The sequence below is a fragment of the Streptomyces sp. NPDC048507 genome (genome assembly GCF_043199995.1).
Taxonomy (GTDB): Bacteria; Actinomycetota; Actinomycetes; order Streptomycetales; family Streptomycetaceae; genus Streptomyces.
Genome location: NZ_JBICWZ010000001.1, coordinates 974732 through 1029189 on the forward strand (window position 1 = coordinate 974732; position 54458 = coordinate 1029189).

The 54458-nt window shown below is 75.1% G+C and carries 56 protein-coding genes (2 of these 56 running past the window's edge); 26 read left to right on the plus strand and 30 right to left on the minus strand.

The genetic code is table 11. The annotated features are described in order from the left end of the window. From ACGFXC_RS04480 to ACGFXC_RS04515, 8 genes are all read left to right on the plus strand, one after another. A protein-coding gene (locus ACGFXC_RS04480) for a hypothetical protein (protein WP_393709343.1) crosses the window boundary here: on the plus strand, positions 1-53 show its final stretch. Its footprint begins 472 nt before the window's first position; only the last 53 of its 525 coding nucleotides appear in the window; its start codon lies off the left edge, out of view; its stop codon occupies positions 51-53. A 410-nt stretch (positions 54-463) separates the two neighbouring features. Continuing rightward, complete coding sequence (locus ACGFXC_RS04485) at positions 464-2614, plus strand: hypothetical protein (protein ID WP_393709344.1); 2151 nt, start codon at positions 464-466, stop codon at positions 2612-2614. A gap of 93 nt (positions 2615-2707) precedes the next feature. Beyond that, a complete protein-coding gene (pelF, locus tag ACGFXC_RS04490) occupies positions 2708-4447 on the plus strand; it encodes a GT4 family glycosyltransferase PelF (protein ID WP_393709346.1) in 1740 nt (579 codons plus the stop codon). Then, positions 4444-5919: a hypothetical protein gene (locus ACGFXC_RS04495; RefSeq protein WP_393709348.1), complete on the plus strand. Its 1476-nt coding sequence runs from the start codon at positions 4444-4446 to the stop codon at positions 5917-5919. Before pelF ends, ACGFXC_RS04495 begins: the two co-directional genes overlap by 4 nt. 74 nt (positions 5920-5993) lie before the next feature. Beyond that, the gene (locus ACGFXC_RS04500; RefSeq protein WP_393709350.1) at positions 5994-6995 is read left to right on the plus strand and encodes a GDP-mannose 4,6-dehydratase; all 1002 of its coding nucleotides are present in this window, start codon (positions 5994-5996) and stop codon (positions 6993-6995) included. 81 nt (positions 6996-7076) lie between these two features. Then, complete coding sequence (locus ACGFXC_RS04505; RefSeq protein WP_393709352.1) at positions 7077-7790, plus strand: NDP-sugar synthase; 714 nt, start codon at positions 7077-7079, stop codon at positions 7788-7790. 7 nt (positions 7791-7797) lie between these two features. Beyond that, on the plus strand, positions 7798-8718 hold the full coding sequence (locus ACGFXC_RS04510; RefSeq protein ID WP_393709353.1) for an NAD-dependent epimerase/dehydratase family protein: 921 nt from the start codon (positions 7798-7800) through the stop codon (positions 8716-8718). Further along, positions 8715-9377 (plus strand): spherulation-specific family 4 protein, encoded by a 663-nt coding sequence (locus ACGFXC_RS04515; protein WP_393709355.1) that lies wholly within the window; start codon positions 8715-8717, stop codon positions 9375-9377. Before ACGFXC_RS04510 ends, ACGFXC_RS04515 begins: the two co-directional genes overlap by 4 nt. A gap of 64 nt (positions 9378-9441) precedes the next feature. Here ACGFXC_RS04515 and ACGFXC_RS04520 read toward each other — a convergent pair whose 3' ends face one another. Beyond that, the gene (locus ACGFXC_RS04520; protein ID WP_393709356.1) at positions 9442-9999 is read right to left on the minus strand and encodes a pyridoxamine 5'-phosphate oxidase family protein; all 558 of its coding nucleotides are present in this window, start codon (positions 9997-9999) and stop codon (positions 9442-9444) included. A gap of 131 nt (positions 10000-10130) precedes the next feature. On the opposite strand from ACGFXC_RS04520, the gene ACGFXC_RS04525 reads away from it, so the two are divergent. The 3 genes from ACGFXC_RS04525 (at position 10131) to ACGFXC_RS04535 (ending at position 12832) form a co-directional block, all read left to right on the plus strand. Then, on the plus strand, positions 10131-11540 hold the full coding sequence (locus ACGFXC_RS04525) for an alpha/beta hydrolase family protein (protein ID WP_393709358.1): 1410 nt from the start codon (positions 10131-10133) through the stop codon (positions 11538-11540). 210 nt (positions 11541-11750) lie between these two features. Further along, entirely contained in the window at positions 11751-12026 is a 276-nt protein-coding gene (locus ACGFXC_RS04530; RefSeq protein WP_393709359.1) for a hypothetical protein, read from the plus strand. 143 nt (positions 12027-12169) lie between these two features. Next, positions 12170-12832: an NAD(P)H-binding protein gene (locus tag ACGFXC_RS04535; RefSeq protein WP_393709361.1), complete on the plus strand. Its 663-nt coding sequence runs from the start codon at positions 12170-12172 to the stop codon at positions 12830-12832. A 44-nt stretch (positions 12833-12876) separates the two neighbouring features. Here ACGFXC_RS04535 and ACGFXC_RS04540 read toward each other — a convergent pair whose 3' ends face one another. The 4 genes from ACGFXC_RS04540 to ACGFXC_RS04555 all read right to left on the minus strand — a co-directional run bounded on the left by ACGFXC_RS04540 (position 12877) and on the right by ACGFXC_RS04555 (position 17451). Beyond that, a complete protein-coding gene (locus ACGFXC_RS04540) occupies positions 12877-14451 on the minus strand; it encodes an oleate hydratase (protein ID WP_393709363.1) in 1575 nt (524 codons plus the stop codon). Positions 14452-14621: 170 nt separating this feature from the next. Further along, entirely contained in the window at positions 14622-15848 is a 1227-nt protein-coding gene (locus tag ACGFXC_RS04545; RefSeq protein ID WP_393709364.1) for an amidohydrolase, read from the minus strand. Between the two features lie 112 nt (positions 15849-15960). After that, a complete protein-coding gene (locus ACGFXC_RS04550) occupies positions 15961-16656 on the minus strand; it encodes a GntR family transcriptional regulator (RefSeq protein WP_393709366.1) in 696 nt (231 codons plus the stop codon). 63 nt (positions 16657-16719) lie between these two features. Then, positions 16720-17451, minus strand: coding sequence for a hypothetical protein (locus ACGFXC_RS04555; RefSeq protein WP_393709368.1), 732 nt, complete (start codon positions 17449-17451; stop codon positions 16720-16722). A 218-nt stretch (positions 17452-17669) separates the two neighbouring features. On the opposite strand from ACGFXC_RS04555, the gene ACGFXC_RS04560 reads away from it, so the two are divergent. After that, a complete protein-coding gene (locus ACGFXC_RS04560; protein ID WP_393709369.1) occupies positions 17670-18263 on the plus strand; it encodes an NAD(P)H-dependent oxidoreductase in 594 nt (197 codons plus the stop codon). Between the two features lie 96 nt (positions 18264-18359). Here ACGFXC_RS04560 and ACGFXC_RS04565 read toward each other — a convergent pair whose 3' ends face one another. The 3 genes from ACGFXC_RS04565 to ACGFXC_RS04575 are packed head-to-tail and all read right to left on the minus strand — an operon-like array spanning position 18360 to position 21984. Next, a complete protein-coding gene (locus tag ACGFXC_RS04565; protein ID WP_393709615.1) occupies positions 18360-19688 on the minus strand; it encodes an ATP-binding protein in 1329 nt (442 codons plus the stop codon). Then, on the minus strand, positions 19688-20395 hold the full coding sequence (locus ACGFXC_RS04570) for a response regulator transcription factor (protein WP_393709371.1): 708 nt from the start codon (positions 20393-20395) through the stop codon (positions 19688-19690). Before ACGFXC_RS04570 ends, ACGFXC_RS04565 begins: the two co-directional genes overlap by 1 nt. 44 nt (positions 20396-20439) lie before the next feature. Further along, positions 20440-21984 carry an alpha/beta fold hydrolase gene (locus ACGFXC_RS04575; RefSeq protein ID WP_393709373.1) on the minus strand — a complete coding sequence of 515 codons (1545 nt, stop codon included), beginning with the start codon at positions 21982-21984 and terminating at the stop codon, positions 20440-20442. Positions 21985-22270: 286 nt separating this feature from the next. Here ACGFXC_RS04575 and ACGFXC_RS04580 point away from each other — a divergent pair, with 286 nt between their 5' ends. Then, a complete protein-coding gene (locus ACGFXC_RS04580; protein WP_393709375.1) occupies positions 22271-23104 on the plus strand; it encodes an SDR family oxidoreductase in 834 nt (277 codons plus the stop codon). 25 nt (positions 23105-23129) lie between these two features. On the opposite strand, the gene ACGFXC_RS04585 is transcribed toward ACGFXC_RS04580, so the two are convergent. Together ACGFXC_RS04585 and ACGFXC_RS04590 are read right to left on the minus strand one after the other, a co-directional pair. Continuing rightward, positions 23130-24089, minus strand: coding sequence for a D-2-hydroxyacid dehydrogenase family protein (locus tag ACGFXC_RS04585; protein WP_393709376.1), 960 nt, complete (start codon positions 24087-24089; stop codon positions 23130-23132). A 76-nt stretch (positions 24090-24165) separates the two neighbouring features. Continuing rightward, positions 24166-24744, minus strand: coding sequence for a hypothetical protein (locus ACGFXC_RS04590; protein ID WP_393709378.1), 579 nt, complete (start codon positions 24742-24744; stop codon positions 24166-24168). A gap of 165 nt (positions 24745-24909) precedes the next feature. On the opposite strand from ACGFXC_RS04590, the gene ACGFXC_RS04595 reads away from it, so the two are divergent. After that, on the plus strand, positions 24910-26280 hold the full coding sequence (locus ACGFXC_RS04595; RefSeq protein ID WP_393709379.1) for an FAD-binding oxidoreductase: 1371 nt from the start codon (positions 24910-24912) through the stop codon (positions 26278-26280). Positions 26281-26310: 30 nt separating this feature from the next. Here ACGFXC_RS04595 and ACGFXC_RS04600 read toward each other — a convergent pair whose 3' ends face one another. Next, positions 26311-27066, minus strand: a complete 756-nt coding sequence (locus tag ACGFXC_RS04600; protein WP_393709381.1) for a hypothetical protein — start codon at positions 27064-27066, stop codon at positions 26311-26313. A 217-nt stretch (positions 27067-27283) separates the two neighbouring features. Between ACGFXC_RS04600 and ACGFXC_RS04605 the strand changes: the two genes are divergently transcribed. Next, positions 27284-27715: a pyridoxamine 5'-phosphate oxidase family protein gene (locus ACGFXC_RS04605; protein WP_393709382.1), complete on the plus strand. Its 432-nt coding sequence runs from the start codon at positions 27284-27286 to the stop codon at positions 27713-27715. Positions 27716-27749: 34 nt separating this feature from the next. On the opposite strand, the gene ACGFXC_RS04610 is transcribed toward ACGFXC_RS04605, so the two are convergent. After that, on the minus strand, positions 27750-28373 hold the full coding sequence (locus ACGFXC_RS04610; RefSeq protein WP_393709383.1) for a TetR/AcrR family transcriptional regulator: 624 nt from the start codon (positions 28371-28373) through the stop codon (positions 27750-27752). A gap of 111 nt (positions 28374-28484) precedes the next feature. Between ACGFXC_RS04610 and ACGFXC_RS04615 the strand changes: the two genes are divergently transcribed. The 3 genes from ACGFXC_RS04615 to ACGFXC_RS04625 all read left to right on the plus strand — a co-directional run bounded on the left by ACGFXC_RS04615 (position 28485) and on the right by ACGFXC_RS04625 (position 30933). Continuing rightward, positions 28485-29678: a cytochrome P450 gene (locus tag ACGFXC_RS04615; RefSeq protein ID WP_393709385.1), complete on the plus strand. Its 1194-nt coding sequence runs from the start codon at positions 28485-28487 to the stop codon at positions 29676-29678. Further along, positions 29675-29902 (plus strand): ferredoxin, encoded by a 228-nt coding sequence (locus ACGFXC_RS04620; protein WP_393709386.1) that lies wholly within the window; start codon positions 29675-29677, stop codon positions 29900-29902. The genes ACGFXC_RS04615 and ACGFXC_RS04620 overlap by 4 nt, the downstream gene beginning before the upstream one ends. A 422-nt stretch (positions 29903-30324) precedes the next feature. Next, positions 30325-30933: a response regulator transcription factor gene (locus tag ACGFXC_RS04625; protein WP_393709388.1), complete on the plus strand. Its 609-nt coding sequence runs from the start codon at positions 30325-30327 to the stop codon at positions 30931-30933. 79 nt (positions 30934-31012) lie between these two features. On the opposite strand, the gene ACGFXC_RS04630 is transcribed toward ACGFXC_RS04625, so the two are convergent. From ACGFXC_RS04630 to ACGFXC_RS04665, 8 genes are all read right to left on the minus strand, one after another. Beyond that, complete coding sequence (locus tag ACGFXC_RS04630; RefSeq protein WP_393709390.1) at positions 31013-32797, minus strand: ATP-binding cassette domain-containing protein; 1785 nt, start codon at positions 32795-32797, stop codon at positions 31013-31015. Continuing rightward, entirely contained in the window at positions 32794-34584 is a 1791-nt protein-coding gene (locus tag ACGFXC_RS04635; protein ID WP_393709392.1) for an ATP-binding cassette domain-containing protein, read from the minus strand. The genes ACGFXC_RS04630 and ACGFXC_RS04635 overlap by 4 nt, the downstream gene beginning before the upstream one ends. An 86-nt stretch (positions 34585-34670) precedes the next feature. After that, positions 34671-34811: a SapB/AmfS family lanthipeptide gene (locus tag ACGFXC_RS04640; RefSeq protein WP_393709394.1), complete on the minus strand. Its 141-nt coding sequence runs from the start codon at positions 34809-34811 to the stop codon at positions 34671-34673. Then, positions 34808-37510 (minus strand): class III lanthionine synthetase LanKC, encoded by a 2703-nt coding sequence (gene lanKC, locus ACGFXC_RS04645; RefSeq protein WP_393709396.1) that lies wholly within the window; start codon positions 37508-37510, stop codon positions 34808-34810. The genes ACGFXC_RS04640 and lanKC overlap by 4 nt, the downstream gene beginning before the upstream one ends. A gap of 201 nt (positions 37511-37711) precedes the next feature. Beyond that, positions 37712-37948: a hypothetical protein gene (locus ACGFXC_RS04650; protein WP_393709397.1), complete on the minus strand. Its 237-nt coding sequence runs from the start codon at positions 37946-37948 to the stop codon at positions 37712-37714. A 751-nt stretch (positions 37949-38699) separates the two neighbouring features. Further along, the gene (locus tag ACGFXC_RS04655; RefSeq protein WP_393709399.1) at positions 38700-38909 is read right to left on the minus strand and encodes a hypothetical protein; all 210 of its coding nucleotides are present in this window, start codon (positions 38907-38909) and stop codon (positions 38700-38702) included. Positions 38910-38947: 38 nt separating this feature from the next. Next, positions 38948-39664 (minus strand): RICIN domain-containing protein, encoded by a 717-nt coding sequence (locus ACGFXC_RS04660; RefSeq protein WP_393709400.1) that lies wholly within the window; start codon positions 39662-39664, stop codon positions 38948-38950. Then, positions 39661-40122 (minus strand): hypothetical protein, encoded by a 462-nt coding sequence (locus ACGFXC_RS04665; RefSeq protein WP_393709402.1) that lies wholly within the window; start codon positions 40120-40122, stop codon positions 39661-39663. Before ACGFXC_RS04665 ends, ACGFXC_RS04660 begins: the two co-directional genes overlap by 4 nt. 224 nt (positions 40123-40346) lie before the next feature. Here ACGFXC_RS04665 and ACGFXC_RS04670 point away from each other — a divergent pair, with 224 nt between their 5' ends. Beyond that, complete coding sequence (locus ACGFXC_RS04670) at positions 40347-40553, plus strand: hypothetical protein (protein WP_393709404.1); 207 nt, start codon at positions 40347-40349, stop codon at positions 40551-40553. Positions 40554-40627: 74 nt separating this feature from the next. Here ACGFXC_RS04670 and ACGFXC_RS04675 read toward each other — a convergent pair whose 3' ends face one another. Next, complete coding sequence (locus ACGFXC_RS04675) at positions 40628-42148, minus strand: FAD-dependent monooxygenase (RefSeq protein ID WP_393709406.1); 1521 nt, start codon at positions 42146-42148, stop codon at positions 40628-40630. Between the two features lie 88 nt (positions 42149-42236). Here ACGFXC_RS04675 and ACGFXC_RS04680 point away from each other — a divergent pair, with 88 nt between their 5' ends. Both ACGFXC_RS04680 and ACGFXC_RS04685 read left to right on the plus strand, forming a co-directional pair. Then, the gene (locus ACGFXC_RS04680) at positions 42237-42872 is read left to right on the plus strand and encodes a TetR family transcriptional regulator (protein WP_393709408.1); all 636 of its coding nucleotides are present in this window, start codon (positions 42237-42239) and stop codon (positions 42870-42872) included. 250 nt (positions 42873-43122) lie between these two features. After that, entirely contained in the window at positions 43123-43518 is a 396-nt protein-coding gene (locus tag ACGFXC_RS04685; protein WP_393709409.1) for a hypothetical protein, read from the plus strand. A 15-nt stretch (positions 43519-43533) separates the two neighbouring features. Here ACGFXC_RS04685 and ACGFXC_RS04690 read toward each other — a convergent pair whose 3' ends face one another. Next, the gene (locus ACGFXC_RS04690; RefSeq protein ID WP_393709411.1) at positions 43534-43917 is read right to left on the minus strand and encodes a hypothetical protein; all 384 of its coding nucleotides are present in this window, start codon (positions 43915-43917) and stop codon (positions 43534-43536) included. Next, positions 43914-44474, minus strand: coding sequence for a DinB family protein (locus tag ACGFXC_RS04695; protein WP_393709413.1), 561 nt, complete (start codon positions 44472-44474; stop codon positions 43914-43916). Before ACGFXC_RS04695 ends, ACGFXC_RS04690 begins: the two co-directional genes overlap by 4 nt. 122 nt (positions 44475-44596) lie before the next feature. On the opposite strand from ACGFXC_RS04695, the gene ACGFXC_RS04700 reads away from it, so the two are divergent. Continuing rightward, a complete protein-coding gene (locus ACGFXC_RS04700; protein WP_393709415.1) occupies positions 44597-44776 on the plus strand; it encodes a hypothetical protein in 180 nt (59 codons plus the stop codon). Continuing rightward, on the plus strand, positions 44773-45054 hold the full coding sequence (locus tag ACGFXC_RS04705) for a DUF4190 domain-containing protein (protein WP_393709416.1): 282 nt from the start codon (positions 44773-44775) through the stop codon (positions 45052-45054). The genes ACGFXC_RS04700 and ACGFXC_RS04705 overlap by 4 nt, the downstream gene beginning before the upstream one ends. Before the next feature lie 20 nt (positions 45055-45074). On the opposite strand, the gene ACGFXC_RS04710 is transcribed toward ACGFXC_RS04705, so the two are convergent. From ACGFXC_RS04710 to ACGFXC_RS04720, 3 genes are all read right to left on the minus strand, one after another. Continuing rightward, positions 45075-45302, minus strand: coding sequence for a hypothetical protein (locus tag ACGFXC_RS04710; RefSeq protein ID WP_393709418.1), 228 nt, complete (start codon positions 45300-45302; stop codon positions 45075-45077). 98 nt (positions 45303-45400) lie between these two features. Then, positions 45401-46039 carry a TOPRIM nucleotidyl transferase/hydrolase domain-containing protein gene (locus ACGFXC_RS04715; protein WP_393709420.1) on the minus strand — a complete coding sequence of 213 codons (639 nt, stop codon included), beginning with the start codon at positions 46037-46039 and terminating at the stop codon, positions 45401-45403. A 51-nt stretch (positions 46040-46090) separates the two neighbouring features. Next, entirely contained in the window at positions 46091-47257 is a 1167-nt protein-coding gene (locus tag ACGFXC_RS04720; RefSeq protein WP_393709421.1) for an alanine--tRNA ligase-related protein, read from the minus strand. 397 nt (positions 47258-47654) lie between these two features. On the opposite strand from ACGFXC_RS04720, the gene ACGFXC_RS04725 reads away from it, so the two are divergent. After that, positions 47655-48992, plus strand: coding sequence for a hypothetical protein (locus ACGFXC_RS04725; RefSeq protein ID WP_393709422.1), 1338 nt, complete (start codon positions 47655-47657; stop codon positions 48990-48992). Positions 48993-49049: 57 nt separating this feature from the next. Further along, positions 49050-49475: a YjbQ family protein gene (locus ACGFXC_RS04730; protein ID WP_393709423.1), complete on the plus strand. Its 426-nt coding sequence runs from the start codon at positions 49050-49052 to the stop codon at positions 49473-49475. Between the two features lie 9 nt (positions 49476-49484). On the opposite strand, the gene ACGFXC_RS04735 is transcribed toward ACGFXC_RS04730, so the two are convergent. Beyond that, positions 49485-51095, minus strand: coding sequence for an alpha/beta hydrolase (locus ACGFXC_RS04735; RefSeq protein ID WP_393709425.1), 1611 nt, complete (start codon positions 51093-51095; stop codon positions 49485-49487). A gap of 299 nt (positions 51096-51394) precedes the next feature. Between ACGFXC_RS04735 and ACGFXC_RS04740 the strand changes: the two genes are divergently transcribed. Further along, positions 51395-52231 (plus strand): hypothetical protein, encoded by an 837-nt coding sequence (locus ACGFXC_RS04740; protein WP_393709427.1) that lies wholly within the window; start codon positions 51395-51397, stop codon positions 52229-52231. 46 nt (positions 52232-52277) lie between these two features. Here ACGFXC_RS04740 and ACGFXC_RS04745 read toward each other — a convergent pair whose 3' ends face one another. The 3 genes from ACGFXC_RS04745 to ACGFXC_RS04755 all read right to left on the minus strand — a co-directional run. Beyond that, the gene (locus ACGFXC_RS04745; protein ID WP_393709429.1) at positions 52278-52952 is read right to left on the minus strand and encodes a DedA family protein; all 675 of its coding nucleotides are present in this window, start codon (positions 52950-52952) and stop codon (positions 52278-52280) included. A gap of 124 nt (positions 52953-53076) precedes the next feature. Beyond that, on the minus strand, positions 53077-53733 hold the full coding sequence (locus ACGFXC_RS04750) for a phosphatase PAP2 family protein (RefSeq protein ID WP_393709430.1): 657 nt from the start codon (positions 53731-53733) through the stop codon (positions 53077-53079). A 221-nt stretch (positions 53734-53954) separates the two neighbouring features. Beyond that, positions 53955-54458 carry the 3' portion of an undecaprenyl-diphosphate phosphatase gene (locus ACGFXC_RS04755; protein WP_393709432.1) on the minus strand. The gene runs 333 nt beyond the window's last position, so 504 of the gene's 837 nt are visible here — the last part of the coding sequence; its start codon lies off the right edge, out of view; it ends in the stop codon at positions 53955-53957.

Here is a 54458-nt window from a genome sequence, read left to right on the forward strand (position 1 = left end):
ACTCCACCGGCGGCCCGGTGTACACCCCCGAGACCCGCGTGCTCTGCGCCTGACGGACCGATCGGCCACCGCCCCACGGGTGTTGGCTTGAAATGACCGGAGGCCGGGCATCCAGATGGTCTCGACCACGGAAGCCCGGCCTGCGGACCGACCCGGTCCGCACGCACACCCACTCGGGGCCCGGACCAGCGCGTTCTCCAGCGCGCTGCCGGGCCCCCCGCGCGCTGCCGCGCCCAACCCGCCCCGGCCCCTCAACCGCTCCCGTTGTGCGCCCCCGTTGTGCGCCTGCTCTTTTCCGCCGGTTTCCGCAAGACCATCACAAACGCTACACAGAGACATCACCATGTGACGCGACGGATGTGTCGACGACTGGCTTCTGAGGGGGCGCCGGCGTCGCACATGGGGGGTGTGTCCGCTCCGTGGGAGCCGTGCTCACCCCTGCCTTGGGAGGGGACTTCACCGCATGAAGCGGACCATTCGCACCGCCCTGCTCACGATGGGCACGCTCGTTGCCGCACTCGGCTTACCCGCCGGGGCGGCACAAGCCGACACCCTCGCACCCCGCACCGACCTGCGGGTGCTGATCGTGACCGACGGAGGCCCGGCCACCGCGGCCATCGCGGCCGAACTGGATTCGGCCGGAACCCCGTACACCACGGTGGACCTCACCCGGGGAGGACGGCCCACCATCGACGCCGCCTTCCTCGCCGACACGGTCGACGGCCGCCCGCGCGCCAAGTTCCAGGCCGTCGTCCTGCCCAACGACAACCCCTTCACGGCCGGTTCGGCCGAAATGGCGGCCCTGAGCGCCTACGAGCAGACGTACGACATCCCGCAGGTCGACGCCTACACGTACTCGCGGCCGCAGGTCGGCCTCCAGTACTTCGCCTCCGGCGGCTACGCGGGCAGCCTCGACGGAGTGTCGGCCGGCGTCACCGCCGCCGGCAGCGCGGGCCCCTTCGCCTACCTCGACGGCGCCGTCCCCTTCGAGGACACGTCGCCCACCGTCGGCGAGAGCTACGCCTACCTCGCCCAGCCCGCGCCCGGCGCCGACTTCACCACCTACGTCGACGCCCCCATACCCGGCACGCCCAGACGGGGCTCCCTCGTCGGCGAATACCGGCACGACGGACGGCGCGAACTCGTCGTCACCTTCGTCTACAACCAGTACCAGCAGCAGTTCCGCCTGCTCGCCCGCGGCATCGTCGAGTGGATGACCGGCGGCGTCCACCTCGGCGCCTCCCGCAACTACTTCTCCGTGCACGTCGACGACGTCTTCGCCGCCGACGACCGCTGGGACAGCGTGCTCAACTGCACGCCCGGTGACGTGGACTGCGCGAACGGCGGCGGCACCCCGAGCCCGATCCGCATGTCCGCCGCGGACGCCACGTACGCCGCCGACTGGCAGACCAGCCACAAGTTCACCCTCGACATGGTCTACAACGGGGCCGGCAGCCTGGACCAGCGCGAGGACAACGACGGCGCGGACGCGCTCGCCGACACCCTCATCGCCCAGCGCGACCGCTTCCGCTGGGTGAACCACACCTACACGCACGCCTACCTCGGCTGCGAGCAGGACGTCAGCACGGTCCCGTGGAAGTGCGCCACCAACCCGGGCGGCTCCACCAAGTGGGTCAGCCGCACCGCCATCAGCGACGAGATCGCGCTCAACCGCGTCTGGGGCCAGACCTCCGGCCTGCCCCTGCAGAACGACGAACTGGTCACCGGCGAGCACTCCGGCATGAAGCTGCTCCCGCAGCAGCCGCAGGACAACCCCAACCTCGCGCTCGCCCTGGCCGACAACGGCGTCAAGTGGCTCGCCTCGGACAACTCCCGCGACCCCGAACAGCGCCCCGTCGGCCCCGCCTCCACCGTCGCCCGCTACCCGATCAACGTCTTCTACAACGCGGGCAAGGCCGTCGAGCAGGCCGACGAGTACAACTGGATCTACACCCGCCGCTCCCAGGGCGGCAGCGGCATCTGCGAGGACCACGCGGACACCACCACCTGCCTGCCCGCACCGCTGGACACCGCCACCGGCTACGCCCAGCACATCGTGCCGCAGGAAGTGCGCACCGCGCTCGGTCACGTCCTGTCCAACGACCCGAAGCCGCACTTCATCCACCAGTCCAACCTCGCCGAGGAGCGCATCGCCTACCCCGTCCTGAACGGGGTGCTCGACGGCTACGCCGCCCTCTTCGCGGACAACGCCCCGGTGGAGAACCTGCGGATGAAGGACGCGGGCGCCGAACTCCAGCGCCGCGCCGCCTGGAAGACCGCCGTACGGGTCGGACAGGTCACCGCGTACCGCATCGGTGACGCCGTCACCGTCCAGGCCCCGAACGGCCTCGCGGTGCCCGCGACCCTGCTCGCCGGCAGCAAGCAGGGCACGGCGGCCTACGGCAGCCCGTACGCCGGCCGCGCCTCCGGCTGGACGGCCTCGGCCGGAACGCCGCTCGCCTTCACCCTGCCCGCCGCTCCCGCGGCGCCGGCCGCCGCGGCGCCCCGCGGCCAGGCCCTCTTCGCCCGCCCCGCCCCGCAGACCGCCCCCGCCCCGCGCACCCAGGTCCCCGCGGCCCTGCGCGCGAACGGCTCCGCAGCCCCCAAGGGCTGACCGGCGTACGCGAGTCCCGGCCGCCCCTGCGCGGCCGGGACGGCCAGGTCGACCGTCACCTGCCACCCCACATACCGGCCGTGGAGCCCACCCATGCACGTTCACCACGGCGCGCCCCGCTCCGGCGCGACGCGCGTCACCCTGCTCACCGAAGGCACCTACCCGCACAGTCACGGCGGTGTCAGCGTCTGGTGCGACCAACTCGTCCAGGGCATGCCCGACCTCGACTTCGACGTCATCGCCGTCACCGGCACCGGCCGCGAATCCCTGGCCTGGGACCTCCCCGCGCACGTCCACCACGTCCGGTCGGTACCCATGTGGGGCGCGCCGCCCGAGGGCCGCCGGCCCCGCGGGCGCGCCGAGCGACGGCTGGCCACCGCGTACGAACAGTTCCTCACGGCCCTGCTCGACCCGGCCGCCGAGCACGGCTTCGCCCCGGCGCTCTACGCGATGGCGCGCGCCGCCGCGGACGGGGAACTGAGCCCCTTCCTGCGCGACAACCGGGCCATCTCCATCCTCGCCTCGGTGTGGAACCGGCCCGGGCTGTCCGTCCGCGAGTCCCGGCCGACCCTGCGCGACGCGCTCACCGCCACCTCGCTGCTGGAACACGCCCTGCGCCCGCTCGCCGCGCCGCCACCGCGCGACGGCGTCGCGCACGCCGTCAGCGGCGGCGTCGCCGTCCTGCCCGGACTGGCCGGGCTGGAACAGTACGAGGTCCCGCTGCTGCTCACCGAGCACGGCGTCTACCTGCGCGAGCGCTACATCGGCTACCGGACCGCGCCCTACCGCTGGCCCGTCAAGGCCCTCGTCCTGGGCTTCTTCCGGCTGCTCGCCGCCGAGAGCTACCGCAGGGCCGCCCTGATCACCCCCGGCAACCGCTACAACCGGCTGTGGGAGGAGGAGGGCGGCGCCGCCCCGGAGTCCATACGCACGGTCTACAACGGCGTCGACCCCGCCGCGTTCCCGCCCGCCGGGCCCGAGCCGGAGGTGCCCACGCTCAGCTGGGCCGGCCGGGTCGACCCGATCAAGGACCTGGAGACCCTGATCCGTGCCTTCGACGTGGTCAGGCGGCAGATGCCGGACGCGCGCCTGCGGCTGTTCGGCGGCACCCCGCGCGGCGGGGAGGCCTACCGGGAGCGGTGCGAGGCCCTGGCCCAGGAGCTCGGACACGGCGACGCCGTCGTCTTCGAAGGGCGCGTCGACGACATCAAGGACGCCTACGCGGCGGGCAACGTCGTCATGCTCTCCAGCATCAGCGAGGGCTTCCCGTTCACGCTGATCGAGGCCATGTCCTGCGGCCGGGCCACCGTCTCCACCGACGTGGGCGGTGTACGGGAGGCGGTGGGCGAGGCCGGACTGGTGGTACCGCCGCGGGACCCGGCGGCCATGGCCGCCGCCGCGCTGGAACTGCTGGCCGACGCCCCGCGACGCGCGGACATGGGCCAGGCGGCCCGGCTGCGGGTGATCGAGCAGTTCACGCTGCGCCAGACCATCGACACCTTCCGGTCGATCTACCTGGAACTGCCCGCCCTCGCCCGCGCCTCCGCGCGCCCGGCCCGCATCGTGGCCGCGACGGCGAACGTGCCCGCGACCGCCAACGCGAGCGCGACCGCGAGCGCGCACGCCGCGGTTCCCGCCGCTGCGGCGCCGGCCCACCCGGCGCCGGTACGGGGGTCCGGCGCCCCCGCGGCCGTCGCACCCGCACCCGGGGCGGCCACCGCGGCCGGCCTGCGTCCGCGCCGCCCCGTGCCCTCCTGGGCCCGGCCGGAGGGCCCGGCCCCCGAGGAAGCCGGCACGCCGGCGGTCTCCGGCACGGGGAGCCTCGCCGGATGAGCGGCCCGATGGACCTCGAGCCGCCCGGCGGCAAGGAAGACACCCTGATGCTGCGGCTGGCCGTGCCCAAGCGGCCCACCGCGAGCCGCCGGCGCGCCGGCGGCGATCACGTCACCCTCGGCCTGCGGCTGCCCGAACCGGGCCCGGAACAGATGGCCGTCACCCTCGCCCTGCGCCTGCCCGGCCCCGCCCCCGTCCACTACGGCGAGGCCGTCAACCAGCTGGCCGCCGAGATGGCCGACCGCGTCGGCCCCTCCGTCCACCCCTACGAAGTGGCCGCGCTCCTGGAGGCGGACGGCCTGTCGGCCGACACGATCCGCCGCAGCTACGGCCACCCCGACATCTTCTCCCTCGCCGCCGCCCTCTACGAGCGGGTGCCCCGCGTCTTCCCCGAGCCGCCCCGGGGAGTCGACCCGTGGCGGCCCGACCACCTGCGCTGCCTGCTGCGCGGCGTGCTGTTCGCCCTGCCCGCCCTCGCCTACCTGCTCACCGCGCCCCTGTGGCACCCCGGCGAACACGCCGCCGGGATCGTCGCGGCGGGCGTCGTCTCCTGGGCCTGGGGCCAGGCCCTCGGCCACCGCGCCTACCTGTGGATGGTCATGGGCCGGCGCGAAGCCGCCCGCACCCTGCTGCGCGGGGCGCCACTGGGCGCCGTACTCGCCACCGCGGCCGCCGCCGTCACCACCCCCGGCCCGGCGATGCTCGGGGTGGCCGCCGCACAGTCGCTGTACCTGGCGGCGGCCGGCGTCCTGCTCGTCCTCGGCCGGGAGCTGGCGCTGCTCGCCGCCCTCTCCCCGCTCGTGGCGGGCGCCGCCGTCCTGCCCTGGTGGTCGCCCGGCGCGCCGCTGCGCGCCGGACTGGTCTTCCTGGCCCTGGCCGCCACCGTCGCCGTCGCGGGCCGTACCCTGCGCGGCGAGTACGCCGGCCCGGCCGCGGCCGGCGAGGGCGCCGGACCCCGCTTCGCGCGCTCCCTCCCGTACGGGCTGTTCGGCCTGGCCGCGGCCCTGCTGGTGCTGCTGGCCGGCCGCCGGGAGCCGTACGCGGTGATCGTGCTCACCGTCAGCATGGGACCCGCCGAATGGCTGCTCTACCGCTTCCGGGGCCTGTCCGCCGGCGCGCTGTCCCGCTCCGCGACACCCGGTGTCTTCCGGCTCCGCTCGTCCGGCGTGCTCGCCCTGTGCCTGCTCGGCTACGCACTTCCGCTGCTGCCCGCCGCCCTGCTGACCGGAGCCGGGCCCGCCACCCTGCCGCTGCTCGCGGCCACGCTGTGGACCGCCCTGCTGCTCCAGGCCTTCGGAGTGGCCTGGACCCCGGCCCTGATCTGCCTCGCCGCCGCGGGCACCGCCGGCGCGGTCACCCTGCTCGCCCCGCACCCGGGGCCGTCCGTCCTGCCGCTCTGCTGCGCCGCCGCCGCGCTGTGCCTGGTCGCGGCCACGCTGCGGCTGCTCGGCCGGCCCGCCCCGCACGCCTGACGGCCGCCCGCCCCGTTCTCCCGCACCCGCACCACACGCACACCTGAGCACCACCCACCGAAAGGAGAGGTCGCTTGACCTCCGCACCGCTCGCAGCCGTCACCGGAGCCGAAGGCTTCATCGGCTCCCACCTCACCGAGTCCCTGGTCGCCCGCGGCTACCGGGTCAGGGCCATGGCCCAGTACAACTCGTTCTCCTCGTACGGCTGGCTGGAGACCCTCGATCCCGAGGTCCTCGACCAGGTGGAGATCGTCCTCGGCGACGTGCGCGACCCCGGCTCGGTCCGCGGCCTGCTCGAAGGCGCCGACTGCGCCTACCACCTGGCCGCCCTCATCGCGATCCCGTACTCCTACCGGGCCCCGCACAGCTACGTGGACACCAACGTCACCGGCACCCTCAACGTGCTGGAGGCCGTCCGCGCCCTCGGCACGCCCCGGCTGGTGCACACCTCCACGAGCGAGACGTACGGGACCGCGCAGACCGTCCCGATCACCGAGGACCACCCCATCAACACGCAGTCCCCGTACGCCGCTTCGAAGGCGGGCGGCGACCGGCTCGCCGACAGCTACCACGCGAGCTTCGAGACCCCGGTGGTCACCCTGCGCCCCTTCAACACCTTCGGGCCGCGCCAGTCGATGCGCGCGGTGATCCCCACCGTCATCGGCCAGGTGGCGGCCGGGGAACGCGTCATCACCCTCGGAGACCTGCGCCCCACCCGGGACTTCACCTACGTCAAGGACACCGCCGCCGCCTTCCTCGCCGTCGGTACCGCGCCCGCCGAGCAGGTGGTCGGCCGCACCTTCAACGCCGGCACCAACACGGAGATCTCGGTCGGCGACCTGGTCACCCTGATCGGCAAGGTCATGGACGCCCCGATCGAGGTGCGCGAGGACGCCGAGCGGCTGCGTCCCGCCGCCTCCGAGGTGATGCGGCTCGTCGCCGACGCGAGCAGGCTCACCGCCGCCACCGGCTGGGAGCCGGCCCACAGCCTGGAGCAGGGCCTCGCCCGCACCGTCGAGTTCTTCCGCGACCCGGCGAACCTGGCCCGCTACAAGACCGGCATCTACAACGTCTGACGCCGTCCGCCCCACCCATCCCCCCATGCGTTCCATGTCCCCCCACCCCGGCTCATCACCCGACCGATGGAGGAACTCCCCATGTACGCAGTGATCCTGGCAGGCGGCAAGGGCGTCCGGCTGCGGCCGTACACGACGGCCCTTCCCAAGCCCCTCGTTCCCATCGGCGACCAGCACGCCATCCTCGAAATAGTCCTGCGCCAGCTGTCGGCCGCGGGGTTCACCCGCTGCACCATCGCGATCGGCCACCTGGGCGAGATCATCCGCGCCTACGTGGGCGACGGCTCGCAGTGGGGGATGGCCGTCGACTACGCCACCGAGGAGAGCCCGCTCGGCACCATGGGTCCGTTGCTGAACCTCCGCGACCGCCTCCCCGAAAGATTCCTCGTCATGAACGGCGACGTCCTCACCGACCTCGACTACGCCGACGTCCTGCGCAGCCACGAGGCCTCGAACGCCCCGCTCACCATCGCCACCTACCCGCGCAAGGTCCACATCGACTTCGGAGTGCTGACCACCGACGCCAGCCGCGTCGTCGGCTTCACCGAGAAGCCCAGCATGGACTACCGCGTCTCCATGGGCGTGTACGGGCTGAGCCGCGCCACCCTCGACGGTTACACCGCCGGCCTGCCGCTCGGTTTCGACGAGCTCGTCCTCGACCTCCTGAAGGCCCAGAACCCGCCGCACGCCTACGACTTCGACGGCTACTGGCTCGACATCGGACGCCCCGACGACTACGACCGGGCCAACGCCGAGTTCACCAGCCGCAAGTCCCTCCTGCTCAAGGGAGCCTGAGCACGTCATGCGCATCCTCGTCCTGGGGCACAACGGCTACCTCGGCGCACACGTCGCCGACCGGCTGCGCGCCCTGCCGACGGTACGGGTCCTCGACGCCGGGCGCTCGCCCGGCGCCGAGGTCCGCATCGACCTCGCCGCCGACCGTCCCGAGCGGCTCGCCACGACGCTGGCGGCCGTCGCCCCCGACGCCGTGGTCAACTGCGCGGGCGCGACCGGCGGCGACCCGGTCACGCTCGCCGAGGTCAACGCCCGCGGCCCCGCCGCCCTGTGCGCGGCCCTGCGGGAGGCCGCCCCGGCGGCCCGCCTGGTCCACCTGGGCTCGGCGGCCGAGTACGGCCCGGGCGCGTTCGGCGTCCGGGTGGGGGAGTCGGCGGCCACCCGCCCGGTCACCCCGTACGGGGCCACCAAACTGGCCGGCACCGTCGCGGTGAACGCCTCCGGCGTGGACGGGGTCGTCCTGCGCGTCGGCAATCCGGTCGGACCCGGCGCTCCGGCCGGCGGCCTGCCCGGCCGCATCACCGGCCTGCTGCGCGCCGCCGGACCGGACCCGGCGGCGGTGCTGCGGCTCGGCGACCTGTCCGCGTACCGCGATTTCGTGGACGTACGGGACGTGGCCCGGGCGGTGGAACTCGCGGTCACCGCCCCCGGACCGCTGCCGCCCGTCCTGAACATCAGCACCGGCGACGCCGTACCCGTACGCGACCTGGTGCGCGGGCTGGCCCGCCGGGCGGACTTCCGGGGGCGCATCGAGGAGGACGCGAGCGCGGCGGCCGGCTCGGCGCGCTCGGCCCAGGTGTCCTGGCAGTGCTCCGACGTCGCCGCCGCCGCCACCGCGCTGGGATGGCGTCCGGCCCTGCAACTGGACGACATGCTCGCCTCGTTGTGGGAGGCGGCGACCGCCCGCGACGGCAGCCACGTGGCATGAGCCTGCTCGTTCCGCTGTACGTCCACCCGGCGGAGGACCCGGGGGCCTGGGCCCGGCTGATCGGGGCCGCGGCCCGGACCCGCGCGGTGGTGCTCAACCCCGCGAGCGGCCCCGGCCCGCGCCCCGATCCCGCGTACACGGCGGCGGCGGCCGCCCTGCGCGGGGCCGGCGCCCGGCTGCTGGGCTACGTCGACACCGCCTACGGCGACCGGGAGGCTGCGGAGGCCAACTACGAGTTCCTCCGCTACCGGGAGTGGTACGGGGTCGACGGAGTCTTCCTCGACCGGGTGACGGCGGACCGGCCGGGACTGCGCGGCTGCCGCCGCCTGGTCCGCTCGCTGCGCGGGCTCGGCGCGACGGCCGTCGTGCTGAACCCGGGCGTCCATCCCGATCCGGGCTACCTGCGCCTGGCGGACCTGGTCGTCACGTTCGAGGGCGACTGGTCCACCTACGTGTCGGCCTTCAGCCGCCCCGGATGGACCGGCCGCCACCCGCCGGAGCGCTTCTGCCACCTGGTCTACGCGGTCCCCGAGGCCCTCGTCCCGCTCGCGGTGCGCACCGCGGGCGAGCGCGGCGCCGGCGTCTGCGGCCCGGTCACGGGGGTCCTGCCCAACCCGTGGAGCGAGCCCAGCCCGGCGCTCACCGCCCCGGACCCCTGACGGCCGGCCCCGGCGTGCCAGGGCCCCGGCGCCCTGCCGCGCCGGGGCCCGTGGGGCGGCCCGGTCAGAAGGCCCACCGCGTGTGGGTGTACACCCCGTCGTCCCGGCCGAAGCCGTACGCCGTGTCCGGGGCCACCGCGAACACGACCACGTCACCCGCGCGGAACGCGTCCCCGATCCCGTGGAAGGTGCCCTCGGGCGAGGTGATGTGCGCACCGTACTTCGTCTCGTACGCCGTGATCACCTCTTCCAGCAGGGCCGGATCGGCGACCGCCTCGGCCGTGCCCTCGACCACGAGGTCCAGCCCCTCGGTGAGCGAGTTCCCACCGGTGGTCAGCGCGCAGTGCCCGTCGTGGGCCAGGTTCTTCGCCTTCTGCTCGCCCGTGCCGGTGGAGAAGTACAGGGCCCCCTCGTGCCAGGCGGCGATCACGGGCGTGACGTGCAGCCGGCCGTCGGGCCGCACCGTGGACACCCAGAAGATCTCGGCGCTCCCCAGGTGCCGCAGGGCCTCCTCCCAGTCGGTGGCGGTGACGTCGTCCGCGCCCGGGCGCGGACGGAGCGCTGAACTGTAGCGGCCGTCGAGCTCGGTCGCGGGCCGCTTCGCGGACCCCTGTTCGGACATGGCGGTCTCCTTCCTCCGCTTCCATGGTGGCCTCCGGCCGCCGCCGCGGCCCGCCGCCGCGCCCCGCCCGGCTGGTCCGTTCGGCCCAGCCCGGGTGTCGCCCCGCCGGGGCGGGGCTACGTTCGGCTGGTATGACACGCGTACCGATCGATCGTGAGCCCGGTCCGACCCGTCGCGCCCTGCTCGTCGCCGGGGCCGGAGCGGGGGCCGCGCTCGCCGCGGGCTGCGCGCCGGCCGGCGCCCCCGCCGAGCCGGGAGCCACCCCCGCCGGCTCCGCGCCGCCCACCGGGGCGGCGGCCGGTCCCACGCCCGGCGCGATGACGCTCTTCAAGGACCCGGCGTACAACTTCAACGGCCTGCTGGCGCTCGGTGCCTCCGGCGCCGGAGCCGCCGAGGTCGGCGAGGTCCTCACCGCCGTGAACGCGATCAACGGGTCCGGCCTCTCCGCGCAGAGCTACGTCTCCACCTTCCGCGGCCTCGGGGACCGGCTGCTGAAGGCGCCGCCCGGCGCCCCGGCCGACGACCAGACCAGGCGGTTCCGGGCCCTGCGCGCGGCCCAGTACTACGGACAGGCGCTGTTCTTCGTCCTGGGCTCCGACGATCCGGGCAGCGAGGAGGCGCTCTACCAGGCCGGGCGGAGCGCCTGGGACACCTTCTGCGACCTGTGCGAGCCGGCCGCGGTCAAGGCCACCGTCCCCTACGGCGCGACGCCCCTGCCGGTGTGGTTCTTCCGCCCCGACGCGTCGGGCGAGCCCCGCCCCACAGTGATCCTGACCAACGGCAGCGACGGACAGAACGTCGACATGTGGACGTACGGCGTCCCGGCCGCGCTCGAACGCGGCTGGAACGCGCTGGTCTACGACGGCCCGGGCCAAGGGCAGCTGCTCTTCGTCGACCGCGTGGTGTTCACGCCCACCTGGGAGAAGGTGGTCGGCCCCCTCATCGACTGGCTGTCCGCCCGCCCCGACGTGGACAAGAGCAGGATCGCCCTGACCGGTCTGAGCATGGCCGGAGACCTCGCCCCCCGCGCCGCCGCCTTCGACGAACGGATCGCCGCCCTCGTGGCGATGCCGGGCTGCGTCGAGCCGTGGCTCGGATTCCCGCAGGAGATCCGGCAGGTCCTGACCCCCGACAAGCAGCGGACGAACGACATCTGGAACAAGGAGGTGGTGCCCGAACTGCCCCCGGACGCCGCCGCCGTGATGAAGAAGCGGTTCGAACCGTTCTCCGCCGAGGCCATGCTCGAAGCCCGCCGGGGCAAGCTGTTCACCGACTTCTACACCCCCGCGACCCGGATCCAAGCGCTCACGATCACTCCGGTCGTCGGCCGCATCAAGGCACCCACCCTGGTCCTGGACTACGAGGGCGAGCAGTTCTACCCGGGGCAGCCGCGCCAGTTGTACGACAAGCTCACCTCGCCCAAGGACTACCTGAAGCTGACCGCGGCGGAGGGCGCCCAGCTGCACTGTTCCCCGATGGCCCCGCAGCTGCACTGCGAGGTCGTCTTCGACTGGCTCCAGCACACCCTGCCGGGCCGCTGACCAGCGGCCGGGCCCGCACCGCCCCGGGGGCCCGCCGGTCCCTGCGGGTGCGTGCGGACGGAGGCTGTTCTAGCGTCGAAGGGGGAGGGGAGGGGAAGTCCCCGGCCGGGCCGGCCGTACCCAGGCCCCGTGCGCCCGGCGCCCCACGCGGATCGGGCACGCCCCCGTCCCGGGCCGCGACGATCCCGAACCCGGAGAGCAGGTGCGTCCATGCGCACGTCGACGACCCGATTCGCAGGTGTCCTCACCGGCCTGACCCTCGCGCTCGGCGGCGTGGCCTTCGCGGCCCCCGCCGCCCACGCCGACGTCACGGCCTGCATCAACCAGGTCGAGCGGGAGCTCCAGGGCGGCGAGGCCCCGGACTCCGTCCGGATGGCCTGCTACGTCGGCCTGACCGGCGACCACGTGCAGTGCGAGACCGGCCTCACCGCGGGCGGCGTGACCAACGGAACCGCCGTGTCCGCCTGCCGGGTGGCCCCCAAGTAGCCCGCGTCACGAGCGCCGTACCCAGCCGGACGGTCCGGGGGCCGTGGCCCCCGCGCGGTACGGCATCCTGGTCGGCGTCGGGGCCGCCGCGGTCGCCGGCCTGACCGGGCACCCCGCGTGCCCCGCCGCGAAAGGCGCCCGCCATGGCCACCCGTACCGCCCTGCTGGCCGGAGCCACCGGTCTCGTCGGCGCCCGCCTGCTGGACCGGCTGCTCGCCGACCCCCGCTACGGGCGCATCACCGTCCTGGCCCGGCGGCCGCCCGCGCGGACCGACGGCGAACTCGACGTCCGCCTGGTGGACTTCGACGCCCTCGACGGTTCGTCGGTGCCCGCCGTCGACGACGTGTACTGCACGCTGGGCACCACCATCAAGAAGGCCGGGTCGCAAGAGGTCTTCCGGCGGATCGACCAGCACTACACGGTCACCGTCGCCGCTCTCGCCCGCGCGGCCGGAGCGCACCGCATCGCCCTGTGCTCCTCCACCGGCGCCGATCCCGCGGCCCGGGCCTTCTACCTCCGCGTCAAGGGCGACACCGAACGGGAGGTCGGCGCCCTCGGCTACGGGAGCACCGAGATCTTCCGGCCCTCCCTCCTGCTGGGCGAGCGCCCCGACCGCCGGCCCGCCGAAGCGGCGGTGATCGCGCTCGCCCCGCTGCTCACCCCGCTGCTGGTCGGGCCGCTGCGCCCGTACCGTCCGATCACGGCGGACCGCCTCGCCGCCGCCATGATCGCCTCCCTGGCGGGCGCCGCCCCCGGCACGCACGTCCACACCCACGACGCCATCGCCGCCCTGGCCGGCCACTGACCCGGCAGGCCGCGGCCCGGGGCGGCCTCGTACGCCGGGCGCGGTCAGCGCCGGTGGAGCGTCTGCAGGGCCTCGACCAGCACCTTCGGGTCGTGCTGCCCCTTGTAGACGGGTGGCGGCCGCCGGTCGAGCCCGAGCAGCCCGGCCACCGCCGTCCAGGCCGTGCGCACGGAGTACTCGACGGTGAAGACCACGTCGTCGGGGACCTCCGCGTACTGGCCGATGAAGGCCAGGTTCGTGGACTCCTCGGGAACCACCTGCGGCCGGTCCCCGCGCGAGCGGACGAGGAACTGGCTGGTGATGTACGGCATCAGGGCCGGGATCACGATCGAGGCGTCGAGGATCTGCGGACGCTGTTCGAAGCGCAGGTGGGAGAGGACCTCGTCCAGGATCTCCCGGCCCGTGCACCGCGTCATCGGCTTCTTGACGTGGTCGCCGTCGCGCCCGGGGAAGAGCGCGTACCCCCACCACACGAAGGTGTCCTCGGGCTGGTCGCGGAAGTGGGGCTGGTGGTTGAGGACGATCGTCAGCAGCCAGGAGGAGTCCTTGAAGGTGATCAGGCCGCCCTTGCCCGCCTCGCTCCCGCTGAACTCCTGCATCAGCTTGAAGAACGTCGGGTCCTTCGTGGTGACGGTGAACGACTCCCAGGTCGAATCCGCCACCGAGGAGTCGAAGACGGCCGGGTCGCCCAGCCCGGGCCGCTTGGCGGCGAGCGTGCGCCACAGCTGCCAGGAGCCCGCCGAACGCGAGGTGTCCAGGACCGGCGCCGCGGCCGTGGCGCCCAGGGTGGAGTCCGCGGTCATCGAACCGTTGGTCACCAGCACGAGGTCGTCCGGGCCCACCGGGATCTCGCCCCGCTCTCCGCCGGCCCCGGCCCGCTCCCAGCAGACGCCCTCGACGGTCAGGGCCCCGCCCGTGCCCAGCCGCAGGTCGGTCACCCGCGTGCCCAGCCGTACCTCCACGCCCTGCTCCGACAGCCACTTCACGAGCGGCCGCACGATCGAGTCGTACTGGTTGAAGCGGGTGCGGTAGATCCCCGACATCGAGTCGAAGGTCTTGAAGAGGTGGACGAAGCGGTTGAGGTAGCGCCGGAACTCGATCGCGCTGTGCCAGGGCTCGAAGGCGAAGGTCGTGCACCACATCCACCAGAAGTTGGTGGTGAAGAACTCCGGCCCGAAGCAGTCGCTGATCCGTTTGCCGTCGAGCAGCCGCTCCGGCGTCGCGACGCACGCGACCAGTTCGAGCCGGTCCCGCTCGGAGAAGCCCATCGAGTGGGCGGGCACCACCCGGCCCCCGGCGTCGACGAGCCGGGCCCGGTCGTCCCAGGCGAAGTCCTCGTGGAAGGCGAAGGTGTCCTCGGTGACGGACTTCGACGGGTCGTCCAGCGAGGGGATCGAACCGAGCAGGTCGTAGGTGCAGTCGAAGTGGACCTCGAACATGCGCCCGCCGCGCATCGTGTAGCCCGTCTCGGGAGAACCGGCCGCGTCGAGGCTTCCGCCCTCGCGGTCCTGCTCCTCCAGGATGACCACGTCCCGCCCGGCGAAACCGCCGTCCCGGATCAGGAACGCCGCCGCCGACAGCGACGCGATCCCGCCGCCCACCAGATACGCCTTCGCCATGTGCCGTCCTCCGTCGCAGCCCTCGGACCGCTCCAGCCCCGGCGGTCCGAGGTCGACGTTTCCCCGCAGGACGGTGCGGGACGCGGCGGGCGGGCCCAAGTCGCCCGCATGGCCGCGCCGTCCGCGCCGACGCCCCGGCCCGCCCGCCCCCCGCCCCGCTTCGTCCGCGGCTACACCAGCTCGCCACCGCGGGCCACGACCCGGCCGCCGTGGACGACGACATCGCGCGGCGGCACGTCGACCACGACCTGGGGCAGGCACTCGCCCTCGACCAGGACGAAGTCCGCCGGGGAGCCCGGCGCGAAGTCGGCGTGCGGCAGGCCCATCACATCGGCACCGCCGTCCGCGCCCACGGCGTAGCAGGACGCCAGCTCCTCGTCGAGGCGGGCGTCCGTGATCCAGCCCAGGAGGTGCGCCCGGTGCAGCATGTCGGCGTTGCCGAACGGGCTCCACCCGTCACGGACGCCGTCCGAGCCCAGACCGACCCGTACGCCGTGCTCCCGGAGCCGGGCGACGGGCAGCACCAGGGCCGGGCTCGGGGCCACCGTCGTCAGCGCGATGTCCAGGTCCGCCAGCTCACCGGCCATCGCGTCGAGGGCGGGCCCGGACAGGAACGGCAGGCAGAAGACGTGGCTGACCGTCACCCTGCCGCGCAGCGACAGCGCCCGGGTGCGCTCCACGATGGCGCGCAGCACGCGCGTGCCCTTCTCGTCCCGGTCGTGGAGGTGGATGTCCACCCCGACGCCGTGGCGGTCCGCGAGCCCGAAGACCAGGTCCAGCTGCTCGTCGGGGGCGTCGTCGAAGCCGATCGGGTCGATCCCGCCGATCAGGTCGACGGCGCCGCTGCGCGCCGCCTCCTCCAGCAGCCCCGCCGTACCCGGGGCGCGGACCACGCCGTGCTGGGGGAACGCCACGATCTGCACGTCGAGCGCGCCGGCGAGGCGCTCCCGGGCCCGGGCGACGCCCTCGACGCCGGCCAGGCCGTACGCGGGCGCCACGTCGGCGTGCGCGCGCATGGCCCGGGTGCCACGCGTGACCGCGTGCGCCATCAGCCCGTACGCCCGCTCACCGACCGGCCGGTCCTGCGCGCGGAACAGGTCGACGTCCTGGGCGCAGTACCCGGCGATGCCGGAGGCCGGGGAGCGCGACACCCAGTCGCCTCCCCAGCTGGTCTTGTCCGGATGGATGTGCGCGTCCACGAGGGAGGGCAGCGCCAGACGGCCGCCGCCGTCCACCACCTCGGCGTCCGCCGGCGCCGGGGCGTCGGAGATCCTGCCGTCGACCACCACCAGGTCGACGGGCCGCCGGGCGCCGGGAGGGCGTACGTCGCGGAAGACCACGGCCGGCCCGGAGCGGGCGGGCCCGCCGGAGGGGGACGGGGCGGGCGGGACGCGCATGGGGCTCCCTGGGGGGTGAGGAGACGAGCTGACGCCTGTTTGTATACCAACAGGTGGATCGGAGCGGCACGGTGCCCCACTCCGGGTCCGAATCATGGGGGGAGCCGCCCGATCAACCCATTCCGGTATGCACATCAGCGTCCCCGAAGGCCCACTCGAAGGCCACCGAGCGGCTGTCGCGCACGTGCAGCAGCGTGCTCGCGGCGGCCGCTTCCTCGTCGCCCGCCGCGAGGTGGCGCAGGAGGTCCGCGTGCTGCTCCCGCACGTGGCCGGGCTCCGCGCGCATCCCGAACAGCAGCCGCAGCTGCCAGTCGAGCTGCTCCATCGTGCGCGTCAGCAGCGCGTTGCCGGCCAGCGCCACGATCTGCGCGTGGAAGGCGGCGACCTCCCGCGCCTCCTCCTCCGCCGTGGCCGCCTCCCGCGCCCGCTCCACCGACGCCCGCAGCCCGGCCAGCCCCGGCGGCTCCCCGGGACGGGCCGCGGCCACCGCGCGGGCGGCGAGCCGCGAGGCCTGCACCGCGAGCGGCTCCCACACCTCGTACAGGCACCGCACGTCGGCCCGCTCCAGCCGGCGCACCCGCACCCCGCTGTGCGGCAGCAGTTCCAGCAGGCCCTCGGTGACGAGGGCGCGCAGCGCCTCGCGCACCGGAACGCGCGACATCCGCAGCTCCTCGGCGACCTCCCGCTCCACGAGGCGCGCGCCCATCGGGTAACGGCGGTCGATGACGCGCTCCCGGACGGCCTCGCGCGCCTGCGCGCTCACCGACGGGCGCGCCCGCCCCGGTGCCGCTCCTGCACTGCCCGCCACGCTCGGCCGCCTTCGCTCGTCGTACCCCGGGCGAGGATACGGGCTGGGCCCGCCGCCGCGGGTTCAGCAGCCGCCCGGGGCCGACGGGGGCACGAAGGTCGCCGCCAGCACGCGGTCGGAGGTCACCTTCACGTCCATGGCGCCCCGGCCCGCCTCGGTGTACGAGGTCGGCATCTCGAGGTCGACCGGGAGGTCCTGCTCCGTGAGCCCGGCGCCCGTGTGGACGACCGACAGCGAGCCCCGGCAGGCCGACGACTGCGGCGGCACGCTGCCGTCGACGATCCCTTCCGCCGGGCCGACCGTCAGGACGGGCCGGTCCATGGGGACGTAGTGGAACCTCTGGTCCCGGGAGGACGAGGGCCGGGGGACCGGGGCCGCGACCGCCGCGCCCGGGGTGATGTCCACCCAGAACCGGCTGAGGGTCACCTGTACGGCGGAGCAGGGGCGTTCGGTCGGATCGGGATCGAAGTCCAGCCCGTCGCCGTCGATCTTCAGGGCCTTGCTGCCGTACGAGCCGCCGGAGCTCTTGAGCCGGGCGAGGTAGGTGGTGAGCTTCTCCTGGTCCATCGCGCCGGTGTCCACGCACTGCGCACTCGGAGCCGCCGAAGCCGGGCCGGGGGCGGGAGCCGGCGGGGTCGCCGGGGCGGCGGAGGCGGCCGGGGCGGCCGGGGTGGACGGGGTGGACGGGCGCGCCGGGGAGGCGGCCGGGGAGGCCCCGTCCGAACAGCCCGCCACGGCGAGCAACAGCGCCGCGGCGGGTACGGCGACGGCGAGACCTCGTGAGCGGTGACGCATGCCTGCTCCGTTCCGGTGGGGTGGGGTGCGGTCACCCGACATGGTGGCAGCCGTCCGCCAGGATCGGTGCCGGGGGTCCTGATCCCTTTGTCCCGGGCCTGGTTGACGTGGCGTCAGTAGCGGGGGCACCGTCCGGAGCGCTCCCGGCGTGTGTGAGGCTGGGGCCGAGCGCGGAGCCGTTCGCGCGGTGTACCGGTCTCGCGTCACCTGGGGGAAAGATGCGCACGGGGGTCTATCTCGCTCACCCGAAGCCGGGGAGCTTCAACCACGCGGTGTTCGACGCGGTGGTGGCGGAACTGCGGGGGAGGGGCGCCGAGGTGCGGGCGCACGACCTGTACGCCGACGGGTTCGAACCGCTGCTGTGCGCCGAGGAGACGGGGACGGTCGGGGCGGCCGCCCGCGCGCACGACGCGCACGTGGAGCTCCACCGGGCCGAGGTGGCCACCCTCGACGCGCTGGTCTTCGTCCACCCGAACTGGTGGGGCATGCCGCCCGCCGTCCTCACGGGCTGGGTCCAGCGCGTCCTCGCCCCCGGCGTCGCCTACAAGCTGGGCACCGCCGACGGTGAACCCGCGGGGTTGCTGCGGGCGGGCCGGGCGCTCGTGCTGAACACCTCCGACACGCCCGCGGACCGGGAGGAGGCGGAGTTCGGCGATCCGCTGGAGCGGATCTGGTCGGCCTGCGTCCTGCCGTACTGCGGCGTCAGCGATGTGCGACGGGTGGTCTACCGGACCGTCGGCGACTCCACCCGGGACCAGCGCGCCGCCTGGCTGGACCACGCCCGGCGGCAGGCGGCGGCGCTCCTCGACTGATCGCCGGTGCGCCGGCCCGGACGGCACGGCCGCGCGAGCGCTGTCCGGCCGGCCCGCCTCCCCGGCCCGCCTCCCCGGCCCGCCTCCCCGGCCGTCTCACCGCGCCGGGGAGCACGCCGCCGGACCGTGGGCCGGCAGACGGAGGCCCACCTCGGCGCCGCCGCCGGGCGCGGCCGTGGCGAACACGGTGCCGCCGTCGGCGGTGACGAGGTCGTGGACGATCGCCAGCCCGAGGCCCGAGCCCGGCACCGCCTGCGTGCGCGGGCCGCGGTAGAAGCGGTCGAAGACGGCGCCGCGTTCGTCCGGCGCGATACCGGGACCGTGATCGCGCACGGACAGCCGGGTGCCCTCGACGTGAACGGTGACGGCGGAGTCCCCGGGACTGAACTTCAGCGCGTTGCTCAGCAGGTTGTCCACGCAGCGCTGCACCGCCCGGGGGCGGGCCCGCACCGCCACGGGCCCGCAGACGGTGACGGTGACGCTCCGGCCGGTGCGCTGCCGGCAGCGGTGCGCGGCCTCCTCGGCGGCGGTGGGCAGGTCGACCTCGGCCGGATCCTCCTCGGTGGAGCGGTCCGTGGCCAGGTCCACGAGTTCGCGCACCAGGGTGTCGAGGGCGGCGGCCTCGGTGACCAGCGTGACGAGGATCTGCTCCTCGTCCTCGGGCGCGAGCCGGCCGCGCCCCCGCTGGAGCAGCTCCGCGCTGCCGCGCACCGAGGTCAGCGGGGTGCGCAGCTCGTGGCTCGCGTCCTGGACCAGCCGCTGCTGCTGCGCGCGGGAGCGGCCCAGGGCGCCGAGCATGCTGGCGAAGCTGCGCGTGAGCTGGCCGATCTCGTCCCGTCCGGCGGGCGGAAGCGCGGTGGTGAGGTCCTGGGTGGCGGTGATGTCCCGGGTGACCCGGGCCAGGCGGCGCACCGGCAGCAGGATGCGGTCCAGGGCGAGCCAGCTCAGCAGCGCCGACAGGGCGGTGGCGGCGACGGTCGTCCACGGGACGCGCCACAGGAACGCGTGGTCGATCCGCTCGGCGCCCGCGTAGTGCTGGGCGACCATCACGGCGCCGCCCCCGGGCAGCGGAACGGTCAGGACGCCGTACTCCGCCCCGCCGACGGTGATGTCCTCACGGGCGCTGCCCCGCCCCGTACGGGCCACCCCCAGGGTCGACTCGGGCACCGGCAGCGCCGCGCGCCCCGGATCCAGCGGCCGCACGGCCCCCTCGGCGCTCACCACCTGCTCCGTCGTGCCGGGCCGCGCCGGGGGAGTGCGGGAGACGCCGAGCAGGGTGACGACGGTCACCGCGCGGTCCTCCAGCGCGTGGTCGAACTGCTCGGCGACGAGGTCGCTGACGCCCCGGTACGACAGTCCGGCGGCGAGCGTCATGGCGAGCGCGGCGGCCGCGACGACGACCAGCGTGATCTTGGCGCGCAGCATCACGCGGCCCGGACGGTGAAACCGACGTTGCGCACGGTGTGGATCAGCCGCGGCGCCCCGTCCTCTTCGGTCTTGCGGCGCAGGTAGCCGATGTAGACGTCGAGGGAGCGGGAGGTGGTGTCGAAGCCGTAGCCCCAGATGCGCTCGTAGATCTGCGTACGGGTGAGGACCGCCCCCTGGTGGTGCAGCAGCAGTTCCAGCACGTCGAACTCGGTCTTGGTGAGGTCCAGCGGCCGGGAGCCGCGCCGCGCCCGCCGGGCCCCCGGGTCCAGGGAGAGGTCCGCGACGGCCAGCACGCCGCCCGCGCCGGGCTCCGGCTCCGTGCCGGTGCGGCGCAGCAGCGCGCGGATGCGGGCGAACAGCTCCTCGGTGGCGAACGGCTTGGACAGGTAGTCGTCGGCGCCCGCGTCCAGACCGGCGACCCGGTCGCCGATCTGGTGACGCGCCGTCAGCACCAGGACGGGCAGCCGGTCGCCGCGCCGGCGCAGCATCCGGCACAGGGCCAGGCCGTCCAGACCGGGCATGACCACATCCACCAGGGCCAGGTCGGGGGATTCCCGCTCCAGCACCGCCAGGGCCTCCAGCCCGTCGGGGGCCAGGAGCACGCGGTACCCCTCGAAGCGCAGCAGCTGGTCCAGCGTGCTGCGCACACCGGGGTCGTCCTCGACGACCAGCACCGTACGGGGGTTCTCGTTCACCTCGGTCATGTGATCATCTTCGCTGCCGGGGGCCGTGCTCACGGCAGCGGCCCTCAGTCGCGGACGGGAGCGACGGCGACCGGCGCCAGCCCCCCGAGGCAGGACGTGTCACCGGGCGTGCCGGTGCGCAGGAAGTGGCTGGTGACGCCCGTGACACAGCCGGTGGGCTCCAGCTCGGGCACGTGCCCGGTGTTGGGCACCGAGAAGAAGGCGGCGTCGCGGAACTTCGCCGCCGCCAGACGGCCGTTCGCGTCCGGGGTGTTGGCGTCCAGGTCCCCGGAGAGCACCAGCACCGGTACGTCGGGCAGTCGCAGGTCCGTGGGCTGCGGGCGCGCGGTGTTCGCACGCGGCCAGGAGATGCACACGTCCCCGCCGTCGGTGGGCCCCTCGTTGAACCCCCGCCCGGTGAACGCCCCGAAGCCGCCCTGCCCGGCGCCCGCGAGGGCCTTGCGGTACTGCTGCCACCGCACGGGCAGCGGCGCGTCCGCCGCCCACGCCTTGCGGTAGTCGTTGCAGACCACCGCGATGTACGGGGCCTGGTCCTCGGCGCTGCCCGAGGAGCCCTCCTCCCGCACCAGCTCGCGCAGCGGCCCGGTGTCGCCCTTGACGAAACGGTCGAGCGCCCGGGGGAGGTTCCCGAGCAGGGAGGGTTCGGCCGGCGCCATGCCCGCGCCCCGGCTGGCGGCCTCGTACAGGAGGTTGGCGAGCTTGCCCTCGGTGAACAGCTGCGGGTAGGTCTTCCCGCCGGCGGAGACGGGCACCGTCAGGGGCCGCTCGCGCAGCCGCCCGGCCGTGGTGGCGAGGTCGCGCACGGCCGCGTCCCCGTCGCAGGCCCGGGGGACGGACCGCTCGCAGACCCGGCGCAGGGCCAGTGACACGGCCTGCGCGGCGGGCCGGGCCAGCGGGTCGAAGTCGTGCGGGTAGGCGCCCGACAGCACGATGGTGCGCACGCGTTCGGGGTGGCGGCTCGCGTAGACGGGCATCAGGTAGGTCCCGTACGACAGGCCGTAGAGGCTGAGCTGCGGTGCGCCGAGCCGGGCCCGGACGGCGTCGAGGTCGTCGGCGGTGGCGGCGGTCGTGTAGCCCTGGGCCCGCGGGCCGAGGGCGTCGGCGCAGCGGGCGACGGCGTCGCGCTGCTGCGGGCGGGTCCCGAAGCGGTACTCGGCGTCGGTGACCCCGCAGGGGATCCGCTCGGACCTTCCGGTGCCCCGGGGGTCGACGAGCAGCAGGTCGTGGTCCTCCAGCAGCCCTTCCAGTGCGGCCGTGAACTCCGCGGCCTTGCCGATGGCGACCTCGCCGGGCCCGCCCGGGTTCACGGCTACGGTTCCCCGGGCCGCGGCCGGCCCCCGGTGGCGCACGACCGCGTAGCTCACGCCGACCGTGCCGAGCGCGGGTTCGCCGGCCACCAGCGGGCGTCGCAGGGTGCCGCAGTCCACCCGGTGCTCCGCCACGGTGGGACACCACCGCGGGGCGCTCCCGGCCGTGTCCGTGGCGCTGGCCGAGGGCAGCGCCGAGAGCAGCAGGGCCATGGTGCCCACGACCAGCCCCGCCCGCCGTGCCTGCCGTGCCCGCCGTGCCCCGTTCGTGAAAGTCGTCATGGCCGTTCCTTCCGTCCGTTCCGCCGTGTGGGCACGACCTTGCCGGGCCCGTGACAGGGAGGGGCAAGAGCGACGGCAAAGGCGCGTAAGAAAGGGCGGGGTGGAAGGCCGGCCACGCACGGGGCGGGGTGCACGGCCCGCCCGGCGGGGGCGCTCGCGCGCCCGAGCATGCGCCCGCGCGCCTCCGCGCGCCCCTGCACGAGGGATGACCGCGAGCCGGAGCCGCCCGGACCATGAACTGCCGCCACCGGCGGGTCCGGCTCGATTCGTTCATCACGGGGGAACCATGGGAAGACGCTGGCTGGTCACGGGATGCTCCTCCGGCCTCGGGCACGCACTGGCCACCGCCGCGGCCCGCGCCGGGGACGAGCTGGTGGTCACCGCCCGCAAGACCGCCGACCTGGACCGACTGGCCGCCGCCTGGCCCGGACGCATCGTCCCGGTCCCGCTCGAACTGCGGGACGCCGCCTCCTGCGAGGAGGCCGTCCGTACCGCCGCCGACCGTCTCGGCGGCATCGACGTCCTCGTCAACAACGCCGGCGTCGGACTGTTCGGCGCGGTCGAGGAGGTCTCGGACGCCGAACTGCGCGACCAGCTGGAAACCCTGGTCGTGGGCCCCTGGCGGCTCACCCGGCTCGTGCTCCCGCTGATGCGGGCCCAGGGCCACGGCCACGTCCTCAACGTATCGTCCGTCGTCGGCCGGATCGCCTTCCCCGGCCTCGGCGCGTACGTCGCCGGCAAGCACGCCCTCGAAGGCATGAGCCAGGCCCTGGCCGTCGAGGCGGCCCCGCACAACATACGCGTCACCGTGCTCGAACCGGGCATGTTCGCCACCCGCTACGGCACCTCGCTCACCGAGGCGCGCCACCGGGTCCCCGCCTACGACGCCACCAACCGCGAGATGCTCGAAGGCTCCCGCGGCCTCGCGGACAACCCCGAGACCGGCCGCCCCGAGGACTTCGCGGCCCGGGTCCTGGACATCGTCGCCGCCCACGCCCCCACGCCGCTGCGGATCCCGGTCGGCGACGACGCGTACGGCTATCTGGAAGTGGCCGAGCAGGAGGCGCGCGAGGAGTTCGCCGCGGCCCGGGCCCTCGCCCAGGGCCCGGTCGCGGCATGACGGCCCCGGCCGCCGCCCGCCGGGATCAGCCCAGCACCCGTACGGGCCGGCCGTCGAGGAACGCCCGGATGTCCTCGACCGCCTGCCCGTAGTAGGTCGCGTAGTTCTCGCGGGACACGTAGCCCAGGTGCGGGGTCGCCAGCAGGCGCGGCGCGGTCCGCACCGGGTGGTCCGCCGGGAGCGGCTCGATGTCGAACACGTCGAGGCCCGCCCCGGCGATCGTGCCCTCGCGCAGCGCCGCGAGCAGCGCGTCCTGGTCGACGATGGCGGACCGGGAGGTGTTGACGAGGTAGCCCGTCGGGCGCATCAGGGCGAGCTCCGGCGCGCCGATCAGCCCCCGGGTGCGCTCGCCCAGCGCGAGGTGGACGGAGACGAAGTCGCTCGTCCGCAACAGCTCCTCCTTGGAGGCGGCGAGGCCCACGCCGACCGCGTCGGCCCGCTCCTCGGTGAGGTTCTGGCTCCAGGCCACCACCTCCATCCCGAAGGCGAGCCCCACCCGCGCCACCCGCTCGCCGATCTTCCCGAGCCCCAGCAGCCCGAGCCGGCGCCCGTGCAGGTCGGCGCCGAGGGTCGACTGCCAGGGCCCGCCGCCGCGCAGCGCGGCGGACTCGGGCACGATCCCGCGCGCCAGCCCGAGCAGCAGCGCCCAGGTCAGTTCGACGGGCGGGGTGGAGGCGCTGGCGGTCCCGCAGACGGTGACGCCGTGCCGGGCCGCGGCCTCGAAGTCGATGGCCGCGTTGCGCATGCCGGAGGCGACGAGCAGCCGCAGCGCGGGCAGCCGGGCGATCAGGCTGCCGGGAAACGGCACGCGCTCGCGCAGGGTGACGACGATCTCGAACCCGGCGAGCGCCTCGGCCAGAGCGTCCTCGGACTCGAAGTGCCGGGAGAAGCAGACCACTTCGACCTCGCCGGCCACCGGCCCCCAGTCGGCCACCTCGGTCGCCACGGACTGGAAGTCGTCGAGCACGGCACAGCGGAGTTTCATCGCGTCACCCTCACAGGAATCGGACGGAGTCGGGCGGAGTCAGGCGTCCATTGTCGTCACACCCGCCGCGGCGCCCTCAGATCACCTGATCGGCCGCCTTGTCCAGGAAGGCCTGGAGCGCGTCCAGCTGTTCGCGCACGGCCTGTTCGAACGCGGCGGCCTCCTTGCGGGCGTCGGCGCCTTCGGGCCCCTTCGCGGACCGGGCGGTGGCGATCTCCCCCACACGGGTGGAGAGGTCGCCGATCCGCTCCAGGTCCCGCCGGTCGGCCGGCGGCGTCACCAGGCGGACGGTGGTCACGGCCCGGGCCAGGTCCGTGTTGGCCGGTGAGTACTTCTCCTCGAACAGGCGCCGCCTGTCCTCGGCGCTCCTGGCCGGGTCGAGGCTCACGCTCAGCAGCTGGGTGGCCTGCTGCACGTACGCGTTCGTGGTCGCCGCGAGCTCCACGTACGCGGCCCGCCGGATGTCGGCACGGCGCGCGTCGGCGTCGTCACGGTGGGCGTTCCCGGCCTCCACGTACGCGAGCACGCTCCCGGTGAGTCCGGCCAGGGCGCCGATCAGGGCGCCCGTGAGGGCCGCGAAGGCGGTTCCCCGCCGCCGCGGCCGCGCGTCGGCGCGATCCGTCCCGTCCGTCGTCCCGCTCTGTTCCTCTGCCATGCACTACCGGTACCGCGGGCGGCCGGCGCCGTCCCACGCACCACCTGGAGGCACGCACCGGGGCCCGGCTTGAGGGCTGGCCCCATCGGCGTAGCGTGAGAGGAGAGGCCCGGGTCCCCCGGCGGACGGCGCCGGTGTGCGGTGCGGGCGCGAGGAGCGTCGGCCATGGGAAAGATCTCCGTCGACCAGCTGCGCGAACGGGTGCGCGGTGCGGTCGTCACCCCCGAGGACGCCGCCTACGACGAGGCGCGCAAGGTCTACAACGCGATGATCGACCGCAAGCCCGCGGTGGTCGTGCGCTGCTCCGGTGCCGCGGACGTCATGGCGAGCGTCGATTACGCCCGGGAGAACGGGCTGGACCTCGCCGTCCGCGGCGGCAGCCACAGCGTGCCCGGCTTCGGCACCTGCGACGGCGGCGTCGTGGCGGACCTGTCCGGGATGCGCGGGGTCCGGGTCGACCCCGGCGACCGCACGGCACGCGCCGAGGGCGGAGCCACCTGGGGCGACTTCAACGCGGCCACCCACGTCTTCGGGCTGGCCACGACCGGCGGGATCATCTCCACCACCGGTGTCGCCGGGCTCACCCTCGGTGGCGGCATCGGCTACCTCAGCCGCGGACAGGGCCTGAGCTGCGACAACCTGGTCTCGGCGGACGTGGTGACCGCGGACGGCCGGCTGCTCGTCGCGAGCGAGGACGAGAACGAGGACCTGTACTGGGCGCTGCGCGGCGGGGGCGGCAACTTCGGCGCGGTCACCTCGCTCCAGTTCCGCCTGGCCCCGGTCCGGGACGTGTACGGCGGCCCCATGCTGTTCGAACTGGAGGACGCCGCGGCCGTGCTGCGCGGCTACCGCGACCTCATCGCCGACGCGCCCCGCGAGCTGGGCTGCTTCCCCGCCTTCCAGATCGCCCCGCCGCTGCCGTTCATCCCCGAGGACCGGCACGGGCAGCCGTTCATCCTGATGGTGGCCTGCTGGTCCGGCCCGCTCGACGAGGGCGAGCGGGCGCTGGAGCCGCTGCACGCGTTCGCGCCCGTGGTCGCCGAGCACGTCGGCCCCATGCCCTACCCGGCGCTGAACGGTGCCTTCGACGCCCTCGTGCCACCGGGGCTCCAGCACTACTGGAAGGCCAACTTCGTCGGCGAGCTCAGCGACGAGGCGATCGAGGCGCACCTGCGGCACGGCCCCCGGGTCCCGGTGGTGAACTCGACCGTGCACATCTACCCGGTCAACGGCGCCTGCCACGACGTCCCGGCGGACGCGACGGCCTTCGCCTACCGGGACGCCTCGTTCGCCACCGTCATCGCCGGCATGTGGCCCGACCCCGCCGACAACGAGGCCAACACGGCCTGGGTCCGCGCGTACTACGAGGCGACCGCCCCGCACTCGGAGGAGGGCGGGTACGTCAACTTCATGGCCGGTGACGACCAGGACCGGATCCGGGCCAACTACAAGGGCAACTACGACCGGCTCGTGTCGGTCAAGCGCGCCTACGACCCGGACAACCTGTTCCACCTGAACCAGAACATCACGCCCTGAGGCGCGGGCCGGGGCCCGGCGGGGGAGCCCTCAGCGCGCGGCCCCGAGCGCGCGCACGTCGACCTTGTAGGGCGCGAAACCGGCGTTGTTCTTGCAGCCGAGCTCCTCCCAGGTGCTGACCTTGGTGACCGGGTCGGTGTGGCTCAGGCGGTACTTGCAGGCGCCCTTGATGTACTGGCCCTTCACGCCGCCGGGGAAGTCGATCTCCTTGTTCCACAGGTACGGCGAGTTGTAGCCGTTGACACGGGCCGTGGCGTTCACGTCGATGCCGCCGGGCGCGTAGATCTCGTAGACCCAGCCCGTCTTCGCCGATCCGTAGGTGGCGAACTTCTGGGCCACCCACTTCTCGCAACTGGTGCTCAGGTGCGCGCTGTTCTGGCCCCCGCCCTGGACGATGTACTCGGCGAGCGGGGTCAGCCGGTCACCGCGCGGTGTGAAGCCGGTGCCGAAGATCTCGTCCACCGTCTCGCGGGTGTCGCCGCGCCACAGGACGTTGACGTCGCTGCGCCACTGCCAGCGCTCGTCGGCCGCACCGGCCGCCACGTCACGGTGGATCGACGGGTTCGTCGTCGTGCGGTACCAGTCCCAGGCGTCGTACGCGACGGTCGGCCCGCAGGGCTTGGTCAGTTCGTCGTCGAGCACGACGGCCGGGGCGACAGTGGCCGGAGCGGCGGCGGCCGGAGCGGCGGCGGCCGGGGTGAGGGCGGCGACGGAGACGAGGGAGACGGCGGCGAGCAGCCGGAGAGCGGTCTGCAGCATGGTGGGGACCCATCGGTTGATCGACATGACGGGCCCTTTATAGGGGCGCCCGCGCCACCCGGCCGGGCGTGCGGCGTCGGGTCCACCCGCACGGGCGGATCAGTCGTACCGGGTAAAGGATTCGCCGCCGCGCCGCGCGGGGGGTGAGCCGGGCGGGTGAGGCGCGGGAGAGGAGCGCGCGACGGGGCAGGGTTCATGGGGAGAAGGGATCCCTCGGGGGGATCCCCCGTCGAAGGAGCGTGCCGTGGCCCTGTCCCGTACCGAACGTGAGCAGTTCCTCGCCGAGCCCCACGTCGCCGCGATCGCGGTGAGCGGGGGAGCGGAGGGCGACCGCGCACCGCTGACGGTCCCCATCTGGTACCAGTACGCGCCCGGCGGCGACATCTGGATCATGACCGGCCGGGACTCGCGCAAGGCCGGCCTGATCCGGGCCGCGGGCCGGTTCACCCTGATGGTGGACCGGCTGGAGCCCACGATCCGGTACGTGTCGGTCGAGGGACCGGTCGTCTCGACGGTGGCGGCCACGCGCGAGCAGCTGGTGGAGATGTCCTCCCGGTACCTGCCGGCGGAGAAGGTCGAGGGCTACGTCGACTTCGCCTGGAAGGAGCACGGCGAGCAGGTCGTGATCCACATGCGCCCGCAGCGGTGGGTGAGTTCGGACCTCGGCACCGTCTGACGCCGCCGCCCGCCGCCGGGAGGGGCCACGGGGGTCAGCCCGGCTGCGGTCCGGTGGGGGCGGTGGCCTCGGGGCCGTCGTCCGGCAGGGTCCAGAACCGGTCCAGGGTGGCCAGCACGAGCCGGCACACCGCGTCCGGATCGGCGCTGGCCAGCGGCTCACGGGCGGCGACCGTCCGCATCAGGCCGATGCCCAGCAGCCACGCCATCGCGAGGTCGGCGCGCAGGGCGCCGTCCGCGGACGGCGCCAGGCCGGCCAACGCCTTCTGGTACTCCCCGCCCAGCTCGCGCAGGGTCGCGGTCGCCTCGTCGCCCCGGCCGACCGACCTCAGGTACACCTCCAGGGAGCGGTCGGCCCCCGGGGCGCTGCGCGTGAGCATCGACCGCAGGGCGGTTTCGAAGAGGTCCTCCGGCGCGGTCGTGTGCAGCTGCTCCAGGCCGCCCCGGGCGACGACCTCGGTCAGCAGCCCGTGCTTGGAGCCGAAGTAGCGGAAGAGGAGCGCCTGGTTGGCCCCGGCGCGCTCGGCTATCGCCCGGACCGTGGTCCGCTCGTAGCCCCGCTCGGCGAACAGCTCGCCCGCGGCTTCGAGCAGCCTCAGCCGGGTGGCCGCGGCGTTGCGGGGGCGCTCCGCGGGCTGCGGGCGCGGGGATTCGTCCACGCTGATGGTCCTCTCGGAGGGCCCGTCAGGATAACGGCCACAAACCGTCGTTGACCGTCCGGATGCCCCGTTCTAGGTTGTAAGCAGCTGCTTACAACGAGGGAGGCCGCAGTGACGACCACCGGCACCACCCCCCGCTCCTACCCCTTCAACACCGCGGAGGGACTCCAGCTCGCCGAGGAGTACGAGCGCGTCCGCGACCGGCCCGGCCTGTTGCGCGTACAGATGCCGTACGGCGAACCGGCCTGGCTGGTCACCCGCTACGCGGACGCCCGCCTCGTGCTCGGCGACGCGCGGTTCAGCCGGGCGGCGGGCGCCGCCCACGACGAGCCCCGCCAGTCCGAGGGCCGCACCGACAGCGGCATCCTGGGCATGGACCCGCCCGACCACACCCGGCTGCGTTCCCTGGTGGCCAAGGCCTTCACCGTCCGGCAGGTCGAGAAGCTCCGGCCCCAGGTGCGCGCGCTCACCGAAGGACTGCTCGACGAACTGGAGGCGGCCGGGCCCCCGGCCGACCTCGTCGACCGCTACGCGCTGCCCGTCCCGGTGGCCGTGATCTGCCGGCTCCTCGGCGTACCGGTCGAGGACCGTCCGCGCTTCCGGGTGTGGAGCGACGCGGCGCTGTCGACCAGCTCGCTCACGGCGCAGGAGTTCCACGCCAACCGCGAGGAACTGCGCGCCTACATGGCCGGACTGATCGAGGCACACCGCCAGGACCCGCGGGACGACCTGATGACGGCCCTCATCGAAGCGCGGGACGGGGACGGCGACCGGCTCTCCGAGCTGGAGCTCGTCGACCTGTGCGTGGCGGTCCTGGTGGCCGGGCACGAGACGACGGCCTCGCAGATCCCCAACTTCGTCCTCACCCTGCTCGACCACCCCGAACAGCTCGCCCTGCTGCGCCGCGACCCGGCCCTGATCGCGAACGCCGTGGAGGAACTGCTGCGGTTCGTACCGCTGGGCAGCGGGGCGAGCCAGGCCCGCTACGCCACCGAGGACATCGAGGTCGGCGGCACCCGCGTCAAGGCCGGGGAGCCGCTGCTCGTCGCGACCGGCGCCGCCAACCGCGACGCGCTGCGCTTCACCGGCGCGGGGGTCCTGGACATCCGCCGGCCCTCCAACCAGCACCTGGGTTTCGGCCACGGCGTCCACCACTGCCTGGGCGCCCCGCTGGCCCGCATGGAACTTCAGGAGGCCCTGGGGGCGCTGCTGCGGCGCTTCCCCGGGCTGGAGCTCGTCGGGGACATCACCTGGAAGAGCGAGATGCTGGTGCGCGGGCCGCGCGTCATGCCGGTGGGGTGGTGAGCGCGGTGAACTGGACCGTACGGGTCGACGCCGGGCTGTGCATGGGGTCGGGCATCTGCGCGGGCACCGCTCCGGACGTGTTCGTGCTGGAGGACGATCACGCCCGGCCGCGCGCCGAGCGGGTCGCCGCGCGGGAACGCATCCTGGAGGCCGCCGACATGTGCCCGGCACAGGCCATCACGGTCCTCGACGGCGCCACGGTGATCGGCCCCCGTCCGGACTGAGGCCGCCCCGGCCGCGGTGGTCGCCGGCCCGCGGTGGCCACCGGCCCGGGGTGTCGAACGCGCCCCGGGATGCCCGGGCGCCCCGACGCGCGCCCCCGGGTGCGCGGCGGCCGGCGCGCCGGGCGTGCGCCGCCGGCTGCCCCCCGCCCCTCCGGGCGGAGCGCCGCGCCTGCGGAACCGGCCCGGAGACGGCTCAAACCCGGGCGGAACAAGCCGATCCGGTTGTGGGAACGGTGAGGGTTTCGAAGGCCGTCCGCCGACCCCCGCCGAGGTCGGACGCCTGTCCGCGGACCGGGGGTGGCACGAGGGGAGCGCCCGGCTTCGGCCACACGCCCCCACACGCCTCCCGCGGGGACGTTCCCTCCCTACGGTAGCTGGGCACCCGCTTGGTGCCGATCGATCGCCACCCGAGGGGAACCCCGATGACCAAGGTCCTGGTGCTGCACAACGTGTGCCTGGTGAGGTCCGCGCTGGCCGCACTGCTCAGATCCGAAGGCGACTTCGAAGTCACCTCCGCCGGATGGCGCGCCGCCGCCCGTCAGGCGGACTTCTTACGACCGGACGTGGCGGTCGTGGACCTCGACTGTCCGGGGGTGTCGGCCGCCCTTCTCGCGGACGCCGGCACCGTCCGTCTGCTGCCCCGTTCCACCACCCCCCTGCTCGTGCTGGCCCGGGCCGACACCCCCGGCTCGCTGCGCCGGGCCTTCCAGACCCAGGCCCTCGGCTACGTCGACAAGGACGGCTCGCCCGGCCGCCTGGTCCGGGCCATAGGCAAGGTCGCCGCGGGAGAACGGTTCATCGACGCGACCCTCGCCTCGGCCTTCATGGAAGCCGACCCCATGCCGCTGAGCCCGCGCGAACTGAGCGTCCTGGCCCGGGCCGCCGAGGGCGACTCGATAGCGGAGATAGCCCGCGCCCTGCACCTCGCCAGCGGAACCGTACGCAACTACATGGCCGCCGTGACGCGGAAGACCGGCGCCCGCAACCGGGTCGACGCCATCCGGATATCCCGGCGGGCCGGCTGGGTCTGAGCCGCCGGTCCGAGTTCCCCCCGCTGCACCCCGCCCCCCGCCGACGGCGGCCGGGCGATCGGCCCGGCCCGTGCGCGCCTCAGCCGCGCCCGTTCCACAGACCCACCAGATCCCGGTACAGGGGCGACCTGGCCGGAAGCTCCGCATGCGTGCCGCACACCGCCCGGGTCCCGTCGAGCACCAGGACCCGGTCGGCCCGGACCGCGGAGGAGATGCGGTGGGCCACCACCACGAGGGCGCCGGGCCGTTCGGCCAGCGCCCGCTCGGCGCGTTCCTCGGCGGGCGGGTCGAGGTGGCAGGTGGCCTCGTCGAGCAGGAGCAGGGGGGCGGGGGAGAGGTAGGCGGCGACGAGGGCGAGGTGCTGGCGCTCGCCCTGGGAGAGCCGCCCCGGATCGACGGCTCCGTCCGGCCCGCCGAGCCGCTCCACCAGCGCGTCCGCCCCGAGGGCGGCCGCGGCGCGCGCCAGCTCGCGCCCGGACACCGGGCCGGGGCACAGGTGGGTCAGGTTCTCGCGGACCGTGCCGGTGAAGACGTACGCCTGCTGGGGCAGCAGCGTCCGGCGGACGTCGGGGCCGGAGCCGGGGCCGCCGCCCCACGCGGGCGCGCCCCCCACCCGTACGGAGCCCCGCCCGGGTGGCAACAGGCCCGCGATCAAGGCCGTGAGCGTGGACTTGCCGATCCCGCTCGGCCCCACCACGGCCAGGTGCTCCTGAGGCCCGACCACCAGGTCGAGGCCGTCGATCACCGGCTGCGACCGGGGCCCGTACGCGAAGCCCACCCGGCGGAGCTCGACGGCGGGCGCGACGGCGGGCACGGCGGTGGGCGCGGCGGGGCCACCGGCATCGTCCCGAGCCGGAGGAACGGCGGGAGCGCGCGGCGCCGGGGGCGCGGCCGGGTCCGGGAGCGGGCCGCAGAACCGGTCCAGTACCACCAGCAGCCGGGTGCCCGCCGCGCCCAGGGCCGTCATCAGCGCGTCCAGGGCGGGCAGCAGCGACTGGACGAGGTAGGTCAGGGCGCCGGCCACCGCCCCCGTGCTCACCCCGCGCCCCAGGAGCCACGGCGTGCCGGCCAGCAGCACGACGACCGGCAGCCGGCCGGCGACCCCCAGGCTCAGCGTGCGCAGGGCGCTCCAGCGCGCGAGGCGCCGCGTCAGCCGCTCCTGTTCGGCGATCAGCCGTTCCACCGCGGCTCCGGCCCGCTCCCCGCCGCCGCAGGCGACGACGTCGCGCAGCCCCGCTGCCAGCTCGCCCGTCCGCGCGGACAGGGCCTCGTCGGCGTCGAGCGCTGCCCGCTGGACGCGCGCCATCGGGTGCAGCGTCGCCAGGAACCCCGCCGTACCCAGGACCAGCGCGGGGAGCACGAGGACCAGCAGGACGGGCGCCAGCGCGGCGAGCCCGAGCAGCGCGCCCAGGGCGGTGAAGACGAACGACCGGGCGACCAGGACCAGTCCGGCGAAGGAGTCCCGGGCCATCTCGGTCTGCTGCGTGAGCCGGGAGACCGCGCCCTCGTCACCGGCCCGCCAGGGGTCGGCCACGGCCCGCCCGACCGCCTGGCGCACGGCGCGCCGCACCAAGCCGTCCCGCAGTGGCTCGACCAGGTCCGCGAGGCCGCCGAACACCCCGCGCAGGGCGACGGCGCCGATGAGGGCGCCCGCCGCGGCCACGGCCAGCCAGGCGATGCCCGTACCGGTGCGGCCCGCGAGGAAGCCGTCGTCGAGGGCGCGGGCCACCGCGTAGCCGCCGAGGAAGGTGTGGGCGGACTCCAGCAGGGACCACAGCGCCAGGGCGCGCAGCGGACGGGACCGGCCGCGCAGGAAACGGCGCCCCTCGCCGGACACCCGGCGCCAGGTCCCGTACTCGCTCATCGCAGGGCCTCCCGGCCGGGCGGCTCTTGGGCGGTGGGCGCGGGCCCCGCCGCCTGCGGGTCGGGCGCGTCGCCGAACACCGCCCGGTAGGCGGGGTCGCGCCACAGCTCGGTGTGCGTGCCGGTCGCCCGGACCCGGCCCCCGTCGAGCCATACGACGAGGTCGGCGCGGGCGGCCGAGGACACGCGGTGGGCGACGACGAGCCGGGTGCCCGGGCGGACGTCGTCGCGCAGGGCCCGTTCCACCTCGCGGGCGGTCAGGGTGTCCAGGCTCGACAGCGCGTCGTCCAGGACGAGCAGCCGGCCGGCCCGGCAGAACGCCCGTGCCAGGCCCAGGCGTTGCAGCTCGCCGCCGGAGACCGGCGCGTCCTGGAGGGAGGTCCCGTAGCCCCGGGGCAGGCGCCGGACGAAGTCGTCGGCGCCGGCCGCCCTGGCGGCGGCGCGCACGGCCTCCGCCCCGGGCGGCGGTCCGTCGCCGAACGCGATGGCGCCCGTGACGTCCCCGCCGAAGAGGGCGGGCCGTTCGAAGGCGTGGCCCACCTCGCGGCGCAGCTCCTCGGCGGACAGCTCCTCCAGCGGGACGCCGTCCAGCAGCACCCGGCCCCCGTCGCAGGCGGTGAGCCGCCCGGCGACGGCGGCCAGGGTCGTCTTGCCGGAACCGGAACGGCCCACGACGGCGGCGGTCGTCCCGCCGGGCACGCGCAGGTCGACGTCGTGCAGGAGCACGGCGGAATCGCGGACGACGCGGACGCCGCACAGTTCCAGGGTGCCGGTGCCGTCCTTCGGCAACAGGGCATCGCCCTGGGTCAGTTCGGGCAGACCGAAGAGGACCGCCGTACGGCGGGCGGCGCTGCGGCCGCGGACCACGGCCGCCAGCCGCCCGGTCACGGCGCCGACCCCGGCCGCGAGGCCCGCGTAACGGACGGCGGCGAGGAGACCGCCGACGCCGAGGGCCCCGGCCGCGAGGCGGATCCCGCCCACGCCGAGGACGACGTACAGCAGCAGCGGCATGAGGGCGCTGGTGCGGGCCATGGTCGCGCCGTAGATCCGCCAGGTCCGCCGCCCCTCGGCGCCCAGTTCCGGCAACCGGGCCAGTACGCGGGCCTGTTCGTGCTCCGCGGTGCCGGCGGCGGCGATGGTGCGGGCGCCCCCGAGGACCTCCACGAGGCGGCCGGCCATCGCGAGCTGCACCTCCTGGTAGCGGCTGACGCTGGCGCCCGAAGCGCGGGCGAACGTCTTCAGCAGGATCGCGAGCAGCGGGAGTCCGGCGAGGAATGCCAGCGCGGTCCAGGCGTCGACCAGGAAGAGCGCGACCAGTCCGCCGAGCGGGGGCAGCAGGGCGACGGCGGCGCTCACGACGGCCGCCGGTACGGCGCCCGCGGCCGTGGCGTGGGTGGTCAGCCGGGCGGAGAGTTCGCCGGGGGAGTGGCGGGCGGCGTGGTGCGGTGCGGTGCGCAGCAGCCGGGCGAGGCCGAGCCGGCGCAGCCGGGCGGTGGAGCGGGCGTCGACGCCGCCGGTGAGCCGCGCCGTCGTCGCGTCGAAGACGACCTCGGCGGCGATGACCGCCGCGCACCAGGCGGTCCAGCGGGCGCCGGCGGGGTCCTGGCGCAGCAACAGGTCGAGGGTGTGGCCGAGCAGGGCCGGTTCGGCCAGGGCCGCGCCGGCCGCGGCCACCGAGGAGGCGGACACGGCGGCGAGCCGGCCGGCACTGTGCCGCGCGGCCGACCGCAGCGCCCGGTCGGCGCCGAGGGCGGCCGCCGCCTCGCCGGCGGGATCGGGCGCAGTCATGGGCGGCGGCTCCAGAAGGGTCTCCAGGATGGTCCGGGAACGTGGTGCGGGCCCGGGCGGCGAACCGCCCGGGCCCGAGGACCTGGCTAGTTACAGGTCGTGATGCTCAGGCTGCTGTCGCCGCAGAGGAGGAGGCTGGCGCGGCTGCCGCCACCGCCACCGCCGTGCGCGGCCTCGGTGGTCTCTTCCTTCGGGGTGTCCATCGACTGCAGGTCAAGGAGCGTCATGTCTGAATCCTCTTCACTGTGGTGGTGTTCCGATGGGACTCGGCCCCCACGAGGGGGACCGGCTTGTGGGCCGGCGCGGCGGACCGCGGCGGCGGGAGGAACGGCAGGTGCGCGCGCCCGCCGGGCGCGGCGCTGCCGAGGGCGAGGAGCGCGCCGGCCGTGCCCGTGGACAGGTCCATGGACAGCCGCATCATCTGCTCGCCGGGGAAGGCCAGACGGCCACGGTAGGGGACCGCGTGCCGGGCCAGGGCGTCGACCTGCCGGGCGATGTCCGCGGCGGCGGTGCCGGGCCCCGGCGTCGTGGTCCGCGCCAGGTGCAGGATCATTCCGGCGGCGCCGCGGAACAGGCCGGGCTGGGCGTAGAACGTCGCCTGGGCGGCGCGGACGATCTCCGGCCGGGCCCGTTCGAAGCGGTCGTCCCGCCCGTGCTCCAGCCAGTCGTCGAGCACCATCCCGATGCCGACGCTGCCGCCCCCGAGGTAGGGCATCGTGCGCCATCCCTCGTTGACCTGGAGGGTGCCGAAGACGCTGGTCACGCAGTGGTCGAGGTCGCGGTGCAGGGACCGGCCCGCGAGGGCCAGCAACTCCGGCTCACCGGTGCGTTCGTAGAGCCGCAGGTACAGCAGGGCGACTCCGCTGGGGCCGTGGAGCAGACCGGCCCGCTGGGGCCCGGGGCCTTCGGCGAGGAGGTCGGCGCAGCGCAGGGCCGCGGAGCAGAGGTCCCCCTCGCCGGTGGCCGCGCCCAGGGAGTCCAGAGCCAGCCCGATGCCGGCGAGTCCGCCGTGCAGGTCGGGGCCGGCCGACTGCCATGGCTGGCGCAGCAGTTGTCCGGCGAGGGCGAGCGCGCGCTCGCGGTGGCCGAGCCGCTCCAGGGTCCAGGCGAGACCGGCGAGGCCGTCGTAGAAGCCGAGCGGCGTGCCGGAGGGCGGCTCCTTCGTCCGGTCCAGCAGCCATTGTTCGGCCTCGGGCCACGGATCGGCGCCGGTCTCGGCGAGCGCGTACAGGACGCCCGCGGCTCCGTTTCCGAAGGAGGCTCCGCCGCAGGCGGCGGCGAACTGGGCTATGTCGCCGGGGAAGAGGCGGTCCTCGCGGTCGAAGGTGGCGCTCGCCCGCAGGGCCGCCGCCATCGAGGCGCGGGCCGCCGCCCAGTCGCCCGGTTCCACGGGCAGGTAGCCGCTGCGGCGCGCGGCCGCACCGGCGCCGGCATGCGCGTCCGTACCCGCACCGGATCTCGCGTCGGCTCCCGGCTGTGCGGGGGACGCGGCTCCGGCATCGGCTCCGGCACCGTCGAGGATCTCGCGGACCGCTTCGTCGAGGAAGGCGCGGGGTACGGGGAACTGCTCGGCGGCGATCTCGGCGAGGTGCGCGGCCTTGGCCCGGTCGAGCACCAGCAGACTGGTGAGCGGCAGGAACAGGGCCAGGCGCAGGCAGGCCAGGGCGTAGCGGTCGACGGCGAATCCCCGCCGGTCGGCCGGAGCCACGAACGCCGGATTGGCGACGGTCTGGCGCAGCCCCTCGTCGACGTGCGCGGCCGCCTCGAAGTCGAGCAGCGCGACGGACGGTTCCCCGCTGTCCGGGTCCTCCGCGACCATGATGTTGAAGAGGTGCAGGTCGTTGAAGACGATCCCGCGGGCGTGCACCGCCTCCACGGCCCGCGTCACCTTCCGGTGGATGTCCAGCGCCCACCGGGTGTACTCCGCGAGCTCGGAGGGATCGGGGTCCGCCTCGATCAGCGGGTGGCGGCGGGCGAAGAAGGTGTTGAGGGGCTTGCCCTCCAGGTGCTGCATCGCGAGGAAGTGGTGGTCGCCGACGGTGAAGGTGCCGTGGACCGAGGGGACGCAGTCCAGTCCGGCGAGCTGCTCCAGCGCCCGCCGTTCGCGGTGCAGCCGGGTCACCGCGTCGGCCCCGTCGGCCGCCAGACCCGCGAAGGGGCGCGCTTCCTTCAGGACGACCGGTTCGTCGGTGCGCAGGTCCCGGCCGGCGTAGACGCCGCCGCCGTTGGAGAAGTGCAGGGCCCGCTCGACGGTGTAGGGGAGCCCTTCGAGGGTGACGGCGGCCCGCCGGGCGAGGTGCGGGGTCAGGAACGCCGGCGGCTCGACCCAAGCGGGCGGCTGGAACACCGGCCCCCGCGTGTCGGGCACCAGCGTTCCGTCCGGAGCCTCGATCGCCGGGACGAGCTCGCCACGGTCGTCGTAGCAGTGCCGCAGGGTGAAGCTGCCGTAACGCAGGTGCACCGGGCCGTCGTTCCAGCGCAGGTCGCTGAGGATGTAGGGGCCGGGTTCGGCGGCCAGCAGCGCGTCGAGCTCCTCGGCGATGCGGCCGCACCCCTCCTCGTCCGCCGGATACACGGTGAGGAACTTGCCGCTCGCCGCACGGTCCGCGTACTTCGCGTTGCGCAGGTGCAGGAGGTAGCGGCTGGGCACGAACTTGAAGGCGATCTCACGGTCCACGCAGTAGCGGTAGACCCGTTCGAGGACGGATTCCGCATTGTCCAGGCAGGCCGAGACGTGGATCTTCCAGCCCTGGGAGGGGAGCCGGATCCCGAGGGGCCGCAGCGCCAGCCAGTCCCCGCTGCGGTGTGTCTGCCACCCCGCCGGTACGGGGGCGAGCGCGGCCGGGTAGTTCTCCTCGGCGCGCCGGTACGGCGCGTCGTAGAACCAGCGGTCGGCGTCGCAGAAGGCGGCGTACCCCTTGTTCACTCCTGCTCCCTCGGTCGGTGACGTGTTCAACGCTGTCACGCGGACCGGGGGCGGGAACAGTCACGGCTGTCACCGACGGGGTGTGCAATACGCACGAGTCACCAAGCGGGGCCCCGCACGCACCGGGGGGCGAGCGGCGGGCACGGCGCTGTGCGGCCCGTTCGCGGGCCGCACAGCGGTTGCGGGCTGTCGTCGGCGGTGTCAGCAGCCGTCGTCGTACCCTCCGTACCCTCCGCCCCAGTCGTCATCGTCGTCGTACCAGCCGTGGTTGTAGCCGTGGTCGTCGTCCCAGCCGCCGCCACCGTGGGTGACGTAGGTGACGGAGTGGGTCGGCATCGCTGCCGAGGCCGTTCCCGCCGCGCCGAGCGCGGCGCCACCGGCCATCAGGACGCCGATCGCGGAGACCGCGAAGAGCCGCTTCACTCTCAGTGCTTGCATGATCTCGAAACCCTTCTCGTGGGGGTGCCTCGAATGCGGCACGAAGCGCTCTGCCTCCTCTCGGGGAGATGTAACGGAGGATTGCCCGTGGTTGATGAATGTGTTGAGTGCGTGTCCGCCGTCAACGCGGCTCGTCGAGCCGCGGACCTTCAGGGCTGGAACGCGTTTCTCACGCCGTGCGTGCTACCGCAGGCAGAGGGCGGTGTACGCGGTTCCCGCGGTTTACGACCGCCTTATATGCATACTAGTCACCCTTTTGCGACTCGTCACCTCGGGAGTTCCCCGCCCGCACCGGCCGCCTTCTACGGGCGCGGCAGGCTGCCGCCGGCCCGCCCGCGCCCGGCCAGGGCGAGCCGGGCCGGGCGCCCACCCGCGACGGGCGCACCCTCTTCCACCAGCGGCTCCCGGGACCGGGCGCGGCCGCCGCCGCCCCCGCCGTGGTGTACGACCGCAGCGGCCTCGGCAGGAGCGCCCCCGACACCGCCTCGCGCCGCCGCGGCCGTCTCGCGTCCGACCTGAACGACCTGACCTCCTGGTCGGGCACAGCGGGGGCGGGCCGGTGGTGCGCGTGGCCGCCGCCGCCCGCCCCGAACGGGTCGCCGCCGTCGTGCTGGTGGACCCGCAGCCCGTCCAGGAAGGACACCGCCTCGTCGCGACCGCGCACGGCGAAGGCGTGCCCGTCCGTGGGGTGCTCGGCCGCGCCCGGCGCATCGCCCCGGACTGCGCAGGACGCGGACCGACCCGATCCGGATCACCTCCGGCGGCCGCTTCTCATGGGTCCGGGTCGTCGGGCGTCGCGGAAGGCGGGCGTGACGCCGGTGTCGACCGGGACCAGGGTGTCCCCGGTGCGGTGCGCGGGGGAGTCGGCGACGTCGGGGCGGCCGTGTGCGAAGTCCAGCTCCTGCCCGAGGACCAGCACGGTCGCCCCGTCGATCCCGATCAGATCACCGGGCGGGGCCATCGATTCCTCCCGCGATCTCGCCGGTGCGGATCCGCGCGTCAGCGGGCGAGGTGCCACCACTGGTCGTCGTAGGCGTCGCCGCAGGACGCCTGGACCGCGGGGCGGGAGGGCTGCGCGCCCTGCACCACCAGGCACTTGGCGTTGCCGCTGCCGCGCAGCATGGAGTGTCCCGCCCTGCCGCCCTCGCCCCACAGCAGCTCCCAGTGCTGTCCGTCCCGTCCGGCGGCGCAGGCGAACTGGCGGGCGGGGGCGAAGTTCCCCGGGTCCGTCAGGGTCAGGCACCGGCCGCTGAGGCCGTCGCGCAGGGTGCGCGGGGCGCCGTCCTCCTGCCCGCCCAGGGTCCAGGTCCGGTCCGGGGCGCCGGAACAGGTGTCCTGCACCGGTACGAGGCCGTCCCCGGCCCCGGGGACCCGCAGGCACATCCCGCTGCCGTCGTTGACCAGCCGCCCGGTGAGCGGAGACGGATCCGTCCGGCCCGGGCCCGGCGCGACCGCGTCCGGGGTCCTCGGGGCCGCGCCCTCCGCGGGGCGGCCCGGGTCGCCGCCCATCCGGACGGCGATCACGACGGCCACGCACACCAGCGCGACCGCGCAGGCCGTGAGGACGCGCGTGCGGTGCTCGTGGAGGTTGACCTGGAGGTTCCCGCTGCCGTGCTGCACCCCGGCCGGGGCATGGAAGGCGTCCCCGTCGCGGCGGCCGCCCCGCTGCGGGCCGTCGGGCGGGTCCTCGGCGCCGGCGGGCCCGGTTCCGCTCACGGGCGGGAGTCGAACCGGTTCAGCTGGACGCTGTCGTTCCCGGACTGGACCGCCGCCGGGCCGTGGAACACGTTCCCCGTGATGCCCCCGGCGGCCGGTCGCGCGGACCGGGCGGTCTCCTCCAGCAGGGCGCGGATTCCGGCCGCGAGCGAGGCCCGCTCGTCCGCGTCCAGCGCGCCCAGCAGGTCCTCGGTCCGGGGCCGCCACGCCGTACGGATCCTCGTGCGCTCCTCGTCCCCGCCGCCCTGCGGGCCGCTCCCGTCCGGCCCGGCGGCCGCCGCCAGCTCGGCCGCGGAAAGGTCCAGGCGTTGCAACTGGGCTGATTCCTCACGTGCGTCACCGCGCCCGAACAGCCGGGCCAGGCCGCTGCGGAACGCCAGCCACCCGTCCGTTCCCGCGGCCTGCAGTACGCCCGAACCCACCGCCGTCGCCAGCGCGACCGTCGCTTCGTCCCACACGGGGCTCCCCCTTCGCCGTTCCGCCACCGTAGCCCCGCCCACCGCGGCCGCGACAGCCGTACGCCCGCCGGATCCAGCCGATTCCGGCTGCTCCCGGGTCGTGCCGCCGCCCGGCCCGTCGTCACACTCCGTATCCGAAATGATGCGAAAAGTAGCCGCTCGTGCCAGCGTGTTGGTGGGGAGTCCGCGAGGATTTCCGTACCCACGTCGAAGGAGCAGCCGTCATGGGCGGTAAGCAGGACAGGCGCCAGGAGCCGGACCAGGGCCGCGAGGAGCAGGGGCGCCAGCGGCCCGGCGACCCGGCGCGCCCGACGCCGGGCAAGCCGGGCCCGGCCCGGGAGCAGGCGTCCGGGCAGGCCCGGACGGCGCCGCCGCACGGCCGCGACGAGGACCTGCTGCGTGCGGAGGACCTGCACGACGAGCGGCTCTGACCGCGGTCGGATCCGCTCGTCCGAGGTTCCCGGAGCCCGGCGGGGGCGCACGCCCCCGCCGGGCTCCGGCACGCTCAGCGCGTCGGCGCCGCGGGGCCGGCGGGGCCGAACCACCGGGCCAGGGTGGCGGTGAGACCGGCGCCGCCGGCCCAGCAGACGTATCCGTCCGGGCGGACCAGTACCGCCTCGGCGTCGATCGCGCCGGCTTCCGCCCGGGCACGCACCCGGGTGACCCGGTCGCTCCAGGAGGCCGCCCCGTCGAGGGGGGCGTCGGCGAGGTCGAGCAGGACCGCGCGCCCGGTGCGCGTCAGTTCGCTGAACCGGACCTTCTCGCCGTCGCCGACGACGAGGTCGAGGTCGGGCATCCGCAGGCCGAGCAGCGGGTGGGCCGCGGCGTCGGGTGAGGGCAGGCGGAGGTCGAGCCCGGACATGATGCCCGCCAGGTACCGGTTGGCGTCGGGCAGCCTGATCAGATCGGTGAGCACGTCGCGCAGTTCGCCCAGTCCGCCGTCGCGCTGCGGCCCCATGACCACGCCCTGCGCCCGGGTGAGGGCGAGCACCCGCGCGGCGACCGGATGCCGCTCCGTCTGGTAGGTGTCCAGCAGCGCTTCGCCCGCCTCGCCGCGCAGGACCGCGGCGAGCTTCCAGCCGAGGTTGAACGCGTCCTGGACGCCCAGGTTGAGCCCCTGGCCGCCGGCCGGTGAATGGATGTGCGCGGAGTCTCCGGCGAAGAAGACCCGGCCGTGGCGGTAGTGCTCCAGCTGGCGGCTGGCGTCGCTGAACCGGGAGGAGTAGCGGATCTCGGCGACGTCCAGGCTCCCGCCGTGGGTGGCGTGCAGCACGTCGCGGACCTCGTCGGCCGTCACCGGCGCGTCGCGCTCCGCCGACAGGGTCCGCGGTCCGCTGAAGATGAGCTTGTGGAGCCCGTTCGCCAGGGGCGTGATCATCACGAAGTGGCCCTGTGGCGAGGTGTGGATGCGCGAGCTGATGTGCCCGGTGGAGCTGTCGTCGACGTCACCGGTGAGCACCAGGTCGGCGGTGGCCATGCGGGCGCGGGCGGCCTGCCCCGGGAAGGCGGCTCCGGTCAGCTTGCGCACGCTGCTGTGGGCGCCGTCGCACGCCACGAGGAAGCGGCCCCGGACGGACCGCTCGGTGCCCCCGGGGCCGGTCACGGTCGCCGTGACGCCGTCGGCGTCCTGGCGCAGACCGGTCAGCCGGTGCTCCCTGAGGACCCGGCCGCCGAGCGCGGTGAGCCGCTCCTCCAGGACGGCCTCCAGCTGGTCCTGCGGCAGCAGGACGGGCTGCGGATAGCGGGTGTCCCAGGCCGCGAAGTCCAGGGGGACGGGCAGTCCCGCGAAGTGGCCGCCGAGCAGCTGGTAGTCGATCGACCGGCCGAGCGCGTCGTCCAGCAGTCCGCGCAGCGCGAGCATCTCGGCGGTCCGGGGCTGGATGGCCCCGGCGCGGGACTGGAGGTTGCGGCCGGGCAGCCGGTCCAGCACGACGGCCGGTACGCCGGCCAGCGCGAGCTCGGTGGCGAGCGTCAGTCCGGCGCCGCCGGCCCCGACGACGATGACCTCAGTGACCTGCGTGTTCATGGGTCCTCCCAGGAAGATTCCTTCACCTGGGCGATAACTATACCCGGTGCAAGTTTCCCCTCGGTACCCCCATTGCTATCGTGGCCGCATGACTGAACGACCCGGCCTGCGGGAACGCAAGAAGCAGCGCACCCGGCAGGCGATCTGCGACACGGCGCTGCGGCTGTTCCTCAGCCGCGGCTTCGACGAGGTGTCGATCGTGGAGATCGCGGAGGCCGCCGAGATCTCCAAGCGCACCCTCTTCACCTACTTCCCGACCAAGGAAGACCTGGTCCTGGAACGGTTCGCCGATCACGAGGACGAATCCGCCCGCGTGGTGCGCGCCCGCCCCGCGGGCACGTCCCCCCTGGCGGCCCTGCACGCGCACGAACTCGACGGCCTGGCCCGCCGGGACCCGGTCACCGGACTCACCTCCGACCCGGAGGCCCTGGCCTTCGCCCGGCTGCTCGCCACGACGCCGAGCCTCGGCGACCGGCTGCTCCGCTACGCCGGGCGCAGCACGGACGCCCTCGCCGCGGCCCTGGAGGAGGCGGGCGCGGACGGGCTCACCGCACGGCTCGCGGCGGCCCAGATCATCACCGTCCAGCGCACGCTCGCCCGGCACAACGGCGCCGAGGTGCAGGCGGGCCGCCCGGCCGACGAGGTCTACCCGGAGGCGGTCGCCGCCACCGACCGCGCCTTCCGGCTCCTCGGCACGGGCCTGGCCGACGCCCTCACCGCCTGAGCGGCCCGCCCGCCCCGCCCTCACGGCCGCCCGCACCTGCACGCGTACACCCGCGACCGGGGTCCGCGCGGCCGTCCGGCTCTGCCCGCGGGGGCACCCCTGCGCCCTCCACCGGGGATCTCGCGCCGGCCCGGGAACGGAGAGCGGCGCCACGGCGTCCTTCCGGGCAATCGGAGATGCGCCGGCCCGGGCCCTGCCCGCGGGCCGGCCGGAGGGCGGAGCCGTGCGGCGTGGACGTGGAGCGGGGTGGGTGGCCCTCGCGGTGGGATTGCCGCTGGGCCTGGCGGGGATCGTCGTCGGGGTGGTGTTCGCGGCCACCGACGTCTGGGAGCCCAGCCCCCTGCACCGGGCGGTGGACGACTACCTCGACACGGTGGGGCTCGGCGGCCCCGCCCCGGCCGCCGGGCCCGGCGGCGCCTGTCCGGCCGGACAGCGCGATCCCGCCGCCACCCTGCACGGCCTCGCGGCGACCTTCGAGCACCACATCGTGTCCTCCACCGAGAGCGGCGGGCAGGCCCAGGTCAACGTGGAGCTCACCCCGCGCGAGGGCGACCGCATCGAAGTCGTCCTGGAACTGAGCCGGAGCGGAGAGCGCTGGGACGTGTGCGCGGCCTCCACCGGCCACGTCTGGATCGACCCGGACTGACCCCGCCCAGGGGCCTCAGTCCAGCGCCTGTTCCACCACGCTGGTGCCGCTGCCCTCACGGGACTCCCACGTCCAGGTCTCCTCCATGCGCAGCCGCCCGTCGGGCAGTTCGCGCACCAGGGAGACGCAGTGTCCCGAGGCGGTCGTCCCGTCGAGGCGCAGCTGCACGTAACGGAAGTCGACGGTGTCGCCCGCCCGGGTGCCGACCAGATGACCCCTGACCACGTCGCCGCCGCGGTACTCGGCCCAGACCGTGCCGTCCTGCTCGTGGTAGGCGAACCGGGTCCGGCGGCCGACCTGGCCGGGCGCCTGGTCGGCGACGGGCACGAAGACGAGGCCGTCCAGGGAACGCGTCGCGGCTGACTCCCCGGCGGCCGGGCGCTCCGGCGTCCGCGTCACTGCCCCACCCGCCCGTCGACGCACTCGCGCAACAGGTCGGCGTGCCCGCAGTGCCGGGCGTACTCGTCGATCCGGTGCACCATCAGCTCGCGGACCGCGATCCCGTCCTCGCCCACGCGCTCGCCCAGGTCCGGATGCCCGGCCAGCGCGGCGTCGGTGGCGGCCTGCTCCCGCTCCAGATCGGCGTACGCGGCCTCGACCAGGGCCCGTTCGGCGACCGCCCCGTGGAAGTCGGCGCCCCCGGACCCGTACAGCTTCGCCAACGGGGCCGTGTCGCCGATCCAGTTGCGCCAGTCCCGTTCCACCTCGGCGAGGTGGCGCAGCAGTCCCAGCAGGGACATCGTCGACGGCGGTACCGAACGGCGGGCCAGCTGCTCCGCGTCCAGACCCTCGCACTTCATCAGCAGGGTCGTGCGGTAGCCCGTCAGGAAGTCGTCCAGCGTGGCGCGTTCGCCCTCCGGGCCGGGGGCACCGGATTCGCGCGGATCGTCGTCCGGGTCCACCCACATGTCGGGGTACGCGGTGGCCTGGGTCCATCGTGCGGGTCGCTCGCTCATGGCCCCATGCTCGTCGCCGCGCGACGGGGGCGCCAACGAGTATCCGCCCCCGGGCCGTCGGCGTGAGGCGGCCGGGGACGGGTAGCCGGGGGAGAACTGTTCCCTGAAGACGGGAGGAACCCGTGCTCTTCCTCGTAGGCGCACTGCTCGTCCTGGGCGTCGTCCTCGGAGCCGTGGCCCACGTGCCGGTGCCGGTCAGCGTGGCCGGCGGCTTCGCGATCGCCCTGTGGCTGGTGCTCTTCGCCGCGCGCGAACGGCTGTCCCGCCACCGCGCCGGCCGGAGCCGGGAGGGGCTGCGATGACCGTGCGCACCGCCGTGAAGCGCCCGGCCCGCACCCGTACGCGCGTCCGGGACGCCGACACGATGGCGGTCACCGCCTTCGTCCTCGGCCTCGTCGGCCTGCTGGTGATGAACCTGCTGCTCGGACCGATCGCCGTGGTCCTGGGCGTCCTCGCGCTGTGGCGGAACACCGCCAGGCCCGGCCGCGCCCGGCTCGGCATCGTCCTGGGCGCGGCCGACCTCGTGGTCCTCGCCTGCCTCGTCACCGCCGACGGCACCTGGTCGTGGGGCCTGACCTGAGCCCCGCCGCGGTCGCCCCCTCAGCCGTTGGAGACCTCACCGGTCCGGGCGACCTTGCCGACCGCGCCGACCACCTCGTGCACGGCGACGTCCGGCCGGTTCACCACCTTGTCGGCGACGCCGGCCGAACCCGCGAGCGGCTTCGCCAGGGGGTCCGGGCCGTCCGCGACGGCCGCGGGGGCGGAGGCGAGAGCGGCGGCACCGGCCGCGAGGGCGAGGGCGAGCGTCGTCATCTTCGTGATCGTCATGCGCTGACCAACGAAGGGACCCCGCCCCGGTCACCCCGGTTCCGGGACCGCCGCCGGACGGCGGCCCGCTGCCGGACCGGCGTCCGGCGGCGGGCCGGTCACAGGCCCGTCAGCAGCTCCTCCAGCGGCGCCGGGACCCGGCCGGGTTCGAGGGCCTCCACCAGCAGACGGCCGTAGCGGATCTTGCGGCCCTTCTGCGTGCCCAGGAAGCGGCGCAGCTGCTCCCGGCGGGGCCGGCCGTGCTGTGCGGGCTGCCGCTGGAAGGTCTGCCAGGCACGCGCGTCCCCCTCGGTCCCGACGACCTCCTCGGCCCGCGCCGTGCCCAGCGCGCGGATGAGCTCGTCCTCCAGGTCCGCCACGCACACGTGGAACCCGCCGGGCGGGGCCCCCGCCCGGCGCAGCCCGCGGTCGTAGAAGGGCCGTTCGCGCGCGTCGCACAGTCCCCCCAGGCGCAGGCCGAGACCCGGCGGCCCGAGCAGGGCGGCGTAGCGGGCGATGCTCATCGCCCCGCCCATCGCCACGGCGCACACGCCCTCGGCGGCCAGGTCCCGGCCGCCGAGGGCCGCCAGCGCCTCGACGGCCGCGAGATCGCTCGGCCCTTCCAGCAGCACCGCGGTCCGCAGCCCCAGCCCCGCGGCCAACTCGCGGGCCCGCGCGCCGGCCGCACCACCGGGCCCCGCGGTCCCGTCGGCCGCCCAGCGGCCGACCGCGTCCCGGAATCCGCTCATGTCCCCCATGGCGCGATTCTGCCCGCCGGCGGCCCGCCGCCGCACGCGATATCCGGGGGCTCACTCCTGCCGCAGGCTCGTCACCAGCTCGCGCGGCAGCCCGTGCGTGTCGTGGAGGTAGCGGAAGTCCTCCTCGTCGAGCCGTCCCCGGAACCGGGGCCGGGCGAGCACGTGCCGGCCCTGCTCCAGCAGCCGCCGGAACCGCCGTTCCTCGTCCAGCAGCATCCGCAGCACCTCGCCCGGCGGCACGTCCTGGCGGAAGCGGGCCAGCGTGTGGCCGACCGGCTCCGGCGGCAGGTCCCCGAGACTGCGGGAGGGGTCGTCGCGCCAGAGCACGGTGAGCACCCGGCGCACCAGGCGCCGCAGCACGTAGCCCCGCCCGGTGTTGGCGGGGCGCACCCCGTCGCCGAGCACCACGACGGCCGAGCGCAGGTGGTCGCAGACCAGCCGGAGCGAGTGTCCCTCAAGGGGCCACAGGGGCGGCAGGAGACGGACCCACGGCTCGAACACGTCGGCTTCGAACACCGACGGCTCGCCCTGGAGCAGGGCGGCCAGCCGCTCCAGGCCCAGGCCGGTGTCGACGTTGCGCCGGGGAAGGGGCACGAGGGTGCCGTCGCCGAGGCGGCGGTGACTCATCGTCACGTGGTTCCACACCTCCACCCACCGCTCGTCGCGCGTGGGCGTCGAGCGGGGCGGGCCGTCACCGCTCCACAGGAAGATCTCCGAGTCCGGTCCGCACGGTCCGACGGGCCCGTTGGACCACCAGTTGTCCTCCTCGGTGGCCTCGACCGGGACGCCGAGTTCCTGCCACAGGCGGACGGAAGCGGTGTCCGGCGGGGTGCGGCCGTCCCCGGCGTGGACGGTGGCGTGCAGCAGAGCGGGATCGATCCCCAGCCCCTCGGTGAGCAGCCCGTAGCCCCACGAGAGGCTGCGCGGGCCGTCGTAATCACCCAGCGACCAGGTGCCGAGCATCTCGAACACGGTCAGGTGGGTGGCGTCGCCGACCTCCTCCAGGTCCGTGGTGCGCAGGCAGCGCTGCCGGCCCACGAGCCGTCGGCCCAGCGGATGGGGGCGGCCCTCCAGGTACGGGGTCAGCGGGTGCATGCCGGAGGTGGTGAACAGCACGGGATCGCCGGGCGGCGGGAGCAGGGTCGAGCCGCCGATGCGGTGGTGGCCGCGCTCCTCGTAGTACTCGGTGAACGTGCGGACCAGGTCCTCGGTCTTCATGGGACGGCTCCTTCGCGGTACGGCGGGGGAGGCGCCGGAGAACGGGACCGCGGGATCGTCCGGCCGGGGGCGAAGCCGCCACGGCACTGCCGACGGACCGTTTCCGGTCGCCGGGGGAGGGAACGTCAGGCGGCGGCAACCGGCGAGCTGGTCGCTCGCGCGGTCGCGGTGCTGCGGTGGCCGTTGACGTTCATGCGGACGACCATAACGCGGCCGCACCGCCCGGGGCATCCGCATTTCCCCGCCACCGGGCCGTGGCGCGCGCCACGCCCTGACGGGGGAGCCGCGGACCGCCGCCCCCGGGAAGGGCGTGCACCGGGCCGGAAACCCGTTTGCCCGCACCCCGCGGCGCCGGTGATGATCCGCAGGTCCGCCCCCCCCCGATCACCGGAGACACATGACCACCGAACTGTCCAAGGCCCGGGAACTCTTCGAAGCGGGCGACCCGCAGGGGTCGATGCGGATCCTGCGGTCCGCCGCCGAAGAGCTCGCCTCCGCCGAGATCGCACCGCTCGTGGCCGAGCTGGCCCGCGGCGCCGGTTTCACGGACCTCTCCGAGGCCTCGACAGCGCTGGCGGCCCGGCCGGGGGAGGCCGCGCGGCTCTACGCGTACGGCTACGCCTGCGTCGAGCGCGGCCTGCCCGCCCTGGCCGTCCCCGCGCTGCGGGAGGCCCTCGGCCTGACCCTGGCGCCGTCCGCCGCCCCGGAACGCAAGGGCCTGTTCCGCCGCAAGTCCACGCCGCGCTCCGACGCCCGGCTCACCCCCCGGCGGGTGCTTCTGGAACTGGTCACCTCGCTGGAGCGGGTCGAGCGGCACACCGAGGCGCTGGAACTGCTGCGCGGACACGACGCACTGCTCGCCGACTGGCCGGACCGCTACCTGACGGTCTACAACGCCCTGATGAGCGGCCGGACGGACACCGCGCGCGAGGTCTTCGACGCCCTCTCGGCCCCCGAGGGGATGTGGACGGGGCCCGGCCGGCGCGTCGGGCGGATGCTGGAGCGCGCCGCGGCCGTGCCGCCGACGGGCCCTCGGGACCTGCGCGGCTGGCACTACGTGCTGACCGGCGGCCTGCTGACCACCCTCTCGCCGCACGGCTTCGACCAGGGCATGAACGGCCGCTGGGGCTACCTCCAGGACGACTTCGACTCCTGCCGGCACGGCCTGGAGCGGCTGCGCAAGGCCCTGGCGGCGGCCGGCCGCGAGCCCGCGTCCATCGGCCTGCTGCCGGACCGCGGCAGCCGGGCGCTCGGCCTGGCCGCGGCCCGGCTGTTCGGCGTCCCGGCCGCGCCCTACCGTCCCGGCACCCCGGACGTGCTGGTGGTCGCGTACGACCTGACCGGATGCGATCCCGAAGCGGTGGCCGCGCTGACCGAACGGGCGGCGGGCGAACTGCTCTTCGAACACGCCACCTGCTGGACCGCGCCGCCCGCCGCGACGGCCGACGTCTCCACCCTGCTCGTGCAGAGCGTGGTCGCCCCCTGGGAGCCCGGCCTGCGGTGGTCCGCGGACGGCACCGTGGGAGAGGCGGAGCCCGACGGGCGCACGGCCGAGGAACTCGCCGAGGCGCTCCTCGCGGCCGACCCGGCCGCGCCGGAGGGCGACGGGCAGACGCCGGCCGACCCGGACGGGGCGCTCGCCGCCTTCGCCGCGCGGGCGGCCGAACGGTGGGCGGAGGGGCCCCGGGACCGGGTCAACTCCGCGGGCCCCGTGCCCAGCGGGCGCTTCGGCTGACCCGGTGAACCAGGGCCGGTCCACGGTCCGGCGGCGGCGAGGGGCGAGGATGGTGTCATGGCTGACACCTTCGTTTCCCGCACCATCGACGTGACGACCGGGGACCGGGAGACCGTCCACGACCTGACGGCCGCCTGCGCCGCCTTCCTGGGGGAGGTGGCGCGGGGCCGCAGCGGACTGCTCAACCTCTTCACCCCGCACGCCACGGCGGGCCTCGCCGTCATCGAGACGGGCGCGGGCAGCGACGCGGACCTGCTGACCGCCCTCCGGTCGCTGCTGCCCGCCGACGACCGCTGGCAGCACCGGCACGGCTCCCCCGGGCACGGACGCGACCACGTACTGCCCGCGATCGTCCCGCCCCACGCGACGCTCCCCGTCGTCGACGGGGTGCTGGAGCTGGGCACCTGGCAGTCCGTCACCCTGGTGGACACCAACCGCGACAACCCGCGCCGCCAGGTCCGGCTGTCCTTCCTGGCCGGCTGACGGGCGCGCTCAGCGCAGGACCGGGATCACATCACGCGTCTCGTCCGCCTCGAAGCCCGTGGCCCGGCGGGCGGCCGATCCCGGGGGAGTCTCGTCCGCGCAGACGGTGCCGCGCGCGGGCAGCGCCAGCGTGGCCAGATAGGCGTTCACGAGAGCGCTGACGCACGCGCTCCGGTTGTAGCCGGTGTGTCCTTCGGCCCGGAAGGTGAGCAGCCGCCCGCCCTCCAGCGTCCCGGCGAGGGCCACGGCGTCCTGGTACGGGGTGTCCGGGTCGCCGGTCGTGCCGATGACCAGGATCGGGGCGGAACCGGCCGCCCGGTAGGAGCCCTCGAAGCGGCTCGGCCGGTCCGCCCGCCACTGGACGCAGGTGGGTGCGTGGTTGTGGTCGTAGGTGGGCGGGCCGAGCCCGATGGCGGGCCCCAGCAACGGCGCCGCGGCGACGTGCGCGCCGACCAGCGCGCCCAGCAGCGGCCGGCCGGGCGGGTAGACGCGGTCGGCGCACTCGACGGCCATGTTGACGTTGAGGAAGTCGAAGGAGGCGGGTGACGGCGGCGACAGCAGCCACGAGGCCTGGTGCGCCTGGGCCGCCCGCAGGCCTTCGCCGAGGTAGGGCCAGACCTCCTGGCCCGAATTGATGTTGAACATGAGGCGGTACGCGAGGGTGTACCCGGTGGCGGGGCGCCCGCTCGCGGTGATCACCGGGTCGGCGTCCAGCGAGCGCTTGAGCTCCTCGAAGGCCTGCCGCGGCCTGCCCCCGCCGAACCCGCAGGCGGCGGGCTCGCGCGCGCACCAGTCCAGGAAGCGGCCGACCGCCGAGTCCAGGGCGGCGAACTGCCCGGCGTCGTAGGCGTACGGCACGTCGGAGTAGCGCCGCGGATCGTAGGCGCCGTCCAGGACCATGGCCCGTACGCGCCGGGGGAACTGGGCGGCGTACACGGTGCCGACGTAGCTGCCGAAGGAGCGCCCGTAGAAGGTGAGGGTCTCCTCGCCCAGGGCCCGGCGCAGCAGGTCGATGTCCTTGGCGTTGGAGCCGGTGCCGATGAACGGGACGAGGTCGGCGGAGCGCTCGGCGCAGGCGGTGGCGAAGTCGAGGCCCTGCCGGATCGCGGTGTGCAGGGCGCCGGGGCCGGGCACGCCGCGCGCGGAGTCCACGGCGGCGGCGTACTCCTGATCGTTCCAGCACTCCACCTGCCCGCTGCGTCGCACGCCGCGCATGTCGTACCCGACGACGTCGAAGCCGTCGCGCAGGGAGGCGGGGAGCGCCTCGTAGCTGTCACGGGCGAAGTCCACGCCGGAGTTGCCGGGCCCGCCGGGGTGCAGCAGCAGGACGCCGGTGCGGTGGGAGGGGTCGGCCGCGGGCTTGCGGGTGACGGCGAGCGGGAGCGTGGGCCCGGCCGGCCGTCGGTAGTCCAGCGGCACCAGGGCGGTCGCGCACTCGAATCCGTCCCCCTGGTCGTCCGGGCAGGGGCCCCACGACAGCACGGGCACGGGCGGGGCGGCCGGAGCCGTCGCCGCGGTCCCGGTCGGCGCGGCCCCGAGGAGCGCGGTGACCGCGATCAGGACGAGGGCCGTCCCCCATGCCACTCGCTTGCGCGGTTCATCGGGCGAACGGGTCTGCATGCGGAGCACACTCCCTCGGTGACGGTCCGGCAGGGCGGCGCGCGAGGAGCACGAGGACGGGGAACGCGCGGGCGCCCCCGCTCGGCCGCGCGGCACGCACAGGTTCGCACCGGTGGACCCGGCCGGGAAGACGGCGGGCCGCGCGAGATCCGAAGGGGCGGCTTCCGTAGCCCGTCCGCGGCGCCGTCCGTGGCAGGCCCGCCCGGGCACGTTCCCGGGCAGGTCTCCCCGCCGAGGGAGTGATGAGGCTGTGACCTGCGGCTGTTCCATCGGACGGGAGTGATCATTAGGGTGCGTGGGTGACGGAAGACGACGAGACGCCCGCGGGGCGGAACACCCCGGACGACGAGTGGAACGACCTCGTCCGCCGGTTCGAGGCGGAACGAGCCGCTCTGCCGGACGCGCCCGCCGCGGTCCCCCCGGCCGCGCCCCGGCGGGTGTGGCCGCTGCACCTGGCCCTGGCGCTGGTGGCCGCGGGCGCCGCCTTCGGCGTGCTGAAGTACACCGGAGCCTCATCCGGTGACGGCGGCGGCGTCGTCGGAGCGGCGCGTCCGGCGGTGACCGCGGCCGCCCGCGAGGGGTCCGCCGCGCCGGCCCGGGGCGCCGCCGCCGGACCCGCCGGCGCGAGGCCGCTGGTGCCGCTCGCGGACCTGTTCCCGGCCGGGATCGAGGGCACCTCCGGGACCGCCTTCACCCGGGTGGGATCCGCCGTGCTTGCGTCGTGCACGGAACCCGACGCCGTCGGGCCTCGGCTGGCCGCGATGATCCGGGACGGGGCGGGCTGTGCCGGCGAGCAGACCGCCCTCTACAAGGACGAGGGGAACAACCAGTTCACCCTGGCCGTCTTCACCCTCGAGGACCCCGTCGACGCGGTGCACATCGTGGCCCGGCTGGGGACGGCCTTCGACGACTACCAGGTCGCCGTCCAGGGCCCGCCCCCCGGGTCCGGCCTCGCGACGCTGCCCCCCGACAGCGGCTTGGTGCAGGGCTTCGGGAGCAGCGGCCGTGTCGTGGTCGTCGCCCTGGGGCAGTGGTCCGACGGCCGGACCGCCGATTTCCAGCGGCTCGTGGACCGGATGACACCGCTCCGGGACGCGGTCGCCCGGAAGGCGGCCGCGTACGAGGACGCGGGCTGAGCGTGCGCCCCGGCCGGGCCGCACCGGCGCTCACGCGCTCACGGACTCACGCACTCCCGTCGGCGCGTCCGGCCCGCCGGGAGCGCAGCAGCTCCAGGCCGACCGGGATCAGGGACACGGCGACGATGGCCGCGATGATCGGCAGCAGGTAGCGGTCGACGTCGGGCACGGCGGCGCCGAGCGCGTAACCGGCCAGGACGAGGCCGACGGTCCACAGCAGGCCGCCCAGCACCTGCCAGAGCGCGAACGTGCGCGCCGGGACGCCGAGGATCCCGGCGAGGGGATTGAGCACGGTCCGCACGATGGGCAGGAAGCGCGCCAGGACGATGGCCTTCGCGTACCCGTAGCGTTCGAGGATCTCCCCGGCCCTGGCGGCGCCCCCGCTGATTTTGCGGGACTTCGTCCGGGTCAGGAACGCCGGCCCCGCCTTGCGGCCGAGCAGGTAGCCGGTCTGCGCGCCGGCCAGGGCGCCGGCGGCGGAGGCCACGATGACCCAGGGCAGCGACAGGTGCCCGGGGGTGGTGGCCGAACCCGCGCACAGCAGCCCGGCGGTGAACAGCAGGGAGTCGCCGGGCAGGAAGAACCCGATGAGGAGTCCGGTCTCGGCGAACAGGACGACCGCGACGCCGATCGTCCCGAAGGCCGCGAGCAGGGACTGGGCGTCGAGCAGGTTCACGGCGAGGTGCGCCGCGGGCGCTGCGGCGAGCTGGTGCAGGGGCATCGGTACGGTCCCATCGGTGATCGCGGTAGGCGGGGGGCGCGGGCGCACGGTGCACAGGATGGTAGTGGGTCTACCGTGCTGTAGACGCTCTCGTGCGGGGGATTTTCCGGGGCCGGACGGTGCGTCAGGCGGTGTCGGGGGGCCGGCCGGCCGTCCGCCGCAGGTAGGCGTACGCCAGGAGGGCGAGCCACGCGGTGGCGAACAGCCACCCCCCGAGGACGTCGGTGAACCAGTGGACGCCGAGGTAGACGCGGGTGGGTCCGACCGCCGCGCCCCACAGCCCGATCAGCACGCACGCGGTCCGGGAGACCCCGGGCCCGCGCAGCAGCAGTGCCGCGACCAGCAGCCCGGCGGTCAGCGCGGCGGTGGTGGTGTGGCCGGAGGGGAAGGACCAGCCCGAGGCGTGCGTGGCCCAATCCCCGGCCGGCGGGCGCGGCCGGGCGATGAGCGTCATGGTCGCGTACCTCAGTGCCTGGCCCGCGCCGAGGCACAGCAGCAGGGCGGCGGCCGTCCAGGCGCGCTGCCGTGCCGTGCGCCCCGCGTACAGCCCCGCCAGCACGACGAGCGCGTACGGGACGAAGCCGGTGCCGGTGTAGGTGAGGGCGCGGGCCGCCGCGACGGCCGCGCCGGGACGGTGGTCCACCGACCAGCGGTGCAGCCCCGCGTCGGCGGGCAGCAGGTGCGCCGGAGCCCGTACGACCCACAGGGCCAGCAGGGCGAAGAGGGCCGCCGCCACCAGCGCCGCCCATCCGGCCGGCCGGATGGCCCGGGCCCGCGTCACGTGTCGGCCGTCAAGGCGGCGGGACCGCTCGGGCGGGGTACGAAAGGGGTCATGCGGGCGGAGCCTCTCGAAGGAGCCGGGCAGGGGGCCGCCGGGCGGGCGCCGGGTGACTACAGCCCGGTAGACGGTCTACCGCACTGTAGGCGATCCCGGTGGTGGGGGCGGGGCGGTGGCGCGGTCAACGGCCGGGCGGCCGGCGGCCGGGGTGCGCGGCGCCGCCCTCAGGCGGCGAGGACGCCGGTCCCGAGGAGGCCGAGGAGCAGGACCCCGACCGCGATCCGGTAGATGACGAAGGCGTTGAAGGAGTGCTTGGCGACGAACTTGAGCAGCCAGGCGATCGAGGCGTAGGCGACGGCGAAGGACACCACGGTGCCGACGGCCAGCGGGAGCGGGTCCACGCCCGTGCCGACCGCGTCCTTGAGCTCGTACAGGCCGGCCCCGGTCAGGGCGGGGATGCCGAGGAAGAAGGAGAGCCGGGTGGCGGCGACGCGTTCGAGGTCGAGGATCAGGCCGGTCGAGATCGTGGCGCCGGAGCGGGAGAAGCCGGGGAAGAGGAGGGCCAGGATCTGCGAACAGCCCACCAGCATGGCGTCCTTGAGGCCGGTGTCGTCCTCGCCGCGCTTGTGGCGGCCCATCCGGTCGGCCGCCCACATGAGTCCGCTGCCGACGATGAGGGAGCCGGCCACCACCCACAGCGAGGCCAGCGTGCCTTCGATGAGCGGTTT

What these genes read in the sequence shown, in the direction of transcription:
- ACGFXC_RS04630 (WP_393709390.1), bottom strand. Translation starts at nt 32,797, where the DNA reads ATGAGCGAGTACGGGACCTGGCGCCGGGTGTCCGGCGAGGGGCGCCGT.
- ACGFXC_RS04580 (WP_393709375.1), top strand. Translation starts at nt 22,271, where the DNA reads ATGGGAAGACGCTGGCTGGTCACGGGATGCTCCTCCGGCCTCGGGCAC.
- ACGFXC_RS04695 (WP_393709413.1), bottom strand. Translation starts at nt 44,474, where the DNA reads ATGAGCGAGCGACCCGCACGATGGACCCAGGCCACCGCGTACCCCGAC.
- ACGFXC_RS04725 (WP_393709422.1), top strand. Translation starts at nt 47,655, where the DNA reads ATGACCACCGAACTGTCCAAGGCCCGGGAACTCTTCGAAGCGGGCGAC.
- ACGFXC_RS04600 (WP_393709381.1), bottom strand. Translation starts at nt 27,066, where the DNA reads ATGTCGATCAACCGATGGGTCCCCACCATGCTGCAGACCGCTCTCCGG.
- ACGFXC_RS04585 (WP_393709376.1), bottom strand. Translation starts at nt 24,089, where the DNA reads ATGAAACTCCGCTGTGCCGTGCTCGACGACTTCCAGTCCGTGGCGACC.
- ACGFXC_RS04590 (WP_393709378.1), bottom strand. Translation starts at nt 24,744, where the DNA reads ATGGCAGAGGAACAGAGCGGGACGACGGACGGGACGGATCGCGCCGAC.
- ACGFXC_RS04575 (WP_393709373.1), bottom strand. Translation starts at nt 21,984, where the DNA reads ATGACGACTTTCACGAACGGGGCACGGCGGGCACGGCAGGCACGGCGG.
- ACGFXC_RS04655 (WP_393709399.1), bottom strand. Translation starts at nt 38,909, where the DNA reads ATGGCCCCGCCCGGTGATCTGATCGGGATCGACGGGGCGACCGTGCTG.
- ACGFXC_RS04495 (WP_393709348.1), top strand. Translation starts at nt 4,444, where the DNA reads ATGAGCGGCCCGATGGACCTCGAGCCGCCCGGCGGCAAGGAAGACACC.
- ACGFXC_RS04720 (WP_393709421.1), bottom strand. Translation starts at nt 47,257, where the DNA reads ATGAAGACCGAGGACCTGGTCCGCACGTTCACCGAGTACTACGAGGAG.
- ACGFXC_RS04625 (WP_393709388.1), top strand. Translation starts at nt 30,325, where the DNA reads ATGACCAAGGTCCTGGTGCTGCACAACGTGTGCCTGGTGAGGTCCGCG.
- ACGFXC_RS04675 (WP_393709406.1), bottom strand. Translation starts at nt 42,148, where the DNA reads ATGAACACGCAGGTCACTGAGGTCATCGTCGTCGGGGCCGGCGGCGCC.
- ACGFXC_RS04635 (WP_393709392.1), bottom strand. Translation starts at nt 34,584, where the DNA reads ATGACTGCGCCCGATCCCGCCGGCGAGGCGGCGGCCGCCCTCGGCGCC.
- ACGFXC_RS04595 (WP_393709379.1), top strand. Translation starts at nt 24,910, where the DNA reads ATGGGAAAGATCTCCGTCGACCAGCTGCGCGAACGGGTGCGCGGTGCG.
- ACGFXC_RS04715 (WP_393709420.1), bottom strand. Translation starts at nt 46,039, where the DNA reads ATGGGGGACATGAGCGGATTCCGGGACGCGGTCGGCCGCTGGGCGGCC.
- ACGFXC_RS04570 (WP_393709371.1), bottom strand. Translation starts at nt 20,395, where the DNA reads ATGACCGAGGTGAACGAGAACCCCCGTACGGTGCTGGTCGTCGAGGAC.
- ACGFXC_RS04735 (WP_393709425.1), bottom strand. Translation starts at nt 51,095, where the DNA reads ATGCAGACCCGTTCGCCCGATGAACCGCGCAAGCGAGTGGCATGGGGG.
- ACGFXC_RS04555 (WP_393709368.1), bottom strand. Translation starts at nt 17,451, where the DNA reads ATGCGTCACCGCTCACGAGGTCTCGCCGTCGCCGTACCCGCCGCGGCG.
- ACGFXC_RS04565 (WP_393709615.1), bottom strand. Translation starts at nt 19,688, where the DNA reads ATGCTGCGCGCCAAGATCACGCTGGTCGTCGTCGCGGCCGCCGCGCTC.
- ACGFXC_RS04530 (WP_393709359.1), top strand. Translation starts at nt 11,751, where the DNA reads ATGCGCACGTCGACGACCCGATTCGCAGGTGTCCTCACCGGCCTGACC.
- ACGFXC_RS04640 (WP_393709394.1), bottom strand. Translation starts at nt 34,811, where the DNA reads ATGACGCTCCTTGACCTGCAGTCGATGGACACCCCGAAGGAAGAGACC.
- ACGFXC_RS04560 (WP_393709369.1), top strand. Translation starts at nt 17,670, where the DNA reads ATGCGCACGGGGGTCTATCTCGCTCACCCGAAGCCGGGGAGCTTCAAC.
- ACGFXC_RS04650 (WP_393709397.1), bottom strand. Translation starts at nt 37,948, where the DNA reads ATGCAAGCACTGAGAGTGAAGCGGCTCTTCGCGGTCTCCGCGATCGGC.
- ACGFXC_RS04485 (WP_393709344.1), top strand. Translation starts at nt 464, where the DNA reads ATGAAGCGGACCATTCGCACCGCCCTGCTCACGATGGGCACGCTCGTT.
- ACGFXC_RS04670 (WP_393709404.1), top strand. Translation starts at nt 40,347, where the DNA reads ATGGGCGGTAAGCAGGACAGGCGCCAGGAGCCGGACCAGGGCCGCGAG.
- ACGFXC_RS04540 (WP_393709363.1), bottom strand. Translation starts at nt 14,451, where the DNA reads ATGGCGAAGGCGTATCTGGTGGGCGGCGGGATCGCGTCGCTGTCGGCG.
- ACGFXC_RS04520 (WP_393709356.1), bottom strand. Translation starts at nt 9,999, where the DNA reads ATGTCCGAACAGGGGTCCGCGAAGCGGCCCGCGACCGAGCTCGACGGC.
- ACGFXC_RS04525 (WP_393709358.1), top strand. Translation starts at nt 10,131, where the DNA reads ATGACACGCGTACCGATCGATCGTGAGCCCGGTCCGACCCGTCGCGCC.
- ACGFXC_RS04515 (WP_393709355.1), top strand. Translation starts at nt 8,715, where the DNA reads ATGAGCCTGCTCGTTCCGCTGTACGTCCACCCGGCGGAGGACCCGGGG.
- ACGFXC_RS04545 (WP_393709364.1), bottom strand. Translation starts at nt 15,848, where the DNA reads ATGCGCGTCCCGCCCGCCCCGTCCCCCTCCGGCGGGCCCGCCCGCTCC.
- ACGFXC_RS04705 (WP_393709416.1), top strand. Translation starts at nt 44,773, where the DNA reads ATGACCGTGCGCACCGCCGTGAAGCGCCCGGCCCGCACCCGTACGCGC.
- ACGFXC_RS04730 (WP_393709423.1), top strand. Translation starts at nt 49,050, where the DNA reads ATGGCTGACACCTTCGTTTCCCGCACCATCGACGTGACGACCGGGGAC.
- ACGFXC_RS04745 (WP_393709429.1), bottom strand. Translation starts at nt 52,952, where the DNA reads ATGCCCCTGCACCAGCTCGCCGCAGCGCCCGCGGCGCACCTCGCCGTG.
- pelF (WP_393709346.1), top strand. Translation starts at nt 2,708, where the DNA reads ATGCACGTTCACCACGGCGCGCCCCGCTCCGGCGCGACGCGCGTCACC.
- ACGFXC_RS04710 (WP_393709418.1), bottom strand. Translation starts at nt 45,302, where the DNA reads ATGACGATCACGAAGATGACGACGCTCGCCCTCGCCCTCGCGGCCGGT.
- ACGFXC_RS04505 (WP_393709352.1), top strand. Translation starts at nt 7,077, where the DNA reads ATGTACGCAGTGATCCTGGCAGGCGGCAAGGGCGTCCGGCTGCGGCCG.
- ACGFXC_RS04535 (WP_393709361.1), top strand. Translation starts at nt 12,170, where the DNA reads ATGGCCACCCGTACCGCCCTGCTGGCCGGAGCCACCGGTCTCGTCGGC.
- ACGFXC_RS04680 (WP_393709408.1), top strand. Translation starts at nt 42,237, where the DNA reads ATGACTGAACGACCCGGCCTGCGGGAACGCAAGAAGCAGCGCACCCGG.
- ACGFXC_RS04510 (WP_393709353.1), top strand. Translation starts at nt 7,798, where the DNA reads ATGCGCATCCTCGTCCTGGGGCACAACGGCTACCTCGGCGCACACGTC.